This window comes from Stenotrophomonas sp. SAU14A_NAIMI4_5 (assembly GCF_003086795.1).
In the GTDB taxonomy this organism is placed as follows: domain Bacteria; phylum Pseudomonadota; class Gammaproteobacteria; order Xanthomonadales; family Xanthomonadaceae; genus Stenotrophomonas.
Genome location: NZ_CP026003.1, coordinates 2283294 through 2340964, shown reverse-complemented (window position 1 = coordinate 2340964; position 57671 = coordinate 2283294). Strand labels below are relative to the sequence as shown.

Sequence of the window (57671 nt, the reverse complement as noted above, 5' to 3'; positions counted from 1 at the left end):
ATCCACAGGCCTCACGCAGCTGGTCGACGAAGCGCTGCGCTCGAAGTCACTGCCCGAGCTGCAGACCTGGGGCCTGCACCGTGGGCTGACCTGCAGCGGATCGGTGCACCACGAAGACGCCGGCACCATCCGCGGGCGGATCGGCGAAGGCTACTTCGAACTGCTCTGGGAAAAGCCGAAGGCGCCTGCCCGCTGCGCCTGCATCGCGGTGTCGTGCGGGCTGTGGGCGGCCAACCGGATCCTGGTGCTGGAGAAGGGGCGCATCGCCGCCAGCGGTTGCGACGCAGCCGCCTGCATGCGGCGCTGATCCGCACATCGGTGCAAGACGATCTATCAAGTATTGCGGACCATACATCACCGAAACGCCCGAACATCGGCGCAAAGTACGTCCCACACCACCCACCCAAGCGAGTTCCCCCATGAAAACGATCACCCGCACCCTGGCCGCTGCCGCGCTGGCCCTGTCGGTCCAGGCCGCCCTGTCCGCCCAGGCTGCCGAACCGGCCACGCCGGCCGCCGTCACCAGCATCGCGCGCACCGCCAGCTACATCACCACCGCCGATGGCGTGCAGCTGTACTACAAGGACTGGGGCCCGAAGGACGGCCCGGTCGTCACCTTCAGCCACGGCTGGCCGCTGAACTCGGACAGCTGGGAATCGCAGATGATCTTCCTGGCCAACCATGGCTACCGGGTGATCGCGCACGACCGTCGTGGCCACGGCCGTTCCAGCCAGCCCTGGGATGGCAACGACATGGATCACTACGCCGACGACCTGGCCACGGTGATCAACACCCTCGACCTGCACGATGTGACCCTGGTCGGCTTCTCCACCGGCGGCGGCGAAGTGGCGCGCTACATCGGCCGCCATGGCACCGGCCGGGTCAAGAAGGCCGTGCTGATCAGCTCGGTGCCGCCCTTCATGCTGAAGACGGCCGACAACCCCAATGGCCTGCCGATCGAAGTGTTCGACGCCATCCGCAAGGCGCAGATGGACAACCGCGCGCAGCTGTACAAGGACATCCCGTCGGGCCCGTTCTACGGCTTCAACCGCCCGGGTGCGAAGGTCTCGCAGGGCCTGATCGACGCCTGGTGGGCGCAGGGCATGCAGGGTGGCCACAAGAACACCTACGACTCGATCGCCGCGTTCTCGGCCACCGACTTCCGCGCCGACCTGAAGAAGTTCGACGTGCCGACCCTAGTCATCCACGGTGATGACGACCAGATCGTGCCGATCGACATCTCCGGCCGCCAGTCGGCCAAGCTCATCAAGGGTGCGAAGCTGATCGTGTACCCGGGTGCGCCGCACGGCCTGACCGACACCCACAAGGACAAGGTCAACCAGGACCTGCTGACCTTCCTGCAGGAAAAGTAAGCGACAGGGGCCCCGGTATTGCCGGGGCCCGGTCTGTCAATCGGCCGCAACCCGCAGCGCCTCGATGACCAGCGCAAATGCAGGGGAGTGCTGCTTCCTGCTCGGGTAATACAGGTGATAGCCGGAGAAGGGCGGGCACCAGTCCTGCAGCGTGCGCACCAGCCGCCCTTCCTGCAGGTGCGGCGCGAACTCTTCTTCGGGCAGGAAGGCGATGCCGAGGCCTTGCAGCGCTGCCAGCACGATGTGCGGCGAACTGTTGAAGGTCGCCTGTCCATCCACCCGCACATTCACCTGCCGGCCGCGTCGCTCGAATTCCCAGACGTACAGGCCACCGGTGGTGGGGAAGCGCATGTTGATGCAGTTGTGCGCGGTCAGGTCAGCCGGCACTTTCGGCGCCGGGTGCCGGTTGAAGTAGTCCGGCGTCGCTACCGCGGCCATGCGCAGCGGTGGACCGATCGGCAGTGCGACCATGTCGCGGTCGATGCTCTCGCCCAGGCGGACCCCGGCATCGAAGCGATCGGCAACAATGTCACGCAGGCCATAGTTCACGTCGAATTCGATGTTCACGTCCGGGTAGCGCTGCATCAGTGGCAGCAGCCGCGGCAGCAGCACTGTGCGCAGCACGTGGTCGCCGCAGGTGAGACGCACGGTGCCGGCGGGTTTCTCGCGCAGCTCGGTCAATGCATCCAGCTCGGCCTCGATTTCATCAAAGCGATTCCCGATTGCCTCCAGCAGGCGCTCGCCAGCCGGCGTGGCCGAGACGCTGCGCGTGGTGCGGGTCAGCAGTCGGATCTGCAGCCGCTCTTCCAGCGCCTTGATGGCCTGGCTCAGTGCCGACTGGGAGACCCCCAGCACGGCCCCCGCGCGGGTGAAGCTGCCTTCCCGGGCGACGGTGACGAAGGCAAGGAGATCGTTGAGATTGCGTCTGGCCATGGAGCCAGTGTGGCATGGCGGATTGATTAGGTGCGCTAATAGACCCTAAAAGGTTCCATTGGCTAATCAAGGCAATGGGGTCTGGTCAGAATGGTGACCACTCCCCATCCCAGGATGCAGCGGCCATGCCCCTCTCCGTCAAAGCCTACGGCGCCCACGCGGGCGATCGCCCCCTTGAAGCCATCGACATCACCCGCCGCGCAGCCGGCGCCGATGACGTCCAGATCGCCATCGCCTACTGCGGCATCTGCCACTCGGACCTGCACCAGGCCCGTGCCGAGTGGGCCGGCACCCTGTTCCCCTGCGTGCCCGGGCACGAGATCGTCGGCCGCGTGGTCGCCGTGGGCGCCCAGGTGCAGGGCTTCAAAGCGGGCGATCTGGTCGGCGTCGGCTGCATCGTCGACAGTTGCCGGCATTGCCAGGACTGCGGCGATGGCCTGGAGAACTACTGCGACAACATGGTCGGCACCTACAACGGCGCCACCGCCGACGCGCCGGGCCATACCCTCGGTGGCTACTCGGAGCAGATCGTCGTGCACCAGCGCTACGTGCTGCACGTCCGCCATCCGGAAGACCAGCTGGCCGCCGTCGCACCCCTGCTGTGCGCCGGCATCACCACCTGGTCGCCGCTGAAGCACTGGAACGCCGGGTCGGGCAGCAAGGTCGGCATCGTGGGCATCGGCGGCCTGGGCCACATGGGCGTGAAGCTGGCCCATGCGCTGGGTGCACACGTGGTGGCGTTCACCACCTCGGAAAGCAAGCGCGAAGCGGCCCTGGCGCTCGGTGCCGATGAAGTAGTCGTGTCCCGTTCGGCAGACGAAATGGCCGCGCACGCGAAATCGTTCGATCTGATCATCAACACCGTGGCCGCCCCGCACGATCTCGACGCCTACCTGGTCCTGCTCAAGCGCGATGGCGGCATGGTGCTGGTCGGTGCACCGGCAACGCCGCATCCGTCGCCAGCGGTGTTCAACCTCATCATGAAGCGCCGCACGCTGGCCGGGTCGATGATCGGTGGCATTGCCGAGACGCAGGAGATGCTCGATTTCTGTGCCGAGCACGGCGTAGTCGCCGACATCGAGCTGATCCGTGCCGATGAGATCAACGAAGCCTACGAGCGCATGCTCAAGGGCGACGTGAAGTACCGCTTCGTGATGGATACCGCCACGCTTTCTGCCTGAAGAGACCCCCGACCATGAAGCATTTCCTCCTCCTTGCTGGCCTGCTGGCCGGCTCGATGACGGCGTCCGCGCAGGACCTCTCCCGCGGCGCCGACAATTTCTACCGCAGCGAGCGCGTTACCTCGCAGAAGGTGACGTTCAACAACCAGTACCAGATGAAGGTGGCTGGCAACCTGTTCCTGCCCAAGGACCACACACCCGGCACGAAGTACCCGGCCATCGTGGTCGGCCACCCGATGGGCGCGGTGAAGGAGCAGAGCTCCAATCTCTATGCGCAGAGGCTGGCCGAGCAGGGCTTCGTCACCCTGGCCATCGACCTCTCCTTCTGGGGCGGGAGCGAAGGGGCACCGGGTCACATGGTCGCGCCGGAAATCTACGCCGATGACATCAGTGCCGCCGTGGATTACCTGGCGACCCAGCCGACCGTTGATGCCCGCCGCATCGGCGCGCTGGGCATCTGCGGCAGCGGCAGCTTCGTGATCAGCGCGGCGAAGATCGATCCGCGCATCAAGGCCATCGCCACCGTCAGCATGTACGACATGGGCGCGGCCATGCGCAATGGCCTCAATGCATCGCAGAGCCTTGCCCAGCGCCAGGCGATGATCCAGTCCGCCATCGAACAGCGCCAGGCGGAATTCAATGGTGCCCAACCACGTTATGTGCCGGGCACGGTCACCGAGATCAGCGCGGATACGCCGGACGTACAGCGTGAGTTCTTCGATTTCTACCGGACCCCGCGGGGCGCCTACACCCCTCCGGGGCAGCAGGCGGACCAGACCACCATGCCGCTGTTCAGCAGTCTGGTGAAGTTCCTCAACTTCTATCCGTTCAACGATATCGAAACCATCGCGCCGCGCCCGATGCTGTTCATCAGCGGCGACCAGGCCCACTCGCGTGAGTTCAGCGAAGACGCGTATCGCCGTGCGGGCGAGCCGAAGGAGCTCTATTGGGTGAAAGGGGCAGGGCATGTGGACCTCTACGACCGCACCCAGCTGATTCCCTTCACCCGGCTGACCACGTTCTTCCAGAAGGGACTGGCGGCACCGTGATGGCAGACACCCAGCACGCACCGGCACGCGCACATTGGGGTGGCGTGTTCGCGATGACCCTGTGCGTGTTTGCACTGATCGCCTCGGAGTTCATGCCGGTCAGCCTGCTCACGCCGCTGGCCGCCGACCTGCGGGTGAGCGAGGGGCTGGCGGGCTATGGCATTGCCATCTCCGGCGCGTTTGCCGTGCTCACCAGCCTGTCGATTGCGCGCCTGGCAGGACGTTTGGACAGGCGTACGGTCCTGTTGCTGCTCACTGCGCTGATGGCGGTGTCCGGCGTAGTCGTGGCCACCGCGCACAGCTATGCGGTGTACATGGCCGGGCGCGCACTCATCGGCGTGGTCGTCGGCGGCTTCTGGTCGCTGTCGGCAGCGACCGCCATGCGCCTGGTTCCCCACGCGCAGGTCCCTCGCGCCCTCGCCATCTTCAACGGCGGCAATGCGCTGGCCACGGTGGTCGCCGCGCCGCTGGGCAGCTATCTCGGTGGGATCATCGGCTGGCGCGGTGCGTTCCTGTGCCTGCTTCCGGTCGCGGCGCTGGCGTTCGCCTGGCAGTGGGCCAGCCTGCCGCGCATGCCTGCACGCACCGCCGCCGCGCCAGGCAACGTGCTGGCACTGCTGCGGCGCCGGCCGGTGCGTTGGGGCATGGCCGCCTGTGGTGCCTTCTTCATGGGCCAGTTCGCGCTGTTCACCTATGTCCGTCCGTTCCTGGAAACCGTCACCCATGCGGGCGCTACAGCGGTATCGATGGTGCTGCTGGCCATCGGGGTATCCGGTTTCATCGGCACCGTACTGGTTGGCCGCGCTCTCGCGCATGGGCTGTACCGCACGCTGGTGGCCACTCCCATGCTGATGGCCGCCATCGCCGTGCTGCTGGTGCCGTTCGGCGCCCAGCTCTGGCCGGTGGCCGCACTGCTCTCGGCGTGGGGCCTGCTCGCCACCGCAGCGCCGGTGGGCTGGTGGAGCTGGCTGGCGGACACCTTCAAGGACGACGCCGAGGCCGGCGGCGGTCTGATGGTGGCGGTCGTGCAGTGCTCCATTGCCGTGGGCTCCACTCTGGGCGGCGCACTGTACGACCACGGTGGCCATGGCAGCACCTTCGCCGCCAGCGCCGGCGTCCTTGGCGTGGCCGCCGTCCTGGCCTGGCGCACCGCGGCGGGTCAACGCCCGCTGTCGCCACATGTAACCCGCAGTCAATCCGAGCCCGCCTGAACATTCAGGCTGAACCCTCCACGCAGGAGCAAACACCATGAATACTCCCTTCCTCATGCTCGCCCTGGGCGCCACCGCGCTGCCTGCCGCGCATGCCGACGCAGCCGACGCGGGCCAGCAGACCATCGCCCGCGCTGGCGAGCAGGCATCGCAGCCCGGCCCAGAGGCGTACTTCACCGGCCGCGTGCGGATCGACCCGGTCTGGCCGGCCGAGGGCGGCATTCCTGCATCCGGCGGCCTGGTCACCTTCGAGCCGGGCTCGCGCTCGGCCTGGCACACCCATCCGGCCGGCCAGCGGCTGCTGGTCACCAGCGGGGTAGGGCTGGTGCAGGAGTGGGGCAAGCCGGTACAGGTCATCCGTCCCGGCGACGTTGTCTGGTGCCCGCCGGGCGTAAAGCACTGGCACGGCGCCGCCCCCGGTACCGCCATGACCCACCTCGCCGTGACCGGCACGATTGATGGCCGCAACGTGGAGTGGATGGAGAAGGTGGACGATGCGCAGTACAACGCCCGCTAGAACCACCTCCTGGCTGCTGCTGACCACGCTCATCCTGGCGGGGCTGCCCGCCACGAACGCACGGGAACCCTTGCCCATGAATAACCCGACCCGTAACGAAACGCCGGCCCTTGCATCGCTGAGCCCCCGGCAGCAGGCGCTGGTTCCGATTGCAGCGTTCGCGGCCTCAGGCAACCTCGAGTGCCTGAAGCCCGCGCTGCACGCGGGACTGGATGCGGGCCTCAGCATCAGCGAGGTACGCGAGGTGCTGCTGCAGCTCTACGCCTACGCAGGCTTTCCCCGCAGCCTCAATGCACTGGGCCAGTTGATGGAGGTCGTGCAGGCACGCGCGGCGCGTGGCCTGCACGACGACCCCGGGCGCCAACCCAGCACACCTGCGCCGCAGGGCGAGGCCTTGTTGAGGGTCGGCACGGACAACCAGACGCGGCTGGCTGGAGCCCCGGTGGCGGGTCCGCTGTTTGATTTCGCGCCCGAGGCCAATACGTACCTGCGCACCCACCTGTTCGGCAATCTCTTCGCGCGCGACAACCTGGACTGGCAGAGCCGCGAACTGGCAACGCTCAGCATGTTGTCCATGATCGAAGGCGCGGAGGCGCAGGTATTCGCCCACATCGGGATGAGCGTGAACATCGGCGTGGAGCAGGGCGCACTGGCCGAGCTGGCGGACACCCTGGACGCGCGCGTGGACGCGGTGCCGGCGCAGCGTGTCCGGCAGGCGCTGCAGCGAAAAATGCAGCCGTAGCGCAGACGTCGCAGACCGTGAGACCGCCCTCCGTATTCTCTGGGCCATGCTTACGTCCTCCGCACATCACGGCTTCCAGCGCGCCCCCACCCCATCCGGCTGGGTGCAGACCGGCGAGCGCTGGGCGCTGTGGTGGAACGCGCGCGAGGTGGCTGCGGTCATTCCGGACGGGCGGCCGGGCGTCCGGCTCTGGATGAAGGGGCAGAAGATGTGGCAGACCAAGGATGTGCGTGCCGCCAGCATCCGCCAGGGCAAACGCTTCGCTGAGCGCTGGTGTGCCGCGCGGTTGTACCCCGAGCTGCCTTTGCGCAAAGCGGTGGCCAGGTTGGTGGAAGCCGCTCCGCACGATCAGGCAGCGCCGTTGCCGCCGAAAGAGCGGCAGCAGGTACGTCGTCTTGCCGACGCGGGCGGACGCGATATTGCACGCATCAAGGAAGCACTGGACGCGCGCCGGCCGCAGCAGGCGCACTGAGCGCGGTTGCCGAAGAGCAGAGCCCATGCATGAGCATGGGCCCCGCCGGCAGGTGTCACTTCGGCATCAACACACTGTCGACCACATGCACCACGCCGTTGGACTGCATGACATCAGCGGTCGTCACCGAGGCCTTGCCGCCCTTGGCATCGATCACCCAGACCTTGCCATCCTGCAGCTTCACCGTCAGCGGCTCGCCCTGCACGGTCTTCAGCGTGCTGGTGCCACCGTGGCTGCGGGCGGCGGCGGTCAGCTGGGTCGAGGTGTAGGTGCCCGATACCACGTGGTAGGTCAGCAGCTTGGTCAGCTTGGCCTTGTTTTCAGGCTTCAGCAGCGTATCCACGGTACCGGCCGGCAGCTTTTCGAAGGCCTCGTTGGCGGGCGCGAACACGGTGAACGGGCCCTTGCCGCTCAGCGTATCGACCAGGCCGGCGGCCTTCACCGCAGCCACCAAGGTGCTGAGGTTCTTGGCCGTGGAGGCATTTTCCACGATGGTCTTGTTGGCATACATCGGTGCCCCGCCCACCATCGGGTTGTCGGCGGCAAACACTGCAGGTGCGGTACAGGCGACCGTAATACCCGCGGCAATGGCAAGACGCTGGATCTGGCTACGCATGTTCGTTTCCTCGTTGGACGAGGCCGTTCGGCCTCTTGATGAATGCAGGGGTGCCTGCGGATAACGCGCCAGTGGCAGCTTTCGCAGCGCGTTGTGCCTACCTCTACGTGTCATCGATGCCGGTTGGATGCAGCGGATTTCAAGCGTCTTTTGAATGGTTCAACGACGTTGACGAGACGTGACGAGGATCAGCGGGCGCATGGTGGGCCCGCGCCAGAAAATCGACACTATTTGGCCGGGGCGCGACCTTTGCTAACCTTTCTCCGGGGCGCGACCACGCGCGCTCCGGATGCCAAAAGGATGCTTCGGTAGATGCCCAACAGAGCAGCGCGGAAATGGCAGGGCCTGCCGAAGTTCCAGGAGGCGCCGCGCCGCAGGAAGATCGGCACTATTCTGAAGCTGGCCGGCGTCTCATGCATTCTCCTGGGACTGGGCTGGACGGCGTGCTACCTCTACGTCGACCGCGCCGAGCTGGCCGCGCCCTTCCTTGGCGTGATGGCGGTCGGCGTTCTCGCCCTGGCGCGCAGCCGTCGCGCCGATGCCACGTCTTTGTTGATCGTCGCCCACGGCGTCTTCCTGTCCGTGGTGGGCGTGGCGGTGATCGATGCCCCGATTGCCTGGGTGCCGCGCTCGGGACACTTGTTCCTGCTGCCGCTCGCGGCGGGTGCAGCTTTCACCTTCGATGCGCGCGAGCGCTATGGCTCACTGGTGTTCCCGCTGGTCTGCCTGGCCACGTTCGCAGCGTTTGCTATCGGCGCGCTGGATTTCCTGGCGCCCGGCACCTCGCCGCCAATCGAAGTGCGCGTGTGGGGCGCCCGCTCCAATACGGTCATCTCGATGACCCTGCTGGCCGCGATTTTTGCGATCTACCGCAAGGACATCGGCAACCGGCTGCGCCTGGAGCGCGAGCTGGGTCGTTCAGTGCGCAACGGTGAGATCGAAGTGCACTACCAGCCGCAGGTGCGCGGCAATGGTGTGGTGACCGGCGTGGAAGCGCTGGTGCGCTGGCGGCGTCCTTCGGGCGAACTGCTGCCGCCGGGTGCCTTCATTGCGCAGGCCGAGGAGAGCGGCGCGATCCGGGACATCGGGCTTGAGGTGCTGCGCCAGGCCTGTGATCTGCTGGCGCAGTGGTCTGGCCAGGCAGAGACCCGCGACCTGCGGGTTGCGGTCAACATCAGCCCCATCCAACTGCTGGATGAGAGCTTCGTTGCGGCCATCAGCGCCGTCATCCGCGAGGCGGGGGTAAACCCGGCGTTGATCGAGCTGGAACTGACCGAGTCGGCACTGTCGGCGGAAACCGCTGAGACGATCGAGAAGATGAAGGCGCTGGAAGCGCTGGGCGTGACCTGGGCGCTGGACGACTTCGGCACCGGTTTCTCCGGCCTGTCCACGTTGCGCACGCTGCCGGTACGCAAGTTGAAGATCGACCGCAACTTCGTCGACGAGGCCACCACCCAGGAGCGCGCGCAGCACCTGCTGGGCAAGATCGTGGAGATTTCCCAGGTGATGGGCATGAGCGCGCTGGCCGAAGGCGTGGAAACCAGCGCGCAGCGTGACCTGCTGGTGGGCCTGGGTTGTGATCACTTCCAGGGCTATCTGTTTGCAAAGCCGATGCCGAAGGCGGAACTGGCCAGCTGGCTGAGAGGCCACTGTCTGGTGGTGCCCCGCAGCGCTGGCTAGAGCCCTCAGCTGCAGCAGGTGAGATAGCTCGCGTCCGCAGCTACAATCGCGCAGCACACGAGGTGCGATTGATTTATCAGGGGGAGTTTGTGTTCAAGGATGTTTTCCACTATTCGGTTCTCCTGGCGTCGGCTCTTGCCGTGTCTGGTACCTGCGCGGCGCAGAGTGGCAAAGAAGTAAAAGCGCTTGCCAAAGAGGCGGCGCAGACACTCCGGGCTGGCGGCGAGCCGATGGACAGGTGCGACCTGGGCGCTCGGCTGGATGACGCTGCCGTCGTGGTCGGTACGTACAACACCGAGGTACTGAGGCTGGGCGATCGGCTTCTTTCCGTCAATGGCAAGGAAATCACCGGGCAGGCTACCTCCACGGCGGTTGCCATCCTCAAGACCCTCTCACCGGGCTCCACCATCCCGCTCGCGATCGAGCGCAATGGTGCGAAGAGCGAAGTTCCGCTGGTCTGCGGTAATTCCCGGCCCCGCATCGAAAACCTGCTGGCCGGCCTGGATGCCGCTGCGCGTGGCAAGCCGCAGGAGTGCGCCGCCATCCTTGGAGAGCGCGACGATCAGGGCGCTTTCGGTTCGGAGATGAGGTTCCGCTGCCTTGCAGCCACCAAGGGCACTCAGGAGCGCCAGCTTGCGGGAGCCCGCTACGTCGCGCTGCAGGATGCCATCGCCGAAGCACACTGGAGCCGGCCGATGCGCGAGCGCGTGCTTGGCTCGTTGCGCCGTGGGCAAGCGCAGATCACTCAGGCGATGGGGGCTGACCGCTATCGGACGCTTGTCCGGGCAACCGAGCAGTGGCCGGGCGGAGAGACGCTTTACAAAGACTCCGAACCGGATTTCGCGATGTATCGCCAGGTGACCGAGCGCGCGGTACGCGCAAGGTTGATCGACCCGGATTCCGCCCGTATCGACATGCCCTACGGCTTCCTCGAGGGAGCCTGGCGGCCGATGTTCCAGAAGGAAGTCGAAGGCTATTGGACCTGCGGTACCGTCAATGCCAGGAACCGCATGGGCGGCTATGCCGGCACCAGTGCCTTTGTTGTGGTCCTTGGCGAGAGCGGGGTGGTCAAGTACCTGGAACTTGGCAACGGTGGGGACTACGACATCCTGGCCACGCAGTGCGCCAAGGGAGCGCAGCTCCTGCCGCCAGCTCCGGTGGAGACAGCGGCAGCCAGGGCGACGCCGGCCAGCAGCGGGGCCGCGTCCTCATTGGCTGACGAGCTGAAGAAACTATCAGACCTGAAGGCCAGCGGCGTGCTCAGCGAGGCCGAGTTTGAGGCTGCGAAACAGCGCATCCTGGCGCCCGAACCCAAGTCCTGACAGCCATTGCGCCTGCCGCACGCGCGCCCCAGCGGTCTCCATTGGCTGCTGGGACGTCGTCCGAATGATCAACCGGGACTGTCGGACCCAGGGCTGTAACGCCACGCACTGGTAGTGGCTGGCGCCAGATGTTCCCGGCCCAACCACCGCATGCCGCAAGGTGGGCCGCCACGGCACCTGCTTTCCCGGGCGACCGAGACTGACCATACTGGTCCGCATGAACCCGTTCCGCCGCATCCAGGCCTCTCTGGCCGGCCACCTGCGCAGCGAGGCCTGGCGTCGCCGCGCCGCGCAGTGGATCGGCGCAGTCGCCGTCGCGCTGGTCGCCATCCTGTTCGCCAAGGCCAGCGACGCGGCGTTCGGCCTGTTCCAGCGCGCCATCGACCACTCACCGTGGTGGGCGCTGCTGCTCACACCGGGTATCTTCGCGCTACTGGCCTGGCTGACCAGCGGCGCCCTGCGCCCGACCCGGGGAAGCGGCATTCCCCAGGTCATCGCCGCGCTGGAAAAGCCCGATGAGACCTTCCGGCAGGTCAATCTCTCACCCGGCGTTTCCGCCGGCAAACTCCTGTTGACCTCGCTCTCCCTGCTCGGTGGCGCATCGGTTGGCCGCGAGGGCCCCACCGTCCACGTCGGCGCCAGCCTGATGTATCTGTTCGGCCGCTGGTTCGGCTTCAAGGACCCGAAGGAGCTTTCCCACTTCCTGCTCGCAGGCGGTGCGGCGGGCATCGCTGCTGCCTTCAATACACCGTTGGCGGGCATCGTGTTCGCCATTGAAGAGTTGAGCGGGCGCTTCGAGCATCGGTTCTCGGGCACGCTGTTGACCGCGGTCATCGTGGGCGGTGTGGTTTCGCTGGGCCTCCTGGGCAATTACACCTACTTCGGCCACGTGACTGCGCGTATGCCGCTGGGCCAGGCCTGGTTGGCCATTCTGATGTGCGGAGTAGTGGCCGGCCTGTTGGGCGGGGTCTTCGCCCGCCTGGTGCTGGCCAGTGTTGCCGGCCGCCCGCGCTGGCTGGGCACGCTGCGGCAACGGCACCCGGTGCTGCTCGCTGCAGGTTGTGGGCTGGTGGTGGTTGGCTTGGCTGCGGCGTTCGGCGATGGTGCATACGGCACCGGCTATGAGCAGGCACGCAGCCTGGTGCAGGGCCACGCCGAGGTGGGCCACGAGTTCGGCTTGATGAAACTAGTCGCCAACCTGGCTTCGTACATTGCAGGCATTCCCGGCGGCCTTTTCTCGCCGGCACTGGCCGTGGGCGCCGGCATCGGGCACAACCTGGCCGCACTGATGCCCGCGGTCGACCCGCGCGCGTTCGTGCTGCTGGGCATGTGCGCCTACCTCACCGGCGTGACCCAGGCGCCGCTGACGTCGGCGGTGATCTCGCTTGAGCTGACCGACAGCGGTGACCTCCTTCTGCCGATCCTGGCCACGGTGCTGATCGCCCGTGCAGTGTCCGGGCTGGTGTGCCCGGTGCCGATCTATCGCGGCCTGGCCGAGCAGCTGCTTCCCAATAAAGCCCGGTAGGGCCGGCTGCTGACCGGCAAACCGTGCGGCACAGCCCCCGACCGTACCTTTGCGCCGTTTGTTCAATCCCAGCCAGATGCGAGGCGCGACGCTGCGATACCGCACGAACGATCGCGCTTCCATGGCAGAACCAGACAGCCCCTCAACCCAGCCCACGACCGACTGCCGGCGATGCATCATCGGCGGCGAGCGGGAAGGGCGATCCTCACCGCCGCAACATCTGCCCGATACGATCGTCTTTGCATCGCTGTCCTCACTGGCCGCAGTGCTGAGCGATGAGAACCGCCAACTCCTGCAGTTGTTGCACAAGCGCCAGCCGCAATCGTTGACCGAACTCGCAGAGCTGAGCGGGCGCAGGGTGTCCAGTCTCTCGCGCACGCTGAAGATGATGCAGGGCTATGGACTGGTTGAGCTGAAGCGGCATCGTGGTGCAGTGGTCGCGTCCGCGTTGGCCACACGTTTCACTGTGGCCTTGGATTGAAGGGTTACTGGCCTGTTGCCATCGATATGCATCCCTGCGCTGAAACGCTGTCTCTGCCGTTTTCAGGTCAATCGATCAACCGGCGCAGGAGCAGCAGGCCGCCGACAGGATTCCCAGCGGGATCCAGCGAACGGTCCATGCTTCCCCAAGGCGCAACGAACAGGCGATCGAGTACGGTATTGGGTTGCATCAGGCAGCTCATATCCCAGGACGGGAATCGACGGGTTTCGATCACACTGTCGCCAAGCATATGCAGCCGCTCATGGTCACTGCTGGACCTGATACGGCCGATGGCACCCTCGATACCATCCTCCGGCCCTTCGATGTACTGCAGGAAGCGGGCGCCATCAAACAGCATTGCGCCGGTGACGCCCGCCATCCGGTTGAAGCGCTGGGCGCCGTGCACGATGCGTTCTAGGCGGGGGGCATCAATGCCCGGCACAGCGACGCTTCGGTAGGCAACAGCACGCAACATGGGTCAGTCCGGTCAGGTTCGAGGATTCAAGGTACTCCTTCCCGCCGGTCCACGCTTGTCCATTTCCGGCTGATAGGCCGCCGTCGCTCGACGCGGCTTCACGCGGGGATCAACGGTGCAGCACGCCACGTTCTCCCCATAACCGGGATGCTGCGGCAAACATCACGGCTGGACATCACATGTGCGAGCGAGAGGGACACTACAGCTGCGGTGCAGCCGGCGAAACAGGCCGGTTTCGACTGGACCGGGTTGAATGCGACAAGGAGCGCGGGGCGGGACCCCGCATTGTGACGGTGCATGCTCACTGTCATGCCTGCGACAGCGACTTTGTCGCGCGCGAGCCGCTGGGGCTGACGGCGATTTCCGGTGGCGCCGTTGTCAGCTGCACCCACTGCAGCAATCGCCAGGCCATAGGCCAGGGCGTCTTTGACAGCCTGCCAACCTCTGGGCGTCCATCGGCATCCGGAGAATCGGAATCCTGAAATCTTCAGCAATCTGGATCCACTGCAAATCCGCGTGATGCCGCCGCCACACGGCCTCTACAGACGGACCGGGATGCTCCCGACTCCCCGGCTGCAAGCCCGCAACCGGAACACAGAGCATCCCCCATGCGCGACCAGGTCAGATCCACACGCTACGCCACCCCGTCCCGCGTCCGCGAAGGGCGTCCGTTCCCCCAAGGCGCCTCTTTCGATGGCCAAGGCACGAACTTCGCGCTCTTCAGTGCACACGCCACCAAAGTCGAGCTGTGCCTCTTCGATGATCAGGGTAACGAGCAGCGCATCGAGTTGCCCGAGTACACCAACGAGATCTGGCACGGCTACCTTCCCGAGGTAAAGCCAGGCCAACGCTACGGCTACCGGGTGCATGGGCCTTACGCCCCGGCGGAGGGCCATCGTTTCAATCACCATAAGCTGCTGCTGGACCCCTACGCACGCGAGGTCGATGGCGATCTGACCTGGGCGGATGAGCTCTACGGCTACACCATCGGCCACCCCGACGGCGACCTCAGCTTTGATGAACGTGACAGCGCACCGTTCATGCCCAAGGCCGTGGTGGTGGAAGACACCTATGACTGGGAAGGGGATGAGCGCCTGCTCACGCCCTGGAACCGCACGGTCGTTTACGAGACCCACGTGCGTGGTTACACCCAGCGCCATCCCGAGGTAGGCGAGGACGTGCGAGGAACCTGTGCCGGTCTCGCCCAGCCTGCCGTGCTGGATTACATCCACGGCCTGGGTGTGACCGCCGTGGAGCTGCTGCCGGTCCACGCCTATCTCGACGACAACTACCTGCTGGAAAAGGGCCTGCGCAATTACTGGGGCTACAACACGCTGGCCTTCTTCGCGCCCAAGCGCCGCTACCTGGCCAGCGGCCACCGCGACGAGTTCCGCGACATGGTCAAGGCCATGCACGGGAAAGGTCTGGAGGTCTTCATGGACGTGGTCTACAACCACACCGCCGAAGGCAACGAGCTCGGGCCGACGCTGTCTTTCAAGGGTATCGACAATGCCAGCTACTATCGCCTGGCCGAGGACAAGCGCTATTACATCAACGATACCGGCACCGGTAACACCTTCAACCTGAGCAACCTGCAGGCCATCCGTTTCGTCTGCGATTCCCTGCGTTACTGGGCGCAGGAAATGCACGTCGACGGCTTCCGCTTCGACCTCGCAACCATCCTGGGGCGCGACCCGACGGGATTCGACCAGCGCGGCGGCTTCCTTGATGCGGTTGGCCAGGACCCGCTGCTCAGCCAGGTCAAGCTGATTGCCGAGCCGTGGGATTGCGGACCTGGCGGCTACCAGGTCGGGCACTTCCCGCCGGGCTGGGCAGAGTGGAATGACAAGTTCCGAGACACCGTGCGCAGCTTCTGGAAGGGTGACGAGGGCAAGCTTGCCGAGTTTGCTACGCGGCTCACCGGCTCGGCGGACCTGTTCGACCGACGCGGCCGCCGACCGTGGGCATCGGTCAACTTCATCACGGCGCACGACGGGTTCACGCTCAATGATCTCGTCAGCTACAACGAAAAGCACAACGATGCCAACGGCGAAGAGAATCGTGATGGTTCCAACAACGATTCGTCCTGCAACCACGGCGCCGAGGGACCAACCGACGATCCAGGCATCAACGCGCTGCGCGAGCAGCAGATGCGCAACCTGCTGGCGACGCTGCTGCTTTCGCAGGGTACACCGATGATGCTGGCCGGCGACGAGCGGGCGCAGACGCAGGGCGGCAACAACAACACCTATTGCCAGGACAACGAAACAGCCTGGATTGATTGGGAACGCGACACCACCGAGGGCCGACTGGCCCAGTTCGTCCGCGATGTGCTGGCCCTGCGCCAAAGCCATCCGATCCTGACCCGCGGCCGGTTCCTCAACGGCCAGTACAACGAACAGGCCGATGTGCGCGACCTGACCTGGCTGAATCCCGCAGGCAGGGAGATGACCGATGAGGACTGGAATGACGCGGGCGCGCGCTCGGTCGGACTGCTGCTGGAGGGCAGGGCACAGGCATCAGGCGTGCGCGAGCATGCCAGCGACGCGAGCTTGCTGGTGGTGATCAACGCCTACCACGAGGGTGTGGATTTCACGCTCCCTGATGACGAGGGGGCCTCGCTCAGCTGGTCGATGCTGCTGTCCACCGATGCTGGGCTTGCGGGTGAGCAGGACGTGCTGGGCGCCGGTCACTTCCTCGCCCCACCGCGCAGTCTCACCGTCTTCCGTTGCGGGGCAGCGACTGCTGGCTGAGCCACGCAAAGAAGCCCCGCTTTCGCGGGGCTTCCGTTGTTCACGCAATATCCCATTTGTCCGCAGCGGCGGGCTTCTGCTTGTAGATCCCGCCGGCGAAGTCCACGTGCAGCTCCATCCAGTCGCCACCCTTCTGGCGGGCCAGCACTTCAAAGTGCTTGGGGTGACGCTGCGGTTCCCCTGCAGATGTCCAGCCTGCCTGTTTCACGGCATCCAGGACGACGGCCGGGTCTGCCTGAACGTGCTTTTCGCCATGATGGCCCGGCCCATGGTGCGGCTTCTTGTGCTCGATCTGCACCCGCTTGCCACCGGTGCGGGCAATGCTGAGTACCTTGATCTCCGAAGGGCGACGTTCGCCCTCCAGCACAACGGCCAAGCCGGGCTTGATGGCGAAAGTTTCAGCGCCTTTCGGGCCCAGATCGGCCAGGTAAGGCTGGCCGTCCGCGAGCAGAGTGAAGCGGTGGGCGAACACGTGTTCAACAACGCCGGACAAGGCGATCTTTTCATGGTGCGGCATGTATTTCTCCTGAGAGCGCCCATGCTCGGGCGCAAATATCAGGTGGGTGCCGCACGGCGCGCTTGCAATGGACTTCGGTGCCGGAGTTCAGCGCAGGTTGCCCCACGCAGATTGCATGATCACTCAACCAACGCCGGTCGGCCCTTCCAGAACCAGGCGCACCTTGCGCAACAGCTGCTGCCGGTTGAAGGGCTTGTTCAGCACCTCGTACTCCGAACCACCTGCATCTGTACGTTCAATCCCGGCTTCGGCATAGCCCGTCGTCAGCAACACCTTCAGCTTCGGCAGGCGGCGCTTGGCCTCGCGGGCAAGAAGTACGCCGTTCATGCCGCCGGGCATGATCAGATCGGTAAACAGCAGGTCGAACACCTCGCCCTGTTCCAGCAGCGCCAGGGCCGATGCCCCATCGTTGGCAACACGGGTCTGGTAGCCACCGGCTTCAAGCAGCATCTGCGCCAGTTCAGCGACATCATCGCGGTCTTCAACAATCAGGATGCGCTCGCTGCCACCGCGGTCCATGGCCATGTTGGAGGGGGCGGCATCCTTGGTCAGCGCATCGGTCGTGGCAGGGAAATACAGGCTGACAGTAGTGCCCACGCCTGGCTCAGAGGCGATCCGTACGGTTCCACCGGATTGCTTGACGAAGCCATAGACCATCGACAGTCCCAGCCCGGTACCTTCACCTTCCTCCTTGGTGGTGAAGAACGGGTCCATCACCCGGCGAACAATGTCGGGCGACATCCCGCTGCCGTTGTCCTGCACCGAGATGCAGACCAGACGACCCGCGGGCAGGTGATCGAGCTCGTTGGCGGCCGCAGCCTTGGAGACCTCCACATTTCGCGTGCTCAGCAGCACGCGCTGATCCGGGCGACCCTTCAGCGCATCGCGCGCATTGATGACCAGATTGAGGATGGCCACCTCGGCCTGGGTTGTATCGATCCTGCAGTTCCAGAGCGCGGGTGCGAGGTTCATCTGCAGCTCCACGTCCGCGCCCACACGCTGCGCGGCCAGCTCCACCGTGGAGGACACGAGGGAATTCAGATTGACCGTGCGGCCTTCCAGTTTCTGCCGTCGCGAGAACGCCAGCAGCTGCTGGGTCAGCACCGCGGCCTTGTTGGCGGCGGACTGCGCCTGGGTGGCGGCGCGCCTGACGAAGCTGTCGGACGGAAGCTCCTTGTCAGACGTCCCGGTGATCATCTCCAGATAGCCGGACATGACCTGCAGCAGATTGTTGAAGTCGTGCGCGATGCCGCCCGTGAGCTGGCCAAGGGCTTCCATCTTCTGTGCCTGGCGAAGCGAATCCTCCGCATCACGCCGGCGCGATACATCCAGCTGCGAGCCGAAGAAGTACACCAGCGTGCCGTCGTCATCGAACACCGGCGACACAAAAAGCGCATTCCAGAAGGTCGAACCGTCCTTGCGGTAGTTCAGAACCTCGGTCGCCGCCTCGCGGGTCTCAGCAATGGCTTCGCGGATCTCGGCGATCGCATCGGGGTCGGTTTCCGGTCCCTGCAGGAACCGGCAGTTGCGGCCAATCAGCTCGTCACGCTCATAGCCGGTCATCTCTACGAAGGCCCGGTTGGCGAAGATGATCGGATTATCGGGCTGGTGCGGGTCGGTGATGATCATCGGCATCCGCGTGGTTTCCACGGCGCTGAAAAAGATGTCCGAGCGCCTGTCGCCGATCGGCAACGCGTTCTCGCTTCTGACCGACGGCGAAGGAAACCCTTTGAATTGATCGTTCGACACGCGATTCCCTGCTCGGTTGGATCGGATCACCGGGATAGCGCCGGGCCCATCAGAGCCCGGCACCTTGCCACAACCGGCGTGAAAATGACCGCGTTCAGTCTTAACGGTTCAGAATAAAGCTGCTTTTTCTCAGGCGATGCCGGCACCGCCGGTTACGCCGAACACTTCACCGGTCAGGTAGCTGCCTTCCTGGCTGGCCAGCAGCACATAGATCGGCGCGATTTCCACCGGCTGGCCCGGGCGCTTCATCGGCACCTGGGTGCCGAACTTGGTCACCGCTTCGGTCGGCTGCCCACCGGAGGACTGAAGCGCGGTCCAGAAGGGACCCGGCGCAACCACGTTGGCGCGGATTCCCTTTTCGACCAGCTGTGCGGACAGCGCCTTGGTGTAGGCAACGATGCCTGCCTTGGTGGTGGCGTAATCCAGCAGGATCGCCGAAGGGTCATACGCCTGGACGGATGCAGTGGTGATGACCGCGGCGCCCGGCGGCAGGTGCGGAACGGCTGCCTGGCAGATCCAGTGCATGGCGTAGAGATTGGTCTTCATCGTCTTGTCGAAGTCCTCCGCACTCAGCTCGGCGATGCTTTCGCGGTACTGCTGGCGGGCCGCATTGACCACCAGGATGTCGAGGCCACCGAAGGCTTCCACCGTGCGTTCAACCAGAGCCTTGCACCACTCCGGGTCGGTGATGTCACCCGGCAACGCCAGCGCCTTGCGGCCCTCGGCTTCGATCAGCGCGACCACTTCTTCCGCGTCCGACGCTTCAGAGGGAAGGTAGGACAGGGCTACGTCAGCGCCTTCGCGGGCGTAGGCAATGGCCGCAGCGCGACCGATGCCGCTGTCGGCGCCGGTGATCAGGGCCCGGCGTCCGCTCAGCTTGCCCGAACCTTGGTAGCTGGTTTCGCCGTGGTCCGGCACCGGGTCCATGTCTGCCGCTTTGCCCGGCACCGGCTGCGGCTGGGCGGGGAAGGGCGGCTGCGGATACTGGCTGCGCGGATCCTGCATTTTCAGACGATCATTCATGGTCGATCCTTATCGTGGGGCGGGGGAGAGTGGGCCGCTCAGGGGCAGCCCTGTGTATCTGCAATGGTGGCCATGGCCATCACCTGGGCCAGGTGGCTCAAGCCTTGCGGGGTGTTGCCGAGGTAATGGCCCGTGGCCGGGTCCACCATTTCGCTGAGCACGCCCTGGCAACGGCCAAGCGCGCCGTTCAACGCATCCACGCGGGCGCGGGCGTCCTCGACGAAACCCAGCCGTGCGTAGGCCTCAGCCATCCAGTAGGAGCAGGCGATGAAGCAGCCTTCTTCTTCCGGCATGCCCGAGTAGCGGTAATGGAAGTCCGACTGGCCCAGCTCGCGGTCGATGGCGCGCAGCGTGGCCAGCAGGCGGTCCCTGCCGTCAAAGCGGAAGCGCACCGCCAGCGCCAGCGCCGCGTCCAGCTTGCCGCTGCCGGGGTACATCTCGAAGGCCTGCAGGCCATCGGACCAGCAATGGGTTTCGATCCAGTCACTGATGCGGTCGCGCTCGCGTTGCCAGCGGTCGCGGCACGTGGTCGGCAGCTGGCCCTGGTCGGCCAGCTCGACCGCCCGCGCCAGCGCCTGCCAGCAGCTGATCTTGGACATCGTGTAGTGCTCCAGCTCAGGCAGTTCCCAGATACCGGAATCCTTCGCGCGCCAGTGGTCCGCGCAGAGGTCGGCAATACGCGAAAGCAGCTCCGCGCTGGCGCCATCCAGAATGTTGCCGGCCGCCACGAAACAGAACGCGGTCTCGAAGATGTCGCCGTAGATGCCATGCTGGTGCTGGTCGCCGGCAAGATTGCCTTTCACCACTGGCTGCGTATCGCGGTAGCCGTGCATGGGCAGTTCCTGCACCGTTTCGACCATCTCACCGTCCAGGGTGAATACGACCTTCGGCCCATGGCGGCGCAGCTGACGCAGCAGCCAGGTGAATGCCGCTTTGGATTCCGCCTCCAGACCTGCGGCCAGAAACGCCTGGATCGTGTAACCCGCATCGCGCACCCACGCGTAGCGGTAGTCGAAATTCTTGTCGCCGCCAATCCGCTCTGGCAGCGAGGTCGTGGCGGCAGCGGCAATGGCGCCCGAGGGCGAGTACAGCAGCAGTTTGAGGGCCAGCGTGCTTCGCACGAACGTGGCGCGGTCCCAGCCGTCGTAGGACACATTACGTGCCCACGCCTTCCATTCCCGATCGGTCAGGTCGATGCGGCCATCCACTTCCTCCACCGACGGTGCTACCAGCGGCTCATCCTCGCCGACTACGAGCGCCACGGTCACCCGCTCGCCGGCAGTGACGGTGCATTCACCGCATGCACCTTCGTCGGTCCACTGCAGCTGCAGCGCCGGATGATGGATCACAACACCCAGCAGCCGCTGCACATGGAAGACCGTGTGCTCGCCAATGGACGAACAGTAGGGGCTGGCCGATTGAGCACGCGTGCTCGGGAACATGTGGACGGCAAAGCGCACCTCGCCCTCCAGGCCCTCGATGCGCCGCGCCAGTTCGCACCAGGGCAGGCGACCGGCGTTGCCGCTGTTCAGCGATTCCGTCAGCGACGCACGGCCGGATGCCGTCGTGAAGATCGTTTCCAGCACGTTGCTTTCCGCCCGGTAATGACGTTCGACGGTGCAACGCTCGGTGGGCGCAATGCTGAAGTAGCCACCATTGCTGCCGTCCAGCAGGCGATCAAACAACGGCGGGCTGTCCATGTTGGGCGCACACCACCAATCAATGGAACCGTCGCAGCCGGTCAAGGCGACGGAACGCCCTTCGCCCAGCGCCGAGTATTGTTCGATGGGCAGCGCGCCGTTGCGCCTGCGCTCATTTGCGACCGGTGATGCGCCGATCTTCGTTTCATCAAGGGAGGCAGCCTCGGGCAACGTCGACATCAACGCACCCTCCGGCAAGCGTGCAAGGCTGCCGGAACAGCAATAGGCGTGCACATGATGGACATCTCAGACGTGGGGTGCATCGAAACTAGGCAGCCGCATGCGCAAACGGGGTGAGGCAGTGTTCAACGCCACGTGATCATTGCGCGCCGTTGACACCCGCATGCACGCTCCATGGACACACCGACGACCATGCTCGTGCCGCTACACGCTGAGGTCTGCATGCAACGTCCCACACTTTTCCTCCTGCACAGCCTGGGCGCGAGCCATCGGAAGTGGGACGCGGTGCAACGCGTCCTCGGAAATCAATTCGAGTGTGTCGCACTGGACATACCTGGCTTTGGCGGAACCTCCGCAGGCAGCGCGACCGACATCGACGCCCTCGTCGACTGGTTCCAGCAGGAAGTCACCGCGCGTTCGCCCACCTGCTGGTTCGCCGTCGGCCACAGCATGGGGGGCAAGATCGCCACGCTGCTTGCCGCCCGCAGCCGTAACGGGGTACAGGGCCTGGCAGGCCTGGCCGGTGTAGTGCTGGTGGCCGCATCACCGCCGTGTCCGGAACCCATGCAGGAAGCGCGCCGCGCGAAGATGCTCGAGTGGTTTGCCGGAGGCCCTCCCGCCCGCGCCGATGCTGAAGCCTTCATCGACGCCAACACCCATCGACCGCTGCAGGGGCCCGCCCGCGAAGCCGCCATCCTCGACGTGCTTTGCACCGATCCCATCGCCTGGCGTGCCTGGCTGAACCAGGGTAGTCGCGAACATAGGCAGGAGGAAGCGGCCCACCTGCACGTGCCTGCGCTGATACTGGCAGGCGCAGAGGATGGCGACCTCGGAGAAGACGCCCAGCGTGCACTGAACGCGCCGCATTACGTGCACGCAACCGTCGACATCGTGCCGGACGCTGCGCACCTGATTCCCGTCGAGCAGCCGGAGTGGCTTGCCCACCACATTGCGGTGTGGGCACTGCCACTGGCTGCACGCGCACTGCCGCCGGCATTCATCAAGTTGCTGGATGCCGAGCGGGTTGCACCGCGCATGCGGGCCCGTCTGCTGGCCCGACATGCCATGCCGCTGCCGCTTACCGAGTCTGCGCTGCCCGCACGCCGTCTGGGTGTGCTCGCTGCCTTGGCGGCACGACTGGTACCCGGCGCAGATGCCGATGACCTTGCACTGCGCGTCGGCCACGCACTGGTGAACCACGAGAGCGACGGCTGGCGATTTGCCGACCTGCCACAGGATGCGGATGCCTGGGCGCAGGCGCTGGATCAGCTGGATGCCGCAGCCAATGGATTCAGCACGCTTTCGCCCGCCGCACAGCAGGCACTGCTGGAACAGGTTCAACGGCAGAGCGCCGCCGCGCCCGCAAGCGCCGCGCTTGACCCTGCGCAGTGGGCACTTTGGTTTGAAGATGCGAGGGCGCTGTTTGCCAGAACCTGGATGAGCCTTCCGTCGACGTGGGCCTCCATCGGCTACGACGGTTTCGCTGTGGGTGGCAAAGGTGCGTACAGCCCCGGCTATGAGCACACACAGGCTGGGGTCATCGACGGGTGGCAGCTGCCATGCTGAATCGAACCCACCGCAACGACGGGAAGCATGAATCGTTCGATGCCGTCATCATCGGCAGCGGCGCCGGCGGTGCCCCTCTGGCGGCCCGCCTGGCGGAGGCGGGCGTATCGGTGCTGGTGCTGGAAGCCGGCCGCACATTCACGCCGGATGATCACCTCGCCGACGAACTGGCCACGGATATCTACTGGATGGAAGAGCGCCTCAGTGGCGGCCAGACCCCAACCGCTTTCGGCGCCAACAATTCCGGGCAGGGCGTAGGCGGCTCCACCCTCCACTGGGGCGCGTTCTGCCCGCGTCCCGATCCGCGGGACCTGCGCCTGCGGTCGCTGACGGGGCAGGGGGCGGACTGGCCCATCGCGGATGCCGAGTTGCTGGCGTACGTGCGGCGTGTCGAGGCCTTCATCGGCGTCTCGGGCCCCGCTCACTACCCGTGGGACCCGACGCGTCAGTACGGCTATCCGCCCGTGCTGCGCAATGCCTCGGCCCAGGCCATGCAGCGCGGTTGCGACGCGCTGGGCCTCGTCGCAACCGATGCGCCCGCTGCGCTGGTCAGCCAGGCGCGCCAGCAGGCGCACTGGGGCGTGCGCCAGGCCTGCAACCACTGTGGCGCCTGCCATCAGGGCTGCAGCAATGGCGCCAAGGCCAGCATGGACACCTCCTGGCTGCCCTGGGCTGTGGCACATGGTGCCGCGATCCGCGATGAAAGCCGGGTGGTTGACCTTGAGCGCGACGCCCATGGCCGCATCACTGCAGTGGTCTACCAGCGCGACCATCGTCTGCACCGGGTGAAGTGCTCGGCGGCGTTCCTGTGCGCGGGCGGTGTGGAAACACCGCGTCTGCTGCTCAACCTTGGTCTGGCCAACAGCAGTGGCCAGGTCGGTCGCAACTTCATGGCCCACGTAGCCACCCAGGTGTGGGGGTGCTTTGACGCGGACATGTGCATGAACCGCGGTTACCCGTCCTCGCTCATCACCGAGGATTTCGTGCGCCCGCACGACGCCTCGTTCGCCGGCGGCTACCTGGTGCAGAGCCTGGGCGTGCAGCCCGCCACACTGGCCAACACCCTGGCCCGCGGCGCAGGGCTGTGGGGCCAGCCGCTGGTGGATGCACTTTCCTCCTACCGGCACCTGGCCGGCATCGGCATCAACGGCGAGTGCCTGCCGCAGGACGGGAACCAACTCACCCTCAGTGATGAGCGCGATGCCTTCGGCATGCGCCGCGCGCGGGTGGATTTCAGCTATGGCGCCAACGAAAAGGCACTGGACGCGCACGCCCAGAGCCAGCTGACCCGCATCTGGGAAGCTGCAGGTGCCACCGGAATCTTCGTCGCCGCGCGCTCGGCCCACACCCTGGGTACGTGCCGCATGGGCGACTCGGCCGACACCGCTGTCGTAGATGCCGACGGCCGCAGCTTCGACATCCCCAATCTCTTCATCTGCGACAACTCCATCTTCCCCAGTGCCCTGGCCGCCAACCCGGCGCTGACCCAGATGGCACTGGGCCTGCGCACCGCCGAGCGGTTCCTGCAGACGCTGCCACCGCGCAGCACCACTTCCTCCCCAACCAAGGACACATCATGGATCTCGGAATAGCAGGGCGCATCGCCCTGGTCAGTGGCGCCGATTCGGGCATGGGCAAGCAGACCGCACGCGAACTGCTGCAGGCCGGGGTACGCGTGGCCATCACCGATGTACCCGATGGCACCCTCGACGAAGCCCTGCAGGAACTGTCGCCGCTGGGCGAAGTGATGGCCGTTGCCGGTGATGTCACCGATGCCAAGGATGTGGAACACATCTGGGCCTCGGTACGCAGCGAACTTGGTGACCCCGACATCTACGTCAACGCTGCGGGTGTCACCGGTGCCACCGGCGATTTCCTTGATGTGGACGACAACGGTTGGCTGCGCACGCTGGATATCAACCTGATGGGTGCGGTGCGCATGTGCCGCCAGGCCATTCCCGCAATGCGTGCAAAGGGCTGGGGTCGCATCGTCCTGTTCGCCTCGGAAGATGCCGTACAGCCGTATACCGACGAGCTGCCGTACTGCGCCTCGAAGGCGGGTGTGCTGAGCCTGGCCAAGGGCCTGTCCAAGCAGTACGGCAAGGACAACATCATGATCAATACCGTCTCACCGGCCTTCATCCATACGCCGATGACAGACGCCATGATGCACAAGCGCGCCAAGGAAAAGGGCATGTCGTTCGAGGAGGCCATCCGCACCTTCCTCGATGAGGAGCGCCCCGGCATGGTGCTCAAGCGCCGCGGCCGGCCCGAAGAGGTCGCCGCCGCTGTGCTCCTGCTGTGCTCCGAACGCGCCAGCTTCATCAACGGCGCCAACATCCGCGTAGACTCGGGCTCGGTCTTCACCCTGGCCGGGTAAAACCCATCGCCGGCCCAGGTAGTGCCGGCCGCTGGCCGGCACCTCTCAAGGTTCATGATGCCCACCATCGCCACCGCTGCTGACTGGAAAACCAAGCCGCTCCCCGCCCACCATATCGCGCTGAAACTCGACTTCCACCTCGATGCCGCAGAGTCCGCCTGCGTGCGGCATGGCCTGCTGCCCTTGGAAATGGAGGACAAGTGGTTCCTTTACTACGAGGGGAGTACGCTTTACATGCACCGTAGCTGGACCGGCGTCTGCATTGCCCGGGTTCACTTCGTGTCAGAAGGCGACAGACTGCATGCCGTCAGCGCGGAGATCAATCGGGACCCTGAGCAGTACGCGGGTACCGACGATACCGCGGATATCGCCCTGATCGAGCGCATGGTGCGTGGGATGGGCGCCTTACAGCGGTACCTCGAACAGCGGCAGGTCGGTGGCCATGCGTGGGTGACCATTACTCCGCCGAAGCCGCGCTGAATCACCCACAGTTACAGCAGCAGCAACGCACCGATCAGGGCGGGGGGCATCACCAGGATCCCTACACGCAGGAAATCGAGGGCGCCTACGTGCTCGCCCTCACGTCGCAGCGCCACCAGCCACAACAGCGTCGCCAGTGAACCGGTCACGGACAGGTTGGGCCCCAGGTCGACGCCGACCAGCAATGCGGCCCGCACCTGCGCGGGCAGATCCGCCACCTGCGCCACGGACCCGGCCGCCAGGCCTACCGGCAGATTATTGGCCACATTGCTCAGCAGGGCGGAGGCAATGCCCGCAACCCAGCCAGCGTGGCTGGTCGAGCTGCGCGCCAGTGCTTCCAGCGCGTCCGCCGCCTGCTGGATCACCCCGGTCTGCGCGACTGCCTCCACCAGCACGAAAAGCCCCGCCACCAGCGGCAGCACGCTCCAGGAAACATGGCGCAGCAGCGGCAGGGGGCTGCGCCGTTGCGCCAGGGCTACGGCGGCCACGCTCAGCAGCCCGGCACAGAATGTCATCAGCCCCAGACGACCATTCAGTGCGGAGGTGACCACCAGCACCGTTCCGGTGAACACCACACCCCCAGCTGCCAAGCGGCCTCCAGGGGACAGCGGCTGCTGTTGTGGCGAAACCGAGATCGGCTGGGCAATCTCACGGCGGTACAGCAGCCTCAGCACGGCATATGTGGCGGCGATGGCGGCCAGCGAAGGCAGCGCGAACTGCTTCAGCCATTCCAGCAATGGCGGCATGTGTGCGCCAAATACCACCAGATTGGCAGGGTTGGAAATGGGCAGCACGAAACTGGCGGCATTGGCGATGAATGCACAGACAAACAGATAGGGCAGGGGCGTGACCCCGGCCACCCGGCATGCCGCGTACACCGCAGGGGTGAGCACAACCGCCGTGGCATCGTTGGACAGAAGGACCGTCACCACCGTGCCGACCAGGAATACCAGATCGAACAGGCGCCGCCCCGAGCCGGCCGCGTGCTGTACCGCGTACAGCGCCATCCAGTCGAACACCCCTTCGCGCCGCGCCAGCTCGGCCAGCAGCATCATGCCCACCAGGAACAGGTAGACATCCTGGCCCTCGGCCACCGCGCCCACGAAGGTTGCGACCGGCACGGCCCCGGCCAGTGGCAGCAGCAGCGCGGCGGCCACAGCCCAGACATATTCGGGAATGCGGAAAGGGCGGAACAGCAGGCCGACAATGGTCGCCGCCACGGCCGCCCAGATGATCATCGACGAAGCTTCAACGTGCATGTACTACCCAAACCTCATGAATGCTCAATTGCCGGCGTATCCCGTGTCTCCGGCACCTTCAGCGCCAGCAGCACTGCCGCCGTGGCAACGACCGCCAGGACCAGAAAGGCGGCATCATAGCCTGCGCGCTGCACGATGAAGCCCGCCAGAGCGGGACTGAGCGCGCCGCCCACCCCGAACACGGTCGTGACCGCGCCCAAGGTGACATTGAAGCGCCCGCTCCCTTCGCTCAGGTCCCTCACCATGATGGGGATCAGTGCACCAAAAATGCCGGCACCCACGCCATCCAGCAGCTGCACGCTCAACAGCCAGGCCGGGGCATCGGACAGAGGATAGAGCGCAGCACGGATCGGCAGGATCAGAAAACCCGCCAGCAGCAGCGGCCGCCGCCCCCACCGGTCCGCCCGCGCCCCCACCAGCCACGCCAGCGGAATCATCACCAGCTGCGCGGCCACGATGCACCCGGCGGTCAGTGTGGTCGCGAGGGCCGGGCTGCTCAACGCCAGTTTCTGCCCGACCAGCGGCAGCATCGCCGCGTTGGCGAGGTGGAACAGGCAGCTGCACGCGGCCAGCAGCAGCAACCGGCGATCCCGCAACAGCAACCGCGCGGGGGAGGGGGCGTGCGCCTGCCTTGGCTCGTCAACCAGGCCGCGCGCCCGCGCATCGTCAATGGCCGCTCCCGGAATCGCAGCCGTGGCGGCCACGCTTGCCAGTGTCATCGCTGCCATCAGGTAGAACACCACCGTCGGTCCCCACAGGTAGGCCAGGCCACCGGCCAGCAGGGCCGCCACGACGTTGCCGGCATGGTTGAAGGTCTCGTTGCGCCCCATGCGCCGCGCGAACGCGCGCGGCCCGCTGACGCCCAGCGAAATGGCCGCAATGGCCGGCGCAATCACCGAGGCCGCCACGGCACTCAACGCCTGGGTGGATGCCACTACCGCGAAGCTCTGCGTCCAAGGCAGCAGCAGACACGTCGCGGTCACCAGCACCGCAGCGATGGCCAGTGTCATCCGCTTGGCGTGCAGCCGGTCCATCAACGCCCCGGCAGGTGTCTGGGTCATCAGCCCGATGATCGCCGACACCGTCATGACCGCACCGATGCTGGCCGGCTGCCAGTGGTGTACCGACAGCAGATAGATGGCCAGATAGGGGCCCAGTCCATCGCGTACATCTGCCAGGAAGAAATTCAGGCCATCCAGGCCGCGCTCGGCGCGCCGGCGCGCGGGGGCATCGGGGGTGGGGTCGATCACGGGGCTGCTGGAAGGGGGAAGGCCGCCAGTGTTATGCGCGCCTCGCCGTGATGGCGATGTGGCGCCGCGACGTGGCAGTCAGCGCTGCAAGGTCATTTCTCCAGCGACGGCGAGTGCGGCAGCATCTTCTCGGCAATTTCCAGCAGCGCCCGCAACCGATCCATATGGCGCAGATCCTGGTGGTAGCCCACCCAGATGTCACGCCCGGGGGGCTGCCCGAAGGCGTCGATGCGATGCAACCCGCCCAGCTGCTCACCCAGCGGCCGGGGCAACACCGCAAGACCAAGGCCGCGGGCGCACATCTGCGCCTGGACGCTGCGGCTGGTACTGGAGAACGCCGGTTTCGACTGCGGAAAGGTCTCGATCAGCCATTTCACGTCCGGGAAGTGGGCCTGCGCCGAGTTCATCAGAATCAGCCGTGCCGCGCGCGGATCATCCATCACCGCGCGCACCGTCGCCTCTGAGCCATACAGCCCATAGGGCATGGTCATCAGCCGACGCTGTACGATATCCGGCTCGCTGAACGGCACGATGCGGAAGGCAACATCCGCCTCGCGGCGGGATAGATCGAGCAGCCGGTAGCTGGCGATGACTTCCGGCACCACGCCCGGGTGGAGCAGCGCCAGCTCGGCCAGACTGGGCGCGAGCACATAGGCGGCAAACCAGTCGGCCGAAGAGATCCGCAGGACTCCCTCCAGTCGCTCCTGGCGTCCCGCCAAGCGCCTTTCCATTGCAAGTGCGGACGCCTCCATCGACTCGGCCAGCGCAAGTACCGCATCGCCAGCATCGGTCAGGACCAGGCCGTCCTTTGTCCTGCGGAACAGCGGCTGCTCGGCTTCGTCTTCCAGCACCTTGACCCGCCGGCCCACCGTGGGATGACTGACGCCCAGGCGGCGCGCGGCCTCCCCAAGCGACCTGCCACGAACCACCGCCAGAAATATTCGGATATCACTCCATTCCATCGCCAACGTGCGCCCGTTCAAAAATGCACGAAAACTATGCAGCAATGACAGTCCCCAGACAATCCTGCTGGGGTCAACATGCACTCCCGCCCCACACCAGGGCAATCAGAGCCGGACTTGCACGCAATGGACACACTGAATGGAAGGGTGGCGCTGGTCACCGGCGCGTCGAAGGGCATCGGCGCAGGCATCGCCCGCCGCTTGGCCCACGACGGCGCCCACGTGGTGGTCAATTACGCATCCGCTGAAGGTGCGGCCGCCGCCGTGGTCGCTGAGATCGTAGCGGCGGGCGGGAAAGCCGTGGCAGTGCGCGCCGACATCCGCCGCCAGGCAGAGGTGGACGCACTGATCGCGGCCACAGTTGAAACGTTCGGCAGATTGGACATCGTGGTCAACAACGCCGGCATGTATCAGTTCGCAAAAATCGAGGAAACAACCGAGGAGCTGTATCGCCAACAGTTTGACCTCAACGTGCTCGGCACGCTGCTGGTAACCGGGGCCTCCATACCGTTCCTTGGCGAGGGCAGCAGCATCATCAATATCGGTTCGGTGGTGACCCGCGTGCTGCCGGTAGAAAGCGCCATCTATACCGGCACCAAGGGCGCCATCGATGCCATCACCGGCGTGTTGTCCCGCGAACTGGGCCCACGCGGCATCCGCGTCAACTCGGTCAATCCCGGGCTGATCGAGACCGAGGGTACGCATGCCAATGGCGTGATGGGCTCGGAGTTCCAGACCTGGAACGAGCAGCAGACACCACTGGGCCGGATCGGCCAGGCGGCCGACATCGCCTCGATCGTTGCCTTCCTCGCATCGGCGGACGCGGACTGGGTGACGGGCGAAACCATTCTCGGCTCGGGCGGCATGCGCTGATACGCGCAGGTCTGAATGACCCAAGGAGAAACCGATGAACGTGGATCAGACCCCGGTCGTGCATGACGCGCGGCGCTGGCCAGCCCTGGCGGTGCTGTTGACAGGCACGCTGTTGCCGCCGCTGGACTTCTTCATCGTCAACGTAGCGCTGCCTACCATCCGAAACGATCTGCATGCATCAGCAGATGTCACCCAACTGGTCGTGTCGGTATATGCCATGGCGTACGCCGTCACGCTCATCCTGGGTGGGCGCCTGGGTGACATCCATGGGCGTCGGCGCGCCTTCGTCGGTGGCATGCTGGGGTTCGGGCTCGCGTCGGCCATCTGCGGGCTGGCTGACTCCGCCGCCATGCTGGTGGCCGGCAGGTTGCTGCAGGGCATTTCCGCAGCAGTCATGGCGCCGCAGTCACTCGCCTCCATCCACGCACTGTTTCCGTCGGCGGAGAAGGGGCGCGCGCTGGGGCTGTACGGCGCCACCTTCGGTATCGCTTCGGTTGGCGGGCAGTTGCTTGGCGGCTGGCTGGTCTCGGTGAATGTACTGGACCTCGGCTGGCGCAGCGTCTTCCTCATCAACCTTCCGGTCATTGTGTTTTCCGTTCCCGCAGCCCTGCTGCTGGTTCGCGAAACGCGGGCAGAACACGCGCGCACGATGGACTACCGGGGTGCCGTGCTGATGGCGCTGGCCGCACTCGCGCTGGTGGTTCCCCTCATTGAAGGCCGCGAGCGGGGCTGGCCATGGTGGAGCCTGGCTCTGCTGGCAGCCAGTCCGGCACTGATCACGGCATTCTGGCGGTACCAGAAACATCTGGAGCGCATGGGCGCATCACCCCTGGTGCCACCGTCGGCCCTCACCATCGCCTCGGGGCTGCCGCGCGGACTGCTTGCCGCCGTGTGCTTCTACGCATTGGCCGCATTCTTCCTGACATTCGCGGTGTATCAGCAAGCCGGCCTGCACCGCGACGCGCTTTCCGCAGGCCTGGCCATCCTGCCGCTGGGCATCGGGCAACTGCTTGGCCCGAGCTGTGGGATTCGCCTGTCGCGCTGGCTGGGCACGCGGGTAGCGGCGCTCGGCATGGGCGTGGAAGCGCTGGCCCTGCTGGCAGTTGCCGGCCTCGCCGTGGCCGGCAAGCCAGGCTGGCTTGTCGGGCCGCTGCTTCTCCTGGGCATCGGGCAGGGCATTGCCTTGCCGGCGCTGGTGCGCCTCAATGTTGACAGGGTTGAGCCTCGCTGGGCAGGCCTCGCCGCTGGCGCGATCACCGCGGCCATGCAGATGGGTGCCGCGCTTTCCGTCGCACTGGTGGGCGGGGTGTTCTTCGCACTGGCGCCGGATGGGGCAGGGGCCCGCCAGGTCAGCATCGCCTTTGCGGTGGCGTGCGCAATGATCGCCATCGCGATGGCGACCGCCGCGTTCCTTAGTGCCCCACGCTCGGCAGAGGCGGCATCAAGCGCAATAGGATGAGTGGCCGCCCGCGGCTCAGCCTCCCCAGCTGATGTCCCTGTCGCTGGCAGCCGCCTCGAACTTCGGCCGTGCGAACCAGTAACCCTGCATCAGGTGGATGCCAAGGTCAGACAGGCAGCGTGCTTCGTCAGCCGTCTCTATGCCCTCGGCAATTACCTCGATGGACAGCTGGCTGCACATGGCCACCACCCCGGCAATGATCGCGCGCCGCGAAGGACTGCGGTCAACACCTTGGATCAAGGCCATATCCAGCTTGACGATGTCGGGCTGGAAGTCGGCAAGAAGGTTCAGGCCTGCGAATCCCGCACCGAAGTCATCGATGGCCGTCTTGAATCCGATGCGCTTGTATTCCGTAAGAATCTCCGCCAGCCATTTGCCATCGTCGATCTTCTCGCCCTCCACCGTCTCGAAGATGATCCGCTCGATCGGGAAGCCATACCGGCGCGCAGCCTCCAGCGTGGAGCGGATGCACACCTCTGGCCGATAAATCGCATTGGGCAGGAAGTTGATCGACAGATGCGACTGCATCTGCAGCATGGCTGCAATCCGTATCGCCTTTTCGCGGCAGGCCTGGTCAAACGAGTACTGGTTCTCAGCGACTACCTGCGAAAGCACCGAATGGGCAGACTCGCCGGCCGGACCGCGTACCAGCGCTTCGTGCGCGAAGATCCTGCGCGCACGGATGTCCACGATAGGCTGGAATGCGTAGCTGAACTCGAATGGCAACGGCGCCGCATCCCGGCAGAGGGCACATCCGGCAGGTCGGTCGGGCGAGGGCATGCGTGCCACCTCATACGGCAGGAGCCATCAGCCTACTGGCGGTCGCGACAAGGCGGAGTGCAGGTGCATAAAGGCGCTGAACGCTTCAGTGGGGCTACAACGCGTCCAGGTTACGAAGGAGAGCATCAGCCTGCTGGGCAATGGCATCGCGCTTGCTGGCGGGCATCCGCGCCAGCTGCCGGTAGGGCATCTCCAGGCGAGGGTTGCCACTCAGTTGATCCGCATTCCGTGCCAGGAAGTCCCAGTACAGCGCATTGAAAGGGCAGGCCCTTGGCCCGGTGGGCTGGTCGTGGCGGTACGGGCATCGGCCGCAATGGTCGCCCATGCGGTGCAGATAGGCCGCGGCAGAGCCGTAGGGTTTCGTCGCCAGGAGGCCTCCATCGGCGAACTGGCTCATGCCCACCGTGTTGGGCAGCTCTACCCACTCGAACGCATCGATGTAGATGCCCAGGTACCACTGGTGCAAGGCGTGCGGATCCAGCCCGGCGAGCAGGGCAAAGTTACCGATCACCATCAGGCGTTCGATATGGTGGGCGTGGGCATTGGCCAGCGAGCGGCCAATCGCAGCGCGCACGCACGCCATGCGTGTGTTGCCGGTCCAGAACCATTCCGGCAAAGGACGGGCATGGCCGAAGCTGTTGTTGTGCTCGTAGCCCGGCATCTGTGCCCAGTACACGCCGCGGACATATTCGCGCCATCCCAGAATCTGGCGGATGAAGCCCTCCACCGAGGCGAGCGGCGCACGACCTTCACGCCCCGCCAGCTCCACCCGGGCAATCACCTCCCGGGGCGAGAGCATCTTCACGTTCAGGGCAAACGACAGCAGCGAATGGAACAGGCGCGACGCCTGCGCGCTGATCGCATCCTGGTAGTCGCCAAAATGCGGCAGGCCATGTTCAAGGAAGGCGTCGAGCTGCAGCAGTGCCTCGGCCCGGTCCAGCGGCCATCGCAGCGCATGCGCATTGGGATCGCCAAAGCTCGCCACGCCGGCATCGTGGATCGTCTGCCACAGCGCGCTGTGATCGTGGGTGGGCCGCAGGTCCGGCGGCTCGGGTGGGTCGCCCGGCCACGGCTTGCGGTTCTCCGCATCGAAGTTCCAGCGACCGCCCAACGGCGCGCCATCTGGCTCAAGCAGCACGCCGTGGCGGCGCCGCATGTAGCGGTAGAACACCTCCATCGTCCAGCGCTCGCCACCTCGGTTGCCGAAGAATTGCGCCACTTCATCGCGAGTGGTCAGGAAGTGCTCGCTGTCCACGCAACGCGCTGCGATGGCCTGCTCCGCCGCGTACTGGCGCAGCTGCTGATCCAATCGCCATTCGTCCGGCGCCTGATATTCCAGCTGGCTGGACCCGTGCTGCTGCAACATCAGGCTCAGATTGGCGGGCAATGATTGCCGGTTTGCAGGGTCATCGATAGCCAGGTAGCAGACCCGGTGCCCAGCCTCGCGCAACTGCTCGGCAAAGCGGCGCATCGCAGCGAAGATGGCCAGGATCTTCTGCGCGTGATGCAGCACATAATCCGTCTCCTCGCGGATCTCCATCAGCACATACGCCACATCGTCCGACCGTTCGGCAAACCACGGGTGGGCAGGATTGAGCTGGTCGCCCAGCACGAGGCGCAGGCAGGTCACAGGCGGCATCATTGGCGCGGGCGAGGGCAGGGACATCGGGTTCATGGCGGAAGGGGTGTTGATTACCTGAACGTCTACGCCGCGGAGGCCGCTCTGGATGCATCCGATTCCGCGCTCACCGCGTAGGCGAGGGACTATGGCAAAGATGAAAAAGCGAGCAGACCTGCCGCAGAAAATCTGCGCGACCTGTGGTCGGCCATTCGCGTGGCGCCGCAAATGGGCGCGTGATTGGGAGCACGTGCGTTACTGTTCGGACCGCTGCCGTGACCATCGTGGGCGGTCGGGCGCCTAGCCGAATTCTGGCGGCAGACGCGCCCTTCATCGCGAACACAGCACAATAGCGTGCTTTCCCAGCAGAACAGGGAGGCAGGTGGCGCCATCGTGAGAGCTCTTTCCTTTATTGCCGCTACCGTGCTGGCAGGTACCGCATTTCAGGCCAGCGCATCAGAGCGCGGCCCGGATGCAGCGCCCTATTTCGAGCCCGGCGGTGCCGTGCGATTCAATTATGGCTGGCTCGATTACGCGCCTACCAGCCGCCTGCAGCTGGAGCTGCTGCAGGCAGACATCGACACGGGAACCGGCCCGTTCTCGTTTTCGGCCCAGTACCGCTGGTATGACGGCTTCCATGCCGTGCACCATGCCTATGCTGGCTGGCAGTTCTCCGAGCAGACCCAGCTGAAGGCCGGCATCCAGCATGTGCCGTTCGGGTTGCTTCCCACGGCATCGCAGAGTTTCTGGTTCGGGTCAGGCTATTACCTGGGTATCGAGGATGACTACGATCCCGGGTTGGTGCTGACCCACACCCGTGGCGACACCACTTGGCATGTTGGCTGGTTCTCCGGCGATGAATATGGCACCGGGGCCCGCTACGACCGTTACTCGTTCGATGTGGCGCAGACAGACGCGCTGCCATATCGCGAGCGGCAGCGGCTTCATGCGCGGGTAGAGCAGGCGCGCAGCTGGGCAGAGGGCGAACTGCTTCTTGGCGCATCAGCCTTTGCAGGCAGGGTCCAGAACACGCAGACGCGTCGCGATTATGGCCACCAGGGCGCAGCCGTCCATGCACAGTGGAAGCGCGATGGCTGGACCACGCAGCTGCAGTGGGCGCGCTACCGATATGACGTCCCAGGACAGCGCATTGCGATGTCAGCCTTCCAGGCACCCTTTGAGATTGCCGCGCAGGCCGATGTGCCGAGCGCCAACGTCGCCTATTCGTTTGCACGCAAGGGCAAGCTGGATAATCTGACCTGCTACAACAACCTCAGCATGACCCGCCCGGTGGGGCATAGCGCAGGCGTGCGGGATTCGTGGCAAAACGCCACCGGCTGCAGCCTGCAGAAGGGCATCATGACCACCTACGTCGACTGGATTGCGGGTCGCAACATGTGGTTTGCCGGTGGCGATGGCATCGGCATCAACGAGGGAGGCCCCTCGCAATGGCATTCCCGGCTGAACGTGAACGTCGGGTTCTACTTCTGACCCGGCGCGCCTGATGGCGCGCCGTTCCACATACGCCTACTTAGCAGAAGCCTCATCGTCGGACGCATCGGTCGGGTCGTGCGCCGCCGCAGCGTGTTTCTGCTCCTTCTGCAGCTGCGCCCGCACCTTCCTGGCCTGGCCCGCATCCACCGCAGATGCCGTGTTGCCGAACTCCTGGCGAATGAAGGTCGCCAGCTGGGCGATTTCCTCATCGCTCAGGCGGTCCGCAAAGCCCGGCATGCCCAGGTTGGAGGGACGTTTGTCGGTAGAAGGCAGTTCACTGCCGTGCAGCAGCAGGCGCACCACCGAGGTCGGGTCGTCAGCAAGCACCGTCGGGTTGCCGGCAATGGCCGGGAACACGTTCTTGTAGCCGTGGGCATCGGTGCGGTGGCAGGCCGCGCAGTTGTCCACGAACAGCTCTGCGCCGCGGCTGTCGTTGATGCCGGCCTGCAACTTGCGTGCGGTGGCATCGCTGGCGGCAAACGAGGAAGGATCGTGGCCACTGCCCGGCAGCTGCTTCAGGTACACCGCCATCGCCCGCAGATCATCCTCGGTCAGCTTCTGGGTGCTGTGCACCACTACGTCGGACATCGGCGTGCCCACCACGGTGCTGTGCGCGTTGCGGCCAGTCTGCAGCGTGTCCACGATGTCCTGCTCGCTCCAGCGGCCCAGGCCGTCGGCAGGGTTGCCACGCAGGTTCACCGCATTCCAGCCGTCGATAATCTGGCCACCACTCAGGTAAGCGGTATCGGATTCATCCAGCGCCTCTTCCTGCAGCGCAAACCCACGCGGCGTATGGCAGCTGCCGCAATGGCCCAGGCCCTGCACCAGGTACGCGCCCCGTGCCAGCTGCGCATCGCCGTAGCGGCTGGCATCGAAGGCCACCGCATCCGCCTCCGGCGCGAAGGTCTTGCGCCAGATGGCCAGCGGCCAGCGCATCGACAGCGGCCAGGTAATCTCAACCGGCTTGTTGGCCTCCTTCACCGGCGCGATGTCGCCATGCAGGAAGTACGCGTGCAGCGCCCGCACGTCCTCATCGGTGATGTGCGCATACGAGGGGTAGGGCATGGCCGGGTACAACGTGCGGCCATCTGGCGCGATGCCATGCCGCACCGCGCGGTCAAAATCATCCAGCGAATAGCCACCAATGCCGGTGTCCTTGTCCGGGGTGATATTGGTGCTGTAGATGTTGCCCAGCGGCGAGGCCACCGGCAGCCCGCCGGCAAACGGCTTTCCGCCGGGCCGGGTGTGGCAGGCGGTGCAGTCGCCCGCCGCCGCCAGGTAGCGGCCGCGTTCAATCAGGGCCGCATCGGGCGCAGGGCCATCGGCCAGTACACGGGTTTTGGTCGGCACAAACGCGTAGGCGAGGGCCGCCAGCAACACGACCAGGCCAACCGCCACCATCCAGAGGAACAGCTTCTTCATCGTCGCGTCCTCAGGCCTGCACCAACGGGCCCGGGTCGGGCAGGTACTTTTCGCGGATGGCGGTGGCCGCCCAGTACGCCAGCCCACCCACCAGGCCGGTGGGGTTGTAGCCGTTGTTCTGCGGGAAGGCGTTGGCGCCAATCACGAACACATTGGAGACATCCCAGCTCTGCAGGTAGCGGTTCAGGGCGGAGGTCTTCGGGTCCGCGCCCATAATCGCGCCGCCACAGGTGTGCGTGCTCTGGTACTTGGTGATGTTGTAGCGCTCGCCGTCCTTCTTGGCATCGCCGCTCATCGAAAGCGGGTCCAGCACCTTGCTCATCTGCATGGCCTTGTCCACGAAGAACTGCGAGGCCTTGATCTCGTTGGGGTGCCAATCGAAGGTCATGCGCAGCAGCGGCCGGCCAAAGGCATCCTTGTAGGTTGGGTCAAGGCTCAAGTAGTGCTGCCGGTAGGACATGCACGCGCCCTGCACCTCGTAATAGAAGTTGTGGCGGAAGTTGTCCGCCGCCGCCTTCTTCCACTTCGCGCCCCAGGCGGGCGTACCGCTGGGCACGTTGATGCCACGCACCGGGCCCGCACCGGGCTGCCGCGCCCACACCAGGCCGCCACCCACAAAGCCAGCCTTCGCGTTGTCCAGCTGGTTGCCGTTGAGGTCGTCCATGGTGGTGCCGGCACCGCCAATGCCGATGAAGCCGTTGGCCTGCACCGTCTCGTCGAAGAACAGCACCACGCGGTTGAGGTTCTGGTAGGAGTAGTTGCGGCCCACGGTGCCGGTGTTGCTTTCCGGGTCATACGGCTGGCCGATGCCCGACAGCAGCATCAGGTGCACGTTGTAGAGCTGGAACGCACACAGCAGCACCAGGTCAGCCGGCTGCTCCACCTCGCGGCCCTGCGCATCCAGATAGGTCACGCCCGTGGCCTTGCTGCGGCTGCCATCCAGGTTCACCTTCAGCACCTGCGAATGGGTGCGCAGCTCGAACTTCGGGCGCTGGCGCAACACCGGCAGGATGCAGGCGTTGGGGCTGGCCTTGGAATAATTCAGGCAGCCGTAGTCACTGCAAAAGCCGCAGGCGTTGCACGGCCCCAGCTGGCAGCCATAGGGGTTCACGTAGGGCCCGGACGCATTGGAGGCCGGGATGGGGTAGGGGTGCCAGCCCATCTCCTTGGCCGCCTTGTAGAACAGCTCGCCGCCCAGGTAGTTCGGGTTGGGGCCAAGCGGGTATTCGGCCGAACGCGAGCCCTCGAACGGGTTGCCGCCGTGCTGTACCACGCCGTTGATGACACCGGCCTTGCCGGAGGTGCCGCACACCAGCTCGAACATGTGCAGGTGCGGCTCCAGCTCGGCGTAGGTCACCGGGAAATCGTGGATGGTCATGTCGGCCGGAATGAAGGCCTTGCCATACCGCTCTTCCACGTTGCTGCGCAGCTTCATGTCCTCCGGAAGCGGGCGGAAATGCGCGCCCGACCAGTGGCTGCCCGCTCCGCCGACGCCCGTGCCCGGCTTGAACGAGCCCATCTGCCGGTACGGCACGGCCGTATCGGAGGTCTTGTGGCGGATCGTCACCGTTTCCTGCGATAGGCTCTGCAGGTAGCGGCGGTGTACCGAGCCCTCCAGTTCATCCACCACATTGGGGTAGGCAAAATCAGGCTGGGTATCGCGGTCGCCGCCACGTTCCAGCGCCACCACGTGCAGGCCGGCATCGGTCAGTTCCTTGGCCAGGATCGCGCCCGTCCAGCCCATGCCAACGATGACCGCGTCGACCTTCGGTTTCACAAGTGCCATGTGCTTCAGCCTCTCCGTCCAGCCAGATCCACGGGCGGCAAGGGGTAGACCTTGTCCCGTACACCAATCCAATCCAGGTAATCGGCGCGCATGCCGGGGTAGCCGATCATCTTCCAGGCCCCCATGTCCTTGTTCGCGCCATACTTGGGATCGGCGAAATAGCCGTTCTTCACCTCACCCAGCAGGTTTGAGAAGAACAACTTGCTGGAAATGCCTTCCAGTTCGAGCTTGCCGCCCTCGGCCGCCTTCAGCAGACTTTCTTGCTCGGCGTGGTCCAGTTGGGCGAAGGTCTTGCCCTGGTACTGCTTGCGGCACTGCGCATCAAGCGCGCCGATGCCCACTCGCAGGATGTCGCGTAGCGCCAGCTTGCCTTGATAGCCAAATTCGCTGGGTGCCTCCAGAAAGGGGCCCTGCATGTACCAGATGTCCCCAGCGGCGTAGGGCGTCTGCATGTGGCGGTCGAGGAACTCGGGCACGCCCGATTCCACCGCGCCTGGCCCCACCTCATCGGAGGGAATCAGCCGGTCGCAGGCGGCCACCAAGAAGGCCCACTCAGCCGCTGTGAAGAACTGCGGGGCATATGGCGTGCCCGCATCGGCGCGGGGCGCGGCCTGGCCGGGGGCATCGCCCGGGGAGCAGCCCGGCAGCGCCGCGGCGACGGGAATAAGGGTAAGGCCCTGGAAAAAGCGACGGCGCGTAAGCGCCGGCAGGGTCTTGTCGGAATCGTCTTTCATGGTCTGGCTACCTGCAGGGTGGCTGTTATGAAGCATCGCGCGCGAGCTGTCGCGAGCGCGTGCGCATTCACGATCAACCCATTGTGTGGATGCAGCACACTTTCCGTAATGGCAATATGGGAAAGGAACTGTTGCCCCAACGGAAAGAAGTGCTGTGATCGATGACCTCCACGAGCTGCGTACCTTCGAGCGCATCGTCCACGGCGGCAGCCTTTCTGCCGCTGCGCGCGACCTGGGGGTATCCCTGGCGGTGGTCAGCAAGCGGCTGACCTCGCTTGAGCGCCGGCTGAAAGTGCGGCTGCTCAACCGCAGTACACGGCGCGCCTCACTGACTGATGAGGGGCAACTGTTCCGGGTGCATTGCCAGAACGTGCTGGATGCCGTGGAGGCCGCGGAGGCGGCGCTGGAGCAACGCCAGGATGTGGTGGCCGGCGTGCTGCGACTGACCGCGCCCAACGGGTTTGGCCGTCGCCACGTGGTGCCGGCGGTGCGCAGCTTCCAGAAGGCCCATCCTGCGGTGCGGGTGCACCTCTCACTACGCGATGAAGTGGTGGACCTGGTGGGCGAGGGCATCGAGCTCGCCCTGCGCTACGGAACGCTGGACGATTCGCGTTTGGTAGCGCGGCAGCTGGCACCCAACCGAAGGGTGCTCTGTGCATCCCCCGATTATCTACAGCGGCGGGGCGTCCCGCGCCGCATTGCCGATCTGCAGGGGCACGACTGCATCGCCAGCGGCAGCCCGCCTGTCAGCCATTGGCGCTTCCTGGAGGGCGGCCGAACTATTGCGGTGCCGGTCAACGCCACGACGCTGTGCGATGACGGCGAAGTGGCGCAGTTGATGGCCGTGCAGGGCGCCGGTATTGCGCGAAAGTCCATCTGGGATGTGGCAGAGGATCTGCAGGCCGGCCGGCTTGTGGAGGTGCTGCCCGACCACGCACTGGCCACCTCACCCCTGAGTGCCGTGCATGGCCCGGGCAAGCAACTCGCGCCTCGGGTGCGCGTGTTCCTCGACCATCTGCTGCGGCACCTGCAGAGCACTGTCGCCTGGCGCTACGCAAGCGACCCGAATACCTCACCCGATTAATCCCCCACCGCCCCCAAACCGTAGAGTCGAGCTTGCTCGACTGCTTTTCCCTCGCAGCCCCGCGGGGGACCCGCGCCCGAATGCTGGTATTGGCGTGGCCCGTGATGTATATGCTGACAGGAGCCAGATTCCTCAAGAAGGCCACGGATAGCCATGAGCCGATTTGTTCTCCTGAGCGCAGCAGCGGCCCTTGCAGTGGCGCTTGCCCCCGCCCTGCCAGCAGACGCGGGCGAACATCCGGCGCGGTGGGAAACGGTCAATTTCGAAACGCTCAAGAAGCAGGACGAATGGCGACGAACGTCGCCTACCGCTTTCGCCAAAGTAAGCCTCGACATGAACGGTGATGGCCTGAAAGACGAAGCGACGCTGGTCATCGACCGCGCCAGGCACCACTCAGGGCTGCGGGTCTGCTTTGGGAAGAAGGAGCGTACATCGCCGTCTAACTGCCACATTCTTGTCGATGATGATCTGGAAGATTCCTATGACGACATGGGGCTGGATGTCCGCGGCCCGGGCTGTCACCTCTACAACACGATGAACGACCTTGTTGATGCCAGTGGAAGGATCTGCAGCCGGGCACAGGGACTCAACTACTTCCGAGAGGGAAGCAGCACCTCGTTCTTCCTCTACGATACAAAGACGGGACGCTTCAATCGTTACTGGGATTCGGATTAGGTGGCGTCACATGGCACTTGGTCGGGCAGGGCAGGCAATGGAGGTGCAGATGGGCAAGGACACCCCGGTTCCGGGCCTGGAACAGAGCGATGCCCTGACGTTCCATGGGCTGCACAGCCGGGTGCAGGGCCTGAGAAGCCAGTCCATCTACCCAAAGGCTGGCCCGGCTGAGAAATGGTCGTACCGCGTCGGCGTCGGGGCGGCGCTGATCGGGCTGGTCAGCGGCCTGCTCCTCGATCGTTGGATACCTGCGAGCGTGCTCCTACCGGTTGCGCTTACCTGCCTGGTTGTGGAAATCGGAGGCTTCCTGGTTGGCGGGCTCCTGAGCCTGCGACGGGAGTACCGCCAGTACTCCCAGCCCCGGTTGTCCCATGCCAGGGAAATGGACAACGATTTCCTGCATTGGCAGTCCGTCATTGCCGAACTCTGCACGTTCCCGCGCGAAGATAGAGAGCAGCGGCTCCGCTACGTCAGCGCGCTGCGCACCCGCATGACCGAACGGATGGGCATCATGTACGGCGGTCTGCAGCGTCTCGGTCCATTTCCGCTCCTGATCGCGCTGTACCTGCAGTTCCGCAACTGGCGCTGGGGCGACTGGGCGGGAGTCTTCGACATCGGCTGGGCAGGCGCCATTCTGATCTTCGCCTTGGTGCTGCTGTACCTGGTCGGATGGGTTCTGATCGCCCAGCGAACCCGACTTGATACCTATGTTGCGTTGCTGGAAGCGTCCCTCCAGGAACCCGCAAAGTAGAGTCGAGCCTGCTCGACTCCAAACCCGACCTCAGCCAGCGCAGATCCGATACTGCTGGCAGTGCTCAATTGGCTGCTTCAGATCCACTGTTCTGAAGTGGCGCATTGCCTCGGAATCCACCGGTCGAGCTGGATGCTCCTGGAGCCAGCGCACCATCTGGATGAACTGGCCATGGCAGAAGACAACGACCTCTCCACGGTCGCGCCACGTTGCATCTGCCAGCAAGCGCCTGGCCCTTTCAACAAACTCCCGGAAGGTTTCTGCTCCAGGACCGTCGCGGTGGTCAGGGTCACTGAGATCCCAATACGCCAGTACCCACGAACGCCTGGAGGCCGCCGTCGTACCCACGCACTTCGGCGGCGATAGGTAGGTGAACTCCTGCACGGAAGCCGTGTCTATCGGTATGCCAAACCGGCGGGCGAGTGGCTCCGCCGTTTGCCTGGCACGCACAAAAGGGGAGCTCACAATCGCCGCCGGCCGGCCGGTCCAGTTTTCTGCAAGGTCCTCTGCCTGCCGAACCCCCAGGTATGTCAGGGCAATGCCATCCGGGCTATTGGTGGGCAGGCCCGCATTGGCCGCACTTTCCGCATGTCGTACCAGAATCATCATTTCAGAAGCTTAGCGGTACCACGCAGCGCGGACCAACCACCAGATGCCTCCCTACAGGAGCCCGCTAAGTAGAGTCGAGCTTGCTCGACTACGCGTCGGCCCGTCAGCGTTCATCATGCTCCAGCCAGATCCGGAACTCATCCCGCAGCCACAGGACATCCGGCGCCAGCAGGTCCACACCCGCCGGCACGCTGATCACCAACCCCGCCGGCGTGTTCTCCACCGCCATCGCCGCCTGGCCCTGGTAACGGATATGGAACCAGGCGTCTGGCACCTCACCCGTGTCCAACGCAAACCCCGCATACTCCTTGGCGCTAACGAATGCCTGCGCGTGGCTACGCAGAATCGCGAACTGCCGCGGCTGCAGCACCTCAAAGGTCTGAACCTGCGCGGGCGCAGGTCCAGCCTCAACCGACATCGAAGGCAGCAGCAGCGCGATCCCAAGCAGAGTCGAGCTCGCTCGACTGCTCCAGAATTTGCGAACAGCCACGTCAAGCCGCCGGCCGCACGCGTTCCTGGATGAAGACCGTCAGTGCCAGGCAGGCCATCGCCAGGCCTTCCATCACCCGGTCACCCACGTACTGGTCCGGGTCGCCATTCTGGCGGGCGCGCTCGGCCGCCAGCAGGATCTCGTGGATGACCCGCTGGCCCGCCAAGGCGCAGTCAGCATCGGCCAGGGCAATCTGCCGACCACGCAGCAGGTTTCGCTCGGGCCAGGGCTGGCCATCAGATGCGGCACCGGCGCCGATGCCGTGCAGGATGGCGATAAGGCTGTTGGGGTCCAGGCGGGGCGCGGAAGAGGGCGCTTCCTGGATGGGCGTGGGGGCAGGGGAGTAGGGCTTGGTCATGGCGTGGCTCCTAACGTGCAGGCAGAAGCCGCCACCGATAAAGGTGGCGGACGATGCGTGGCTCGAAATCCGGTGTGCAATCAGACCGGCAGGCACAAGGCCTCCACGCACCGCCCGCCATAGCCGGCCGACGGATTGCCAGCCGGCACCACGTAGAGTGATGCCGGCTGGCAAGCGCTTTTCACAATTGCACAACCGGGGATTTCGAGGCCCCGACCACCCGTTTTTGGTGGCGTGGCTAGGATTACGCCCGGTTGTGCGCGATGCCAAGGGGGCGTGGTCAAATCCGCCAACTCCCGCGTCGCTTTCGGAATTGTCGCATAGCGGCAAGATGTTGCGAGATGCCTGCGCCACGGGCCCTTGAGGGCATTGAAGCGGCGGCGTCCGCGCTACTAAAAGACCAGCTACACAGCATTGAGAACGCGGCGAAACCGACACCGAATTCGATGGAGGTGACCTTTCAAGGCCTACACACCCGCGTGCAGCGGCCGGCCAACGATGGCTGGCGTGCATGTGGAACGCCTTCCATACAGGCGACGAAGTAAGGCTGGAGCTGCGAGAGTGTGCTTGTACTCCGGCGCCCCCCCCCCCCGCCCTGCCAAGCAGGGTCGCAGAAGCATGACTTGCGACTTCTCCTGTCATCGCGGCATATTCGTCAGCCATGGATTTGAAAGGAGCACCATATGCGGCCAACGGCGAAGATCAGCCTCAACAGGAGCAGGCTTCATTTGTTCCTTGATGCTTATGAAGTCATCTTGCCCGCTGCAGTTCTTGAGCAGAATGACGCCAATCCCTTCGATGCAATTACGCGCGAAGCATCCTTGGCAAATGCGCTGGTGATGGTGGGTAAACGAGAACTCATTGGCCAGGCAAAAATCGATTTCATTACAACCCATGGCCATCTTGTAATTGGGACGATCGACCGTCTCTACTTGGGTATCAAAGCGAAGTGGGTCGACGTAGCGTTGTCGCGTGACGAGCCCAGTTCGCCTCCCGCTCATATCCGTCTGCATGATCTGTCCACGCCCACGTTTCTCCTTGAAAGCGCAGACGTCAATGCAATATTCGTCCTTCACTTCACTGGTGAGGTTTCGTTTACCAGTGCATATAGAGCCCGATCGCAGGACGCCGTAGACGCCGCTTCCATTTTCAAGGGCATTGAGGGCAGCATTGCCAGCGCTGCCCGCTCACTGTGGGTAGACGTCTTGGGATTGCGAGAAGAGGACGTGTACGTTGGCGGGCAGCCTTCCGCAAACACCCAGAGCCCCGTCCTCCTAGACGAACAAGAGGACTTCTAGCCCATCGCTACGCACGTTCGGCTTGAGGGTACGCAATCAAGAACGTTGACGCTTCGCAGCGCCACAGGGGCACCTTCGAACCGGCCGTGATCAAGCGTCCAACCACGCGCCCCTCACGAAGCCTCGTGCGACCACCGCCAGCAGGCGTAGTATGCCTCATCCTCCCACCAAACATTCGTTTCAATGGACTGCTTGATCTGGTCCATCAGGGTGCGCGTCTTGGCTTTGTCCTTGGCCTGGCACGCGAAGTAGGCAAAGTTCTGCAGATTCCAGTCAGAAGGGTACGTGGCCAGCACATCGTCGATACCCTGGCTCATCAGTGGCCAGTCCACCTGCTTTTCCGCAAACGGGCTCTTGTAGAAGCCCCCCGCCGTGGACCAGTAGATGCGCGCATACAGGGCAGGGCGCTCGCGCTCCGGCACCGTCTCGAGGGCGCGCCTCGCCGTTGATTCCACGGCATAGGGCGTACCACCCCACTTGGGCGAGAAATACTGCGCAGCCTGGAACGGAATGCTGACGTAGCCGGGGTATCTGGCCATGCCCTCATCGACCACGGCCAGCATGTCAGTGGCGTCCCAACCCAGCAGCATGCCCGCAAAAGCTGACCGCGCGTACCAGTTCGGGTCGCTCGCGCACTGCTTCCTGCAATCCTTCAGGACGGCGCTGGCGGCTTCAGTGTAATCGTGGAACTGGGCAGAATCCTGTGGGCTGACCGTGCTGGAATAGCCGTAGCCACGGTAGGCCATGCCACGGCCGAGCAAGGCGCTGGCCAGGGCCAGGTGAGGGGTGGGGGACCGCGGGTACCTCTTCACCCAGCGCGTGAGCCGATCGCGCGCCGGGTCATCCTGCCCCACGGGAATCTTCTCTGCTTCGTACAGATTGGAAAAGCCGTCGTAAAAATGCGTCAGCTTCGGCGTCCCGCTGGTTGTGGTCTCACCGGAACGGCGATACCGCTTGGCCAAGGCTTCCAGCGTATCGAAATCCTCATCGCGTAGCAGGGCATCCACCTGCTCCTGGATGAAGTTGCGTTCGGCGTACTCGGCCGAGCCCAGGGACGGACCGGCATGGGCGGTACCGGCCCAGCCAGCAAGCGTGATCAAGGTGATGGAGAGGCTGAGCACCGGCGAGGTGGGTGAGCGCATGGCGACGTTCCTGGTCTGAGGGCTGCCTTCTTTCCTGGGCGGCGGCCGAAGCCCAAGGCGAGTCTATCTGGAATTCCTGAAATCGGGCGAATGGACTGAGGGCCGCTCTCGAGGCCTGGGCAGGTGGCCGTCTCTGGCGCAGATCCGATACTGCTGACAATGCTCAATTGGCTGCTTCAGATCCACAGTTCTGAAGTGGCGCATTGCCTCGGAATCCACCGGTCTCGCTGGATGCTCCTGGAGCCAGCGCACCATCTGCATGAACTGGCCATGGCAGAAGATAACGACCTCTCCACGGTCGCGCCACGTTGCATCAGCCAGCAAGCACCTGGCCCTATCAACAAACTCCCGGAAGGTTTCTGCGCCAGGACCGTCGCGGTGGTCAGGGTCACTGAGATCCCAATACGCCAGTACCCACGAACGCCGGGAAGCGGCCGTCGTACCCATGCACTTCGGCGGCGATAGATAGGTGAACTCCTGCACGGAAGCCGTGCCTATCGGCATGCCAAAGCGGCGGGCGAGTGGCTCCGCCGTTTGCCTGGCACGCACAAAAGGGGAGCTCACAATCGCCGCCGGCCGGCCGGTCCAGCTTTCTGCAAGGTCCTCAGCCTGCCGAACCCCCAGGTCTGTCAGGGCAATGCCATCCGGGCTATTGGTGCGCAGGCCCGCATTGGCCGCACTTTCCGCATGTCGTACCAGAATCATCATTAGCGAAGCTTAGCGGCACCAATCGGCGCGGACCAGCCACCAGATCCCTCCCTACAGGAGCCCGCAAAGTAGAGTCGAGCTTGCTCGACTACTCGTCGGCCCGTCAGCGTTCGCCATACTCCAACCAAAGCCGGAACTCATCCCGCAGCTGCAGGACATCCGGCGCCAGCAGATCCACACCCACCGGCATGCTGATCACCAGCCCCGCCGACGTGTTCTCCACCGCCATCACCGCGCGCCCCTGGTAACGGACATGGAACCAAGCGCCTGGCGCCTCGCTCGCATCCAGCGCGAATCCCGCCCGCTCTTTGGCATCGACGAATGCCTGCGCGTAGCTCCGCAGAATCTCAAACTGCCGCGGCTGCAGCACCTCGAAGGTCTGAACCTGCGCGGGCGCAGGTCCAGCCTCAACCAACATCGAAGTCAGCAACAGCGCGACACCAAGTAGAGTCGAGCTCGCTCGACTGCTCCAGAATTTGCGATCGGCCACGTCAAGCCGCCGGCCGCACACGTTCCTGGATGAAGACCGTCAGGGCAAGGCAGGCCATGGCCAGACCCTCCATCACCCGATCGCCCACGTACTGGTCCGGGTCGCCATTCTGGCGGGCGCGCTCGGCCGCCAGCAGGATCTCGTGGATGACGCGCTGGCCCGCCAAGGCGCAATCGGCATCGGCAAGGGCCATCTGCCGGCCACGCAGCAGGTTGCGCTCGGGCCAAGGCTGGCCATCGGACGCCGCACCGGCACCGATGCCGTGCAGAATGGCGATAAGGCTGTTGGGGTCCAGGCGCGGCGCGGAAGAGGGCGCTTCCTGGATGGGCGTGGGGGCAGGGGAGTAGGGCTTGGTCATGGCGTGGCTCCTAACGTGCAGGCAGAAGCCGCCACCGGATAGAGGTGGCGGACGATGCGTGGTTCGAAACCCGGTGTTCGCTAAACCGGCAGGCACAAGGCCTCCACGCACCGCCCGCCATAGCCGGCCGACGGATTGCCAGCCGGCACCACACAGGGTGATGCCGGCTGGCAAGCGTTTACTTCAGCGAACTACCGGGGTTTCGAAGCCCGGCCACCCTTTTTCGGTGGCCCGGCTAGGATTACGCCCGGTTGAGCGCCATGCCAAGGCATTAGGGGCGATGCCGTCACCGTTGTCGACATTTTCAGAATCGTTGCATACGGCGTAATGGCGGTGAGACGTTGATGCAGCTAGGTTCCGGCGGCGTTGGTGGCCTTGCGTAAGATTCAACCCAGCTCAAGCCGCCACGCCCGCGCGCGGGGCAGAAGCGACAGCCATGTTTGGGTTGGTACTGAAGTTGGGGCGCTTCAATCCGACTTCGCTGTGCGCAACAAAAGTGACAAAGGAAGTGTCATCAGGGGAGGGAACCGGACGCCCCGAAAACGGACATGTGCCCATCTGCGTTAGGAGGAACGGGCGGGCCGCGATACCCGCGCATACACCAGCTTGTTAGCCGGAGCCCGCCGCCCTAAGATCGAGATGCGTCAAGGGGAAGTCTCGCCATATCCACGGATCGTCTGTTGGATAGGTGGCGTTCAATTGCCGTGCCAAGATGGCTGGGCCAAAATCCTACTGTTCAATCCGCACAATTCGAGGGATTGGATTGAGATCTGACAATCCGTTTAAGCCAATGCATCTGACGGGGCTTAACTCAGACGTTAGCCAACAGGAGGGCTGCGTGTCTATTGAAACCTTAAGTCTTGTAATCAGCCTCATCAGTCTTGCGTTAGGTCTTCTGTCATCCTGGCAGCAACTCAAGCCGCTTTTGCTCCGAGCCGCAAGGTACGGAGGCACGACGGCCAAGTCATGGGCGCAGAACGAGCAGAAGCGGGTAGAGCTCTATTTGGATCAGCCCGCAGCTTTTGTTGCCTATCTGGGGAAATCTTGCATCACGCTCTTCCTGCTGTTAATTGCGTTGCTCCTCATGCGCCCAGGCGTCCTGCAACAATCGTTAGGGCTTTCCGCAAAACTCGCAGAAGCAGTATTTCTCTCGCCAGCATGCGCGATTGGCCTTGTGCTCGGCGCGATCTCTAGCAGGTGCTCGGATATCATCAGACTAGCTCGTAAACGCGCGTCCGTTGATGCTGGCTAGCAACTAATCCAAGCCGACGCAGCGTCGCCGCGCGCATAAGTCAGTCTTTGAACTTCGCTTTCTGGCCAGGGGGGACCACGCAGCCCCAAGCAAACATCCGCATACCTGGCGTACTAACGATTACGACAGTAGAGGAGAATGTTCCAGTGCCGACACTTTGCGAGCATCGCCCCCTCCACATTAACAATCAAAACAATGCCTTGCGACCCGCTCAAGTTGGTAGGCGCACTTTTCTTCCCCGGGGCATGAGGCCGTGCCTACGCCACCCAGGACGGCGCCCCAAACCGATACTGCGGAAGCCCTCAGGCTATGGCACGCTATCGACTGGGAAGCATCTTTAAGCGCGCCAGAAGGAATAAGGATGATCCATCTACCCCCCTTGATTGTGGAACGTCGGCACCCAGTAGGCACTGTACGCCACCAACTGCGCCCGGCTTCTGATGTCGCCGTACGCGCCGTTACCTCTGTGAAGATCTCACCTCGAGTCGAGCAACCCCTCTGGGAGCTGGATACTGGAGAGCGGATAGTGGTTACCAGCCGCAGCGGCGTGGCTATTCCGGAGGGGGCCGACGGCGTCTTGCGCGAACGCGACGGAGAATTTTCATGGGCGTCGCATCGCCTGATCGAACAGTTTGCCCGGCAAGCAGCGCAAATTGGCTGGCATGAGCAGGCCCGGCGTACTGCGGCCACATGGAAGGGCCGACTCTCGTTCCGTGCCGAGGTTCGCCAGCCTGATGGCAGCGTTAATGCAGGGGAGGAAGGGTTGCGGCCTCCGCAGCTAGGCGCGCTACACGCGATCGGCGCGCACTGGAGTCTCGATCTGCGGCCAGCCACAGTGGTTATGCCAACCGGTACAGGCAAGACCGAGACGATGCTCGCAGCGCTGGCGGCCTACGGACGGAATCCGATCCTAGTTGTTGTTCCGTGGGACCTACTTCGGAAACAGACGGCCGATAAGTTCCTGGCATTTGGCCTGCTGAGAGCGCTGGGAGTGCTACCTCATGATGTGCCTAATCCGATCGTAGGCATCATGACAAAGCGGCCAACTAGTGTGGACGATCTGGAACTGTTCAACGAGTGCAACGTGATTGTTGCCACCATCCACACGGTAGGGGTCGGGGTTGACACGCGATTGCTCACAACGATCGCGCAACGGTGCGAGGCGCTGATCCTGGACGAGGCGCATCACGTTGCAGCCACCAACTGGGCCAGATTGAAAGCCGCGTTTCAGTCCGTTCCCATCTTGCAGTTCACTGCGACCCCGTTCCGTCGTGATGGCCAACTTGTCGACGGTCGTGTCATATTCAACTACTCCTTGGCGTCCGCGCAGCGTGACGGCTATTTCAAACGCATACGATTCGAATCAGTTCATGAGGTCGGCGGAACCACCCGATCTGACCTAGCGTTGGCCGCGGCCGCCGTTCAACAGCTTAGGCAGGACCTAGCCGCAGGATTTGATCACTTGATGATGGCGCGTTGTGCCAGTATTGGCCGCGCCGCGACGGTCTACCAGATTTATCGAAACCTTTCACCCGATTTGCGTCCGGTACTGATCCACTCAGACCAGTCAGACGCCGCAACGCGCCTAGCTGCACTTCGAGCAGGGCAGGCACGAATCGTAGTGTGCGTGGACATGCTCGGCGAAGGCTTCGACCTGCCGCAGCTCAAGGTCGCTGCCATCCATGATATGCACCGCAGCCTAGCCATTCTGCTGCAGTTCGTTGGACGGTTTACCCGAGTGGCGGGCGCACGTATCGGTGAAGCAACAGCTCTGGCCAACCTCGCAGATCCCGGCGCCGCTTACGCGTTGGAACGCCTCTATAGTGAGGATGCAGACTGGAACCAGGTGCTCAGCGAACTTAGTTCAGAGGCCGCACGAGACCATGCCGAGCTAGTCGAGTTCCTACAGGCGTCCCAACGGCTTGATGAGGTCGACGAATCTAACGTAGCCATTTCCCAACAACTGCTACGTCCGGTTTTCAGCACGTCGGTGTATCGCGTTCCTAGGTTCTTACCGGAGCGCTTCCATGGCGGTCTTGCAAAGACGCGCCACGTGCACGCGGTTTGGTTGCATCACGCCTCCCACACGCTGTACTTCGTAACTCGAACCGAGCCACGCGTACGCTGGACCCAGGCCAAAGGAGTGCGTGATCGGGAATGGGCTCTTTTTGTCCTCCACTACGACCCCGCCATCGGACTGCTTTTCCTGTCATCGACCGACCATAGCTCCCTTTTCGGCGAGTTGGCCGAAGCAGTCAGTGGCGAAGCAGAGCTTATTTCAGGCGAGACCATGTTTCGTGTGCTGGGAAATATCAATCGACTGGTATTTCAGAGCATGGGGGTCAAGAAGCACGGTCGACGAAACCTTAGCTACGCCATGTACACCGGCGGCGATGTCGCTCAAGCCCTGGGAATGACCGAGCGTCAGGGCTCAGTCAAGAACAACGTTAGCGGCATTGGCTGGGAAGCAGGAGCAAAGGTGTCGGTTGGCTGCTCCTACAAGGGTAGGGTGTGGTCTCGAGAGCAAGGAACAGTGCCTGCGTTGGTCAGTTGGTGCAAGGCCATGGGTAGGAAGCTGCTGGATGACCGCATCGACGTCGCCACGATTATCGCTAACGTTCTCATTCCGGAAGAGGTTGACGGCCTGCCGGCAGACAAGGTCATCCTCTCACTGGAGTGGCCGGCAGAGCTTTTGGCAATGGCCGAAGAGCGGGTGGTATTGGCAACGGATGCTGAGCCGGCCGATGGCTGGCCGTTGTACTTGGTGGACATCAACTACGACGGCAGGCAAGGCAACGACGTCCACTTTTCCATTGCGACAGATGATCAAGACCCACTGGCCGAGTTGGTGCTGTCAGTCGGCGGCGAGGGTGGATACAGTGTGACACAGACCGGCGGTGCGCAGGTCCTGATCAGCGTCGGTCGGCGGACCCTCGCTCTAGATGCCTATCTGTGCGAGTGCCCGCCACTGCTTCGATTCGTCGACTTGTGCGAGCTGGACGGCAACCTTTTAATCCGCCCCCAAGATCCGCGGCACTTGGTGATCGAGGACTCGCGGTTCGAGCCTTGGGATTGGACCGACGTTGATATCACGAAGGAGTCAATGTGGAAGGACGGGGCACTGCGCCACGATTCCGTGCAATGGAAGGCAGCGCGACACTTCATTGAGGGTGGCTTTGAAGTCGTTTTCGACGATGACGCTGCTGGTGAAGCGGCGGATCTGATTTGCTTGAAGGAGGAGGAGGGTGCGATCCGCTTGGCGTTGGTGCACTGCAAGTTCTCTGGCAACGCTGAAGCGGGTGCGCGCATCAAAGACGCTGTAGAAGTGTGCTCGCAGGCCATACGCTCTGCAAAGTGGAAATGGCGATTCGTTGACCTCGGCAAGCACGTCCTGCGCCGCGAGGATCGTCTCAGGTCGGACAATCGCCCGACCCGGTTCTTGGAAGGCAGCGCCGTTAATCTAAATAGAATTGTACGTGCAAGCCGATTTAAGCCAGTTGAGGCGGAAGTCTTGATCATCCAGCCTGGCATTTCAGCGGCGGCACGGAGTGATGACCAGAACATGGTTCTAGGGGCCGCCGTAGCTTATTTGAAAGAGACCATTGGCTGTGACCTAGATATCGTCTGTAGCGCGTAGATCACAAGCCGCCGCAACCAAATCCCAAACGGGCGGCGACACGCGAGCCCAACTGCATAGGAGCAAGTGCACCTGTATTTCGCATAATGTATATTATGTTCGCATCAAGATGGGGTGCCTCAGGATCGTCAGCCTCCCGACCCCCTCAACCTTCCGGTCCTTGATGTCGATCCACATCAACCCGGCAACCAACCCCTTCGGCCAGGACATCAACGGCCCGCTCACCACCTCGCGCTTGCTCTGTCAGCGCCACCTCTGCTCACACACCGCTTCCGGCAGCGCCAGGTCAAAGCACCGACCATCATCCAGCCTGATGGATCCCAGCGTCCGGCCGCCCAGAACGATCGTCATGACACCGGCAACCTTGATGCGCTCGCTGACCTGAGCCTCCAGCGCCATTCCAGCCCCGGTACCAGCCAGCGCCATCACCAGGACCGCAACACACCACAGGAACGCGACCCCCGCGTGGCCTCCTCATGGGCCACCCAACCAAACGACCGTGACGCGTCACGTTAATACCCCCCCCAAATCCCTTGAAATCTGAGCGCCCAACCAAGGCCCTGACCCTCAGATTTCAAAGCCCAAAACCCAGCAGTCCGACCCCCGTTTAGGAATAGTCGCAAAAATCGTACGAATTCGATGACCACCCAGATGACAGCGCCAGAATGAGCGCCACGCCCCTGGGCGACGATCACCTCCCTGCGCATGAATGGATATCCTGCACCGCGTCGCCTTCGACTGGCACTGCTCGACGATCATGATGTCGTCCGGCGCGGGGTCGGCATGCACCTCGGCACCGATACGCGCTTCAGGATCGTCGCCAGCCACGGCCACAGCGCGCCACTGCTGCAGTACCTGATGAACCACCCGGTCGATGTGGCGATCATCGACATCACTCTGGGCATGGACGATCTGACCGGCCCGGAGCTGGTGCTCAAGCTGCGCGAGTGCGCGCCGCGGGTCTCGTTGCTGGCATTTGCCGGGCAGTCGTCGAATGCCGGCATCCATGTGCTGTTGGATGCCGGAATCAGCGGCTACGTCAGCAAATGCGAGCCCCTGACCGAGCTTTCCGATGCAGTAATCCGGGTGTCCCAGGGGCTGTTCCGGCTTCCGCCCGGGTGCAAGCTGCCGCCCACGCGCGAGCCGCTCAGCCGCAACGAACGCGAGGTGCTGCATCTGTTGCTGGATGGCATGACGGTGTCGGAAATTGCAGTGCAGCGCCACCGCAGCATCAAGACCATCAGCACCCAGAAGAGCGCCGCGCTGCGCAAGCTGGGCCTGCGCAATGACGCCGAAATCTACGCACTCCGCACCCAGCTGGAGGCGCTGTGATCGCGGCGATGTGGCTGCGCCTGGCGGTTGCGTCACTCGCGGCCTGCCTGCTGACCAGCGCCACCATGGATGGCCCGCAACCATCCGGGCATCAACGGCGCCCAGTGCGTGTCGCAACTGGGCCAATGTTGCGACCATTTCCCGAGCAGGCACGGCCGGACGCGCCGCCCACCATTGCGCATCGTTATGCGAAATTGGTTGCCCAGCACTCCGGCCTGTCCTTCATCGAGCAGCCGCATGACAGCACCCTCGCCGCCATCGCAGCCGTCTGCGCGCGGCAGGCCGACCTGGTGCTGGTGCAAGGCGCGGTCACTGACCTTCCTTTGCCCTGCACTAGTCTCATCCAGTCCCGCCCGTTTCACGGTGGCGACACCGTACTGGCCGGCCCGCTGGGCACTCCCCTGCCCCATGACGCCAGCGGATTGAGCGGCCTCAAGCTTGCTGCGGTGGAAGGTGACCCCTATCCCGCCTGGCTGGCCGCGCGCCATCCGCAGGCGCAGGTTCTTGCTGCGCCCAACATGCATGCGGCACTGGCGCTGGTCGATGCCGGCACGGCAGATGCAGCCATCGGGCTGGAGGCCAGCCTGCGCCCGGTGTTCCGGCGCGACTTCCACAAACGCCTGCGCGTGCAGCCCCTGCGCGGCCACTTCCCGCACGAACTGCACCTGCTGGCACGCCACAGCGACCAGCAGCTGATCGACCGCATTGAAGATGCGCTGGCACGGATCAGTATCGATGAGCACGCCGCGCTGCTGCAGCACTGGGCCCGGCAGACACTGGCGGACCGATGGCACCATGCCACCATCCGGACTCCGCGCTGGGTGCTGCCGGTCATCTCCATGGCGCTGCTGGCCTTGTTCGTTTCGCTCGCCGTATCCCGGCGCCGGCGCGGGCGCCTGCAGGCGCAGCAGCGTGAGCGCAACCACGCCTCAGGCATGGTCAATCACGAAGTACGCAATGCGGCGCAGGCCATGGTGACGGCGGTCGATCTGCTCAAGCAGAGCGCCTTGCCGGCCGGTGCGCATGAACTCGCGTCCATCGCCGCCAATGCCGGGCAGACCCTGCGCAGACTGCTCAACCGCGCCCTGGATTTCTCCCGGCTGGCGGACGGCAGCTTCCGGCCGCGGCCCCGGCCATGCGCGCCGGCTGCGCTATGCGCGCAGGCCGTGCAGGCCGCGACGCCGCAGGCCCAGCAGCGAGGCCTGCGGCTGCAACTGCATGCGGACGAAGCCCTGCCGCCGGTGCTGGTCGATCCCGACTGCCTGCGCCAGATCCTGGACAACCTGCTGGGCAACGCACTCAAGTTCACCGACGTGGGCGGCGTGGATCTGCGCGTGGAGCTGGACGCCGCACTGCACCCTGCCCGGCTGCAGATCGAGGTGGTCGACAGTGGCATCGGCATTGCGCCCGCACAGATGGCCGAGCTGTTCGCGCCGTATTGGCAGGCAGACGGCGGCAATGAGCGCGGCGGCAGCGGGCTGGGCCTGTCGATTTGCCGTCAGCTGGCGCAGGCCATGGGCGGCACCCTGGATGCACACAGCGTCCATGGTCGCGGCAGCCGCTTCATCCTGCGCGTGCCGGTGCGGGTGCTGGATGAGGAAGCGATTGCGCAGGAGGCGCAGGATACGCCGATGCCACTCAGCGGCTTGCAGGTGCTGCTGGTCGACGATCACGTACTCAATCGCCGGGTCATTGCCGCACAGCTTCAGCAGCTCGGCGCGGACGTGCGCGAGGCCGATGGCCCCGCCGCGGCGCTTGCCCAGCAGGCCGCCTCACCCGCGTCGGTCGTCCTGCTCGACATAGAACTGGACGCGATGGATGGCTATGCGCTCGCCACGCAGTTGCGCGCGCAGGAGCGCGACCAGGCGAATCGGGCATGGCTGCTCGCGCTATCAGCGCACAGCGGTGATGAGCACCTGCAGCGCTGTCAGCGTGCGGGTTTCGATGATGTGCTGGTCAAGCCGCTGCAGATCGAACGACTGCTGGAGGCACTGGACCTGGGCGGCACAGATTCGCCGCCCGCAACCGACCTGTCGGCGCAGCTGCTCGCGGATTACGAGCAGGACATCCGCGCAGAAATGGCGCTGCTACAGAAAGCCGTGGACGCGCGGGATGCACCGGCGCTGCGCCATCATGCCCACCGCCTGCAGGGCGTCCTGCAGATGCGCGGCGTCGCGGCCATGCAGGACGTGTCGGGTGAACTGTGGGGCGTGGGCAACGCCGCTGCCCCGGACTGGCCCGAAGCGCAGCGGCTGCTGCGGGTGTTGCGTGTCTGGCGCGGCGATCTTCCCGCCGCGCCAGAGCCCTGACTCAGGCTGCGTTGCGCTCAGCCTGGCGACGGGTCAGGTCGTTGAAGCGACCCAGCGACATCAGGTGCTGGTGGATCAGCGCCAGCCAGCCGCTGCGGTGCCATTCAACCACGGTGGCGTCCGGCAGCGCGACGAACTTCTCCACGTCCACCACGAAGAAGCCATTGAGGTTGAACTCACGGCCATCGGGCAGGCGGATGGTGGCGTTGCGCTCGACCAGCAGGTTGTTTTCCAGCAGCGCCTTGGAGAAGGCCTGGGTCTGTTCGTGCTCGCGGGTGAACTGGCCGCAGAATTCCAGCGCCTGCTGCACCATGTCGGTGGCCTTGCCATCGACGAACAGCGGCTGGCCTTCTTCGCCGCCACGCACGATGCGCGGGCTCTCTTCGTCGATGCCCAGCAGGAAGTCATTGTCCTTGCCGGTATCGATGAAGATGAAGGGGTGGCGACGCAGGTAGGCCGGGATGTAGGTCTCATCCGCCCACAGGCCATCGGTGATGAACAGATTTTCGGTGGTGATGCCGACGGCCGCCATCGGCACGGCGGTCGGGCCGGCGAACAGAATCGGGAAATGGTGCAGCGCCAGCGAGAATTCGCCGAGCACCAGCGGGATCGAGTTGCTGCCTGCAGCGAACTCCAGCTTGCCCGGCAGGATGCGCACATCGGCATGCACGTCGGCCTGCAGCGGCACCGGACGGGTGTAGAACAGGGGTGCGCCGCTCTGTGCAGCTTCGGTGGTGGTGTCGCTGGTGGTGGTCATCGTCAAAGCCATGTCGAACATGCACGCCTGCCATCCCGGGCGCGCCAGCGGGAACAACCTGAACCCCGCATTATCAACAAGCCGGGTGACAAGAGCCACCCCGACGCGGATTTATTTCAGCTGCAGCGGGTAGCGTTGCCACAGCACGTGGACCAGGAAGCCGGCCAGTTCGGTGTCGCGGGCACTGACGGCCGCGCGGATCTTGTCGAGCAGCACCATGTCGCTGCACGAGCGCACATCGGCGTGGTTGGCCTGCCCTGCCCTGCGCGCACGATAGCGCGCAGCCCGCTGCGCATCGCTCATTGCGTACCCGAACTTGGGCGGCCGACCGCGTTTGCGCGGCAGGGTCAGCTCCAGGGTTCCGGGGTCGTTGTCATCACGCATGGCGGGTGCGATCGGCGGCAAATCAACAGGGGGTGCGCAATTTATCGTGAGGCATCACTTTAATCCAGCTTTTTCTGCAGTTTTGTTGCATTGCAGCGGAAGCCGGCGCGCATCAAGCCGCCGGCACATTGTAGATCCATGCCATGCATGGATGCGCATGACACCCGCAAAACATGTGCGCACAAAAAAAGGGGAGCCCGCGAACGGGCTCCCCCTGCCTTGCATCACGCAGCGCGCACCGGCTCGTAACCGTGCAGATGCGCTTCACTGCTGGCACGCCCCTGGCTGAGCGAGCGCAGTGAAGTGGTGTAACCCACCAGGTTGGCCAGCGGTGCAAAACCGCTGACTTCGGCGCGACCTTCCTGGTCGTCGATGCGCGCGATGCGGCCGTGGCGACGGTTGAGGTCGCCCACCACATCACCCACCGAGGCCGACGGCGAATGCACCGTCACTGCCATCACCGGCTCCAGCAGCT

At 64.5% G+C, this 57671-nt stretch carries 53 protein-coding genes and 1 pseudogene (2 of these 54 cut by a window edge); 29 read left to right on the top strand and 25 right to left on the bottom strand.

The window, feature by feature from the left end; translation table 11 throughout:
* Positions 1–307 carry the 3' portion of a hypothetical protein gene (locus C1925_RS10960; RefSeq protein ID WP_108768893.1) on the top strand. The gene continues 23 nt to the left of window position 1, outside the view, so 307 of the gene's 330 nt are visible here — the last part of the coding sequence; its start codon lies off the left edge, out of view; it ends in the stop codon at positions 305–307.
* 112 nt (positions 308–419) lie between these two features.
* A complete protein-coding gene (locus tag C1925_RS10955) occupies positions 420–1373 on the top strand; it encodes an alpha/beta hydrolase (RefSeq protein WP_108768892.1) in 954 nt (317 codons plus the stop codon).
* 36 nt (positions 1374–1409) lie between these two features.
* Here the strand turns inward: C1925_RS10955 and C1925_RS10950 are convergent, their stop codons facing one another.
* Positions 1410–2306, bottom strand: coding sequence for a LysR family transcriptional regulator (locus C1925_RS10950; protein WP_108768891.1), 897 nt, complete (start codon positions 2304–2306; stop codon positions 1410–1412).
* A gap of 125 nt (positions 2307–2431) precedes the next feature.
* Here C1925_RS10950 and C1925_RS10945 point away from each other — a divergent pair, with 125 nt between their 5' ends.
* The 6 genes from C1925_RS10945 (at position 2432) to C1925_RS10920 (ending at position 7478) form a co-directional block, all read left to right on the top strand.
* Positions 2432–3487, top strand: coding sequence for an NAD(P)-dependent alcohol dehydrogenase (locus C1925_RS10945; protein ID WP_108768890.1), 1056 nt, complete (start codon positions 2432–2434; stop codon positions 3485–3487).
* Positions 3488–3501: 14 nt separating this feature from the next.
* A complete protein-coding gene (locus C1925_RS10940) occupies positions 3502–4536 on the top strand; it encodes an alpha/beta hydrolase (protein ID WP_108768889.1) in 1035 nt (344 codons plus the stop codon).
* Complete coding sequence (locus C1925_RS10935) at positions 4536–5747, top strand: MFS transporter (protein ID WP_108768888.1); 1212 nt, start codon at positions 4536–4538, stop codon at positions 5745–5747. The genes C1925_RS10940 and C1925_RS10935 overlap by 1 nt, the downstream gene beginning before the upstream one ends.
* 37 nt (positions 5748–5784) lie before the next feature.
* Entirely contained in the window at positions 5785–6264 is a 480-nt protein-coding gene (locus C1925_RS10930; protein WP_108768887.1) for a cupin domain-containing protein, read from the top strand.
* Positions 6265–6340: 76 nt separating this feature from the next.
* The gene (locus C1925_RS10925) at positions 6341–7006 is read left to right on the top strand and encodes a carboxymuconolactone decarboxylase family protein (protein ID WP_108768886.1); all 666 of its coding nucleotides are present in this window, start codon (positions 6341–6343) and stop codon (positions 7004–7006) included.
* A gap of 103 nt (positions 7007–7109) precedes the next feature.
* Positions 7110–7478 (top strand): hypothetical protein, encoded by a 369-nt coding sequence (locus C1925_RS10920; protein WP_254051298.1) that lies wholly within the window; start codon positions 7110–7112, stop codon positions 7476–7478.
* A 55-nt stretch (positions 7479–7533) separates the two neighbouring features.
* On the opposite strand, the gene C1925_RS10915 is transcribed toward C1925_RS10920, so the two are convergent.
* Positions 7534–8094: a fasciclin domain-containing protein gene (locus C1925_RS10915; protein ID WP_108768884.1), complete on the bottom strand. Its 561-nt coding sequence runs from the start codon at positions 8092–8094 to the stop codon at positions 7534–7536.
* 312 nt (positions 8095–8406) lie between these two features.
* Between C1925_RS10915 and C1925_RS10910 the strand changes: the two genes are divergently transcribed.
* From C1925_RS10910 to C1925_RS21225, 4 genes are all read left to right on the top strand, one after another.
* Positions 8407–9774, top strand: coding sequence for an EAL domain-containing protein (locus C1925_RS10910; protein WP_108768883.1), 1368 nt, complete (start codon positions 8407–8409; stop codon positions 9772–9774).
* 62 nt (positions 9775–9836) lie between these two features.
* A complete protein-coding gene (locus tag C1925_RS21230; RefSeq protein ID WP_216821969.1) occupies positions 9837–11096 on the top strand; it encodes an SHOCT domain-containing protein in 1260 nt (419 codons plus the stop codon).
* Between the two features lie 217 nt (positions 11097–11313).
* Positions 11314–12621, top strand: a complete 1308-nt coding sequence (locus tag C1925_RS10900) for a chloride channel protein (protein WP_108768882.1) — start codon at positions 11314–11316, stop codon at positions 12619–12621.
* A 121-nt stretch (positions 12622–12742) separates the two neighbouring features.
* Positions 12743–13102, top strand: a complete 360-nt coding sequence (locus C1925_RS21225; RefSeq protein WP_108768881.1) for a helix-turn-helix domain-containing protein — start codon at positions 12743–12745, stop codon at positions 13100–13102.
* Between the two features lie 67 nt (positions 13103–13169).
* Here the strand turns inward: C1925_RS21225 and C1925_RS10890 are convergent, their stop codons facing one another.
* On the bottom strand, positions 13170–13577 hold the full coding sequence (locus C1925_RS10890; protein ID WP_108768880.1) for a BLUF domain-containing protein: 408 nt from the start codon (positions 13575–13577) through the stop codon (positions 13170–13172).
* 608 nt (positions 13578–14185) lie between these two features.
* Here C1925_RS10890 and glgX point away from each other — a divergent pair.
* Positions 14186–16330, top strand: a complete 2145-nt coding sequence (gene glgX / locus C1925_RS10885; RefSeq protein ID WP_108768879.1) for a glycogen debranching protein GlgX — start codon at positions 14186–14188, stop codon at positions 16328–16330.
* Between the two features lie 40 nt (positions 16331–16370).
* On the opposite strand, the gene C1925_RS10880 is transcribed toward glgX, so the two are convergent.
* From C1925_RS10880 to C1925_RS10865, 4 genes are all read right to left on the bottom strand, one after another.
* On the bottom strand, positions 16371–16847 hold the full coding sequence (locus C1925_RS10880; protein WP_108768878.1) for a hypothetical protein: 477 nt from the start codon (positions 16845–16847) through the stop codon (positions 16371–16373).
* 123 nt (positions 16848–16970) lie between these two features.
* The gene (locus C1925_RS10875) at positions 16971–18512 is read right to left on the bottom strand and encodes a histidine kinase famiy protein (protein ID WP_254051431.1); all 1542 of its coding nucleotides are present in this window, start codon (positions 18510–18512) and stop codon (positions 16971–16973) included.
* Positions 18513–18725: 213 nt separating this feature from the next.
* Positions 18726–19619, bottom strand: coding sequence for an SDR family oxidoreductase (locus C1925_RS10870; protein WP_108768876.1), 894 nt, complete (start codon positions 19617–19619; stop codon positions 18726–18728).
* 38 nt (positions 19620–19657) lie between these two features.
* Positions 19658–21499 carry a glycoside hydrolase family 15 protein gene (locus tag C1925_RS10865; RefSeq protein WP_108768875.1) on the bottom strand — a complete coding sequence of 614 codons (1842 nt, stop codon included), beginning with the start codon at positions 21497–21499 and terminating at the stop codon, positions 19658–19660.
* Positions 21500–21721: 222 nt separating this feature from the next.
* Here C1925_RS10865 and C1925_RS10860 point away from each other — a divergent pair, with 222 nt between their 5' ends.
* The 4 genes and pseudogenes from C1925_RS10860 (at position 21722) to C1925_RS10845 (ending at position 25925) form a co-directional block, all read left to right on the top strand.
* Positions 21722–23065, top strand: a complete 1344-nt coding sequence (locus C1925_RS10860; protein ID WP_108768874.1) for an alpha/beta hydrolase — start codon at positions 21722–21724, stop codon at positions 23063–23065.
* Positions 23059–24591 (top strand): annotated as a pseudogene (locus C1925_RS10855) (GMC family oxidoreductase); the annotation flags it as partial. The gene C1925_RS10860 and the pseudogene C1925_RS10855, both read left to right, overlap by 7 nt.
* Before the next feature lie 50 nt (positions 24592–24641).
* On the top strand, positions 24642–25445 hold the full coding sequence (locus C1925_RS10850) for an SDR family oxidoreductase (RefSeq protein ID WP_108768872.1): 804 nt from the start codon (positions 24642–24644) through the stop codon (positions 25443–25445).
* 57 nt (positions 25446–25502) lie between these two features.
* Complete coding sequence (locus tag C1925_RS10845) at positions 25503–25925, top strand: hypothetical protein (RefSeq protein ID WP_159097516.1); 423 nt, start codon at positions 25503–25505, stop codon at positions 25923–25925.
* Positions 25926–25936: 11 nt separating this feature from the next.
* Here the strand turns inward: C1925_RS10845 and C1925_RS10840 are convergent, their stop codons facing one another.
* The 3 genes from C1925_RS10840 to C1925_RS10830 all read right to left on the bottom strand — a co-directional run bounded on the left by C1925_RS10840 (position 25937) and on the right by C1925_RS10830 (position 29480).
* On the bottom strand, positions 25937–27184 hold the full coding sequence (locus C1925_RS10840) for an arsenic transporter (RefSeq protein ID WP_108768870.1): 1248 nt from the start codon (positions 27182–27184) through the stop codon (positions 25937–25939).
* Between the two features lie 14 nt (positions 27185–27198).
* Entirely contained in the window at positions 27199–28434 is a 1236-nt protein-coding gene (locus tag C1925_RS10835; RefSeq protein ID WP_216821968.1) for an MFS transporter, read from the bottom strand.
* A 92-nt stretch (positions 28435–28526) separates the two neighbouring features.
* Complete coding sequence (locus C1925_RS10830; RefSeq protein WP_254051296.1) at positions 28527–29480, bottom strand: LysR family transcriptional regulator; 954 nt, start codon at positions 29478–29480, stop codon at positions 28527–28529.
* Between the two features lie 42 nt (positions 29481–29522).
* Here C1925_RS10830 and C1925_RS10825 point away from each other — a divergent pair, with 42 nt between their 5' ends.
* Both C1925_RS10825 and C1925_RS10820 read left to right on the top strand, forming a co-directional pair.
* Complete coding sequence (locus C1925_RS10825; RefSeq protein WP_108768868.1) at positions 29523–30269, top strand: SDR family oxidoreductase; 747 nt, start codon at positions 29523–29525, stop codon at positions 30267–30269.
* Between the two features lie 34 nt (positions 30270–30303).
* Positions 30304–31728 carry an MFS transporter gene (locus C1925_RS10820; RefSeq protein WP_108768867.1) on the top strand — a complete coding sequence of 475 codons (1425 nt, stop codon included), beginning with the start codon at positions 30304–30306 and terminating at the stop codon, positions 31726–31728.
* A 15-nt stretch (positions 31729–31743) separates the two neighbouring features.
* Here the strand turns inward: C1925_RS10820 and C1925_RS10815 are convergent, their stop codons facing one another.
* Both C1925_RS10815 and C1925_RS10810 read right to left on the bottom strand, forming a co-directional pair.
* Positions 31744–32508, bottom strand: coding sequence for an EAL domain-containing protein (locus tag C1925_RS10815; RefSeq protein ID WP_108768866.1), 765 nt, complete (start codon positions 32506–32508; stop codon positions 31744–31746).
* 94 nt (positions 32509–32602) lie between these two features.
* Positions 32603–34174: a cryptochrome/photolyase family protein gene (locus tag C1925_RS10810; protein WP_254051295.1), complete on the bottom strand. Its 1572-nt coding sequence runs from the start codon at positions 34172–34174 to the stop codon at positions 32603–32605.
* A gap of 100 nt (positions 34175–34274) precedes the next feature.
* Between C1925_RS10810 and C1925_RS10805 the strand changes: the two genes are divergently transcribed.
* Both C1925_RS10805 and C1925_RS10800 read left to right on the top strand, forming a co-directional pair.
* Complete coding sequence (locus C1925_RS10805; protein ID WP_108768864.1) at positions 34275–34430, top strand: DUF2256 domain-containing protein; 156 nt, start codon at positions 34275–34277, stop codon at positions 34428–34430.
* Positions 34431–34480: 50 nt separating this feature from the next.
* Entirely contained in the window at positions 34481–35617 is a 1137-nt protein-coding gene (locus C1925_RS10800) for a hypothetical protein (protein WP_254051294.1), read from the top strand.
* Between the two features lie 36 nt (positions 35618–35653).
* Here the strand turns inward: C1925_RS10800 and C1925_RS10795 are convergent, their stop codons facing one another.
* From C1925_RS10795 to C1925_RS10785, 3 genes are read right to left on the bottom strand one after another with little or no spacing between them, the layout of a single operon-like run.
* Complete coding sequence (locus C1925_RS10795; RefSeq protein WP_108768863.1) at positions 35654–37042, bottom strand: c-type cytochrome; 1389 nt, start codon at positions 37040–37042, stop codon at positions 35654–35656.
* A 10-nt stretch (positions 37043–37052) separates the two neighbouring features.
* Positions 37053–38828, bottom strand: a complete 1776-nt coding sequence (locus tag C1925_RS10790; protein WP_108768862.1) for a GMC family oxidoreductase — start codon at positions 38826–38828, stop codon at positions 37053–37055.
* 5 nt (positions 38829–38833) lie between these two features.
* Complete coding sequence (locus C1925_RS10785) at positions 38834–39562, bottom strand: gluconate 2-dehydrogenase subunit 3 family protein (RefSeq protein ID WP_108768861.1); 729 nt, start codon at positions 39560–39562, stop codon at positions 38834–38836.
* Positions 39563–39716: 154 nt separating this feature from the next.
* Here C1925_RS10785 and C1925_RS10780 point away from each other — a divergent pair, with 154 nt between their 5' ends.
* The 3 genes from C1925_RS10780 (at position 39717) to C1925_RS21115 (ending at position 42072) form a co-directional block, all read left to right on the top strand.
* Positions 39717–40646 (top strand): LysR family transcriptional regulator, encoded by a 930-nt coding sequence (locus tag C1925_RS10780; RefSeq protein WP_108768860.1) that lies wholly within the window; start codon positions 39717–39719, stop codon positions 40644–40646.
* A 153-nt stretch (positions 40647–40799) separates the two neighbouring features.
* Positions 40800–41321 carry a hypothetical protein gene (locus tag C1925_RS10775; RefSeq protein WP_108768859.1) on the top strand — a complete coding sequence of 174 codons (522 nt, stop codon included), beginning with the start codon at positions 40800–40802 and terminating at the stop codon, positions 41319–41321.
* A gap of 49 nt (positions 41322–41370) precedes the next feature.
* Entirely contained in the window at positions 41371–42072 is a 702-nt protein-coding gene (locus C1925_RS21115; RefSeq protein ID WP_174213508.1) for a hypothetical protein, read from the top strand.
* Positions 42073–42102: 30 nt separating this feature from the next.
* On the opposite strand, the gene C1925_RS10765 is transcribed toward C1925_RS21115, so the two are convergent.
* From C1925_RS10765 to C1925_RS10755, 3 genes are all read right to left on the bottom strand, one after another.
* Positions 42103–42681: a histidine phosphatase family protein gene (locus C1925_RS10765; RefSeq protein WP_108768858.1), complete on the bottom strand. Its 579-nt coding sequence runs from the start codon at positions 42679–42681 to the stop codon at positions 42103–42105.
* Positions 42682–42784: 103 nt separating this feature from the next.
* Positions 42785–43171 carry a hypothetical protein gene (locus tag C1925_RS10760; protein ID WP_108768857.1) on the bottom strand — a complete coding sequence of 129 codons (387 nt, stop codon included), beginning with the start codon at positions 43169–43171 and terminating at the stop codon, positions 42785–42787.
* Position 43172: 1 nt separating this feature from the next.
* A complete protein-coding gene (locus C1925_RS10755) occupies positions 43173–43529 on the bottom strand; it encodes a hypothetical protein (RefSeq protein WP_108768856.1) in 357 nt (118 codons plus the stop codon).
* A 728-nt stretch (positions 43530–44257) separates the two neighbouring features.
* Here C1925_RS10755 and C1925_RS10750 point away from each other — a divergent pair.
* A complete protein-coding gene (locus C1925_RS10750) occupies positions 44258–44827 on the top strand; it encodes a hypothetical protein (protein WP_159097515.1) in 570 nt (189 codons plus the stop codon).
* A 113-nt stretch (positions 44828–44940) separates the two neighbouring features.
* Here the strand turns inward: C1925_RS10750 and C1925_RS10745 are convergent, their stop codons facing one another.
* The 3 genes from C1925_RS10745 to C1925_RS10730 all read right to left on the bottom strand — a co-directional run bounded on the left by C1925_RS10745 (position 44941) and on the right by C1925_RS10730 (position 47525).
* Positions 44941–45969: a DUF4034 domain-containing protein gene (locus C1925_RS10745; RefSeq protein ID WP_108768854.1), complete on the bottom strand. Its 1029-nt coding sequence runs from the start codon at positions 45967–45969 to the stop codon at positions 44941–44943.
* 811 nt (positions 45970–46780) lie between these two features.
* Positions 46781–47167 carry a hypothetical protein gene (locus C1925_RS10735; RefSeq protein ID WP_159097514.1) on the bottom strand — a complete coding sequence of 129 codons (387 nt, stop codon included), beginning with the start codon at positions 47165–47167 and terminating at the stop codon, positions 46781–46783.
* Position 47168: 1 nt separating this feature from the next.
* A complete protein-coding gene (locus tag C1925_RS10730) occupies positions 47169–47525 on the bottom strand; it encodes a hypothetical protein (protein ID WP_108768851.1) in 357 nt (118 codons plus the stop codon).
* An 838-nt stretch (positions 47526–48363) separates the two neighbouring features.
* On the opposite strand from C1925_RS10730, the gene C1925_RS20970 reads away from it, so the two are divergent.
* Complete coding sequence (locus C1925_RS20970; RefSeq protein WP_159097513.1) at positions 48364–48777, top strand: hypothetical protein; 414 nt, start codon at positions 48364–48366, stop codon at positions 48775–48777.
* 547 nt (positions 48778–49324) lie between these two features.
* Positions 49325–52414, top strand: coding sequence for a DEAD/DEAH box helicase family protein (locus tag C1925_RS10725; RefSeq protein WP_216821966.1), 3090 nt, complete (start codon positions 49325–49327; stop codon positions 52412–52414).
* 243 nt (positions 52415–52657) lie between these two features.
* Here C1925_RS10725 and C1925_RS20965 read toward each other — a convergent pair whose 3' ends face one another.
* Positions 52658–52813: a hypothetical protein gene (locus tag C1925_RS20965; RefSeq protein WP_159097512.1), complete on the bottom strand. Its 156-nt coding sequence runs from the start codon at positions 52811–52813 to the stop codon at positions 52658–52660.
* A gap of 306 nt (positions 52814–53119) precedes the next feature.
* Here C1925_RS20965 and C1925_RS10720 point away from each other — a divergent pair, with 306 nt between their 5' ends.
* Both C1925_RS10720 and C1925_RS10715 read left to right on the top strand, forming a co-directional pair.
* The gene (locus C1925_RS10720) at positions 53120–53746 is read left to right on the top strand and encodes a response regulator transcription factor (protein WP_108768849.1); all 627 of its coding nucleotides are present in this window, start codon (positions 53120–53122) and stop codon (positions 53744–53746) included.
* Positions 53747–53871: 125 nt separating this feature from the next.
* Positions 53872–56055: an ATP-binding protein gene (locus C1925_RS10715; RefSeq protein WP_254051422.1), complete on the top strand. Its 2184-nt coding sequence runs from the start codon at positions 53872–53874 to the stop codon at positions 56053–56055.
* 1 nt (position 56056) lies between these two features.
* Here C1925_RS10715 and C1925_RS10710 read toward each other — a convergent pair whose 3' ends face one another.
* The 3 genes from C1925_RS10710 to fusA all read right to left on the bottom strand — a co-directional run.
* The gene (locus C1925_RS10710; protein WP_108770681.1) at positions 56057–56812 is read right to left on the bottom strand and encodes a SapC family protein; all 756 of its coding nucleotides are present in this window, start codon (positions 56810–56812) and stop codon (positions 56057–56059) included.
* A gap of 111 nt (positions 56813–56923) precedes the next feature.
* On the bottom strand, positions 56924–57196 hold the full coding sequence (locus tag C1925_RS10705; protein WP_079221882.1) for a hypothetical protein: 273 nt from the start codon (positions 57194–57196) through the stop codon (positions 56924–56926).
* Between the two features lie 224 nt (positions 57197–57420).
* Positions 57421–57671, bottom strand: partial view of an elongation factor G gene (gene fusA / locus C1925_RS10700; RefSeq protein WP_108768848.1) — the 3' portion only. The gene runs 1786 nt beyond the window's last position; 251 of the gene's 2037 nt are visible here — the last part of the coding sequence; its start codon lies off the right edge, out of view; the stop codon is at positions 57421–57423.

Bases quoted from the DNA above. Each gene is read 5' to 3' on its own strand.
- C1925_RS10955 (WP_108768892.1), top strand. From the start codon at position 420: ATGAAAACGATCACCCGCACCCTGGCCGCTGCCGCGCTGGCCCTGTCG.
- C1925_RS10950 (WP_108768891.1), bottom strand. From the start codon at position 2,306: ATGGCCAGACGCAATCTCAACGATCTCCTTGCCTTCGTCACCGTCGCC.
- C1925_RS10945 (WP_108768890.1), top strand. From the start codon at position 2,432: ATGCCCCTCTCCGTCAAAGCCTACGGCGCCCACGCGGGCGATCGCCCC.
- C1925_RS10940 (WP_108768889.1), top strand. From the start codon at position 3,502: ATGAAGCATTTCCTCCTCCTTGCTGGCCTGCTGGCCGGCTCGATGACG.
- C1925_RS10935 (WP_108768888.1), top strand. From the start codon at position 4,536: ATGGCAGACACCCAGCACGCACCGGCACGCGCACATTGGGGTGGCGTG.
- C1925_RS10930 (WP_108768887.1), top strand. From the start codon at position 5,785: ATGAATACTCCCTTCCTCATGCTCGCCCTGGGCGCCACCGCGCTGCCT.
- C1925_RS10925 (WP_108768886.1), top strand. From the start codon at position 6,341: ATGAATAACCCGACCCGTAACGAAACGCCGGCCCTTGCATCGCTGAGC.
- C1925_RS10915 (WP_108768884.1), bottom strand. From the start codon at position 8,094: ATGCGTAGCCAGATCCAGCGTCTTGCCATTGCCGCGGGTATTACGGTC.
- C1925_RS10910 (WP_108768883.1), top strand. From the start codon at position 8,407: ATGCCCAACAGAGCAGCGCGGAAATGGCAGGGCCTGCCGAAGTTCCAG.
- C1925_RS10900 (WP_108768882.1), top strand. From the start codon at position 11,314: ATGAACCCGTTCCGCCGCATCCAGGCCTCTCTGGCCGGCCACCTGCGC.
- C1925_RS21225 (WP_108768881.1), top strand. From the start codon at position 12,743: ATGGCAGAACCAGACAGCCCCTCAACCCAGCCCACGACCGACTGCCGG.
- C1925_RS10890 (WP_108768880.1), bottom strand. From the start codon at position 13,577: ATGTTGCGTGCTGTTGCCTACCGAAGCGTCGCTGTGCCGGGCATTGAT.
- glgX (WP_108768879.1), top strand. From the start codon at position 14,186: ATGCGCGACCAGGTCAGATCCACACGCTACGCCACCCCGTCCCGCGTC.
- C1925_RS10880 (WP_108768878.1), bottom strand. From the start codon at position 16,847: ATGCCGCACCATGAAAAGATCGCCTTGTCCGGCGTTGTTGAACACGTG.
- C1925_RS10870 (WP_108768876.1), bottom strand. From the start codon at position 19,619: ATGAATGATCGTCTGAAAATGCAGGATCCGCGCAGCCAGTATCCGCAG.
- C1925_RS10865 (WP_108768875.1), bottom strand. From the start codon at position 21,499: ATGTCGACGTTGCCCGAGGCTGCCTCCCTTGATGAAACGAAGATCGGC.
- C1925_RS10860 (WP_108768874.1), top strand. From the start codon at position 21,722: ATGCAACGTCCCACACTTTTCCTCCTGCACAGCCTGGGCGCGAGCCAT.
- C1925_RS10850 (WP_108768872.1), top strand. From the start codon at position 24,642: ATGGATCTCGGAATAGCAGGGCGCATCGCCCTGGTCAGTGGCGCCGAT.
- C1925_RS10845 (WP_159097516.1), top strand. From the start codon at position 25,503: ATGCCCACCATCGCCACCGCTGCTGACTGGAAAACCAAGCCGCTCCCC.
- C1925_RS10840 (WP_108768870.1), bottom strand. From the start codon at position 27,184: ATGCACGTTGAAGCTTCGTCGATGATCATCTGGGCGGCCGTGGCGGCG.
- C1925_RS10825 (WP_108768868.1), top strand. From the start codon at position 29,523: ATGGACACACTGAATGGAAGGGTGGCGCTGGTCACCGGCGCGTCGAAG.
- C1925_RS10820 (WP_108768867.1), top strand. From the start codon at position 30,304: ATGAACGTGGATCAGACCCCGGTCGTGCATGACGCGCGGCGCTGGCCA.
- C1925_RS10815 (WP_108768866.1), bottom strand. From the start codon at position 32,508: ATGCCCTCGCCCGACCGACCTGCCGGATGTGCCCTCTGCCGGGATGCG.
- C1925_RS10810 (WP_254051295.1), bottom strand. From the start codon at position 34,174: ATGTCCCTGCCCTCGCCCGCGCCAATGATGCCGCCTGTGACCTGCCTG.
- C1925_RS10805 (WP_108768864.1), top strand. From the start codon at position 34,275: ATGGCAAAGATGAAAAAGCGAGCAGACCTGCCGCAGAAAATCTGCGCG.
- C1925_RS10795 (WP_108768863.1), bottom strand. From the start codon at position 37,042: ATGAAGAAGCTGTTCCTCTGGATGGTGGCGGTTGGCCTGGTCGTGTTG.
- C1925_RS10790 (WP_108768862.1), bottom strand. From the start codon at position 38,828: ATGGCACTTGTGAAACCGAAGGTCGACGCGGTCATCGTTGGCATGGGC.
- C1925_RS10785 (WP_108768861.1), bottom strand. From the start codon at position 39,562: ATGAAAGACGATTCCGACAAGACCCTGCCGGCGCTTACGCGCCGTCGC.
- C1925_RS10775 (WP_108768859.1), top strand. From the start codon at position 40,800: ATGAGCCGATTTGTTCTCCTGAGCGCAGCAGCGGCCCTTGCAGTGGCG.
- C1925_RS21115 (WP_174213508.1), top strand. From the start codon at position 41,371: ATGGGCAAGGACACCCCGGTTCCGGGCCTGGAACAGAGCGATGCCCTG.
- C1925_RS10765 (WP_108768858.1), bottom strand. From the start codon at position 42,681: ATGATGATTCTGGTACGACATGCGGAAAGTGCGGCCAATGCGGGCCTG.
- C1925_RS10755 (WP_108768856.1), bottom strand. From the start codon at position 43,529: ATGACCAAGCCCTACTCCCCTGCCCCCACGCCCATCCAGGAAGCGCCC.
- C1925_RS10745 (WP_108768854.1), bottom strand. From the start codon at position 45,969: ATGCGCTCACCCACCTCGCCGGTGCTCAGCCTCTCCATCACCTTGATC.
- C1925_RS10730 (WP_108768851.1), bottom strand. From the start codon at position 47,525: ATGACCAAGCCCTACTCCCCTGCCCCCACGCCCATCCAGGAAGCGCCC.
- C1925_RS20965 (WP_159097512.1), bottom strand. From the start codon at position 52,813: ATGGCGCTGGAGGCTCAGGTCAGCGAGCGCATCAAGGTTGCCGGTGTC.
- C1925_RS10720 (WP_108768849.1), top strand. From the start codon at position 53,120: ATGAATGGATATCCTGCACCGCGTCGCCTTCGACTGGCACTGCTCGAC.
- C1925_RS10715 (WP_254051422.1), top strand. From the start codon at position 53,872: ATGTTGCGACCATTTCCCGAGCAGGCACGGCCGGACGCGCCGCCCACC.
- C1925_RS10710 (WP_108770681.1), bottom strand. From the start codon at position 56,812: ATGACCACCACCAGCGACACCACCACCGAAGCTGCACAGAGCGGCGCA.
- C1925_RS10705 (WP_079221882.1), bottom strand. From the start codon at position 57,196: ATGCGTGATGACAACGACCCCGGAACCCTGGAGCTGACCCTGCCGCGC.